Here is a 57,049-nt window from a genome sequence, read left to right as displayed (position 1 = left end):
AACTGCAACGCATGCATCAACAGGATGCGGCTTTCCAGAGGCGCCAGCGGCGCTTTTTTCAAAATTGCCGCAATGCTGCTGCCGGCCTCTACGACAAATGTGTCTGAAATTTCTGTCATTTAAGGCTAGCCTTGAGCGTGAAATCAGTAACCGCCATTATCAGCGCTGCTGCGTTTGAACAAGGTCGCCACCAGAATTACGAGCAGCACCACAAATCCGAGCAACGACCATTGCGGTATCGACAGGCCCATGATCGGATCGTAAGCGGTGGTGCAAAGTGCAAAGGCGTCTACCTGGAACACCGATGGCAGCAAGGTCGCTGGCGGCAAAGCATTCATCGGACCTTCCAATGCATCGCGGCCACAAGAAATCGCCGGATGGGCGATGATCCACAGATGCCAGATGGCGGTGCCGGCGCCGCCCATTGCCGCAAGGATGCCGAGACCGGCGCCGGCTTTTTGGGCGCCCGACGGCAGGCTGGCGCAAATCAGGCAGATCAATGCGATCGCCGCGAAGGCATAGCGCTGGATTACGCACAGAGGGCAAGGCTGCATGCCCTCATAGTGCTGCAAATACAAGGCCGCGCCCAAGATGACCAGGCAGATAAAGGCTACCGCAAGCAAAATGGATTTAGATGTTTTCATTTTTAGTCGAAGAATAATGAGTCGAAGAATGCGCGCATGCCGTGCATCAGATAGCAGCCCTTGAGCTTGGTTCCAAACCAGACGCTAGCATATGCGATTATTCAGCAATCGGCTGCAGATGTATAAACCTGTTAAACCGCGTCGCCTAGCGCAGCCAGCAGATCGGCCTGATGTTCGGCAGCCAGCGCGTTGGTCAATTCCTCGAGATCGCCATCCATGATGAAATCGAGCTTATACAAGGTCAGATTGATACGATGGTCGGTCATCCGGCCCTGCGGGAAATTGTAGGTACGAATGCGTTCGCTGCGGTCGCCCGAGCCGATCAGGGATTTGCGGGTAGCAGCTTCCTTCGATTGCTGCTCTCGCAGTTGGCCGTCCTTGATGCGCGCCGCCAGTACTTTCAAGGCAGAAGCCTTGTTCTTGTGCTGGCTACGGTCATCCTGGCATTCGACCACGATTCCGGTCGGCATATGCGTGATGCGCACCGCGGAATCGGTCTTGTTGATGTGCTGGCCGCCGGCGCCTGAAGCGCGGTAGGTGTCAATACGGATATCGGCCGGATTGATGTCGACATCGCCGACCTCGTCTGCTTCCGGCATGATGGCGACGGTGCAAGCCGAGGTATGGATACGGCCCTGGGTTTCGGTAGCAGGTACTCGTTGCACGCGATGGCCGCCGGATTCGAATTTGAGTTTGGAGTAAGCGCCAAAGCCGAGCACACGCACAATTACTTCCTTGTAGCCGCCTATTTCCGAAGCTGATTCTGACACCATTTCGACTTGCCAGCGGTTGCGTTCGGCGAAGCGGCTGTACATGCGCAGCAGGTCGCCGGCGAACAGCGCCGATTCATCGCCACCGGTGCCGGCGCGGATTTCCAGGAAAATATTGCGTTCGTCGTTAGGATCTTTCGGCAACAGCATTTTTTGCAGATCGCCTTCCAGCTGTTCCATGCGGGTCTTGGCGGCAGTGATCTCATCCTGGGCGAATTCTTTCATGTCCGGATCTGACTGCATATCCTGCGCCGCTTCAATGTCGCCGTTGGCCTGCTGATAAGACTGGTACAGCTCCACCAGCGGTCCCAATTCCGCGTGCTCACGCGACAGCTTCCGATAGCTGTCCATGCTGGCGGTTGCGTCCTCCTGCATCAGCAGGTCGTTGACCTCCACCAGGCGGTTGGCGAGTTGATCGAGCTTGGCAAGCATTGATGGTTTCATGGCGTGTTTCAGTCAAAGGAAGGCAGGTTAAATCGTTACAAAGGGAAGTACGGGCAACACGGAGCACGGCGAAGCGTGTCCGCTAGCGGGATAGCGCAGGCGCGCTAACGTTTGGTGCGGAACAGTTGCGGTAGGAGAGCTGCCAGGCGTGCGCGTTCGTCGCCTTGGGCATTGTGCAAAGCTTGTTGCGGGCCGTGCATGAATTTGGCGGTCAGGCCCTTGGACAGGGCTTCCAGCACCACTTCGATATCTTCGCCCTTGGCCAGCATCTTGCGGGCGCGCTCCAGTTCCAGCCGCCGCATTGCTTCGCTCGACTCCTGCAGGTCCTGGATCACTGGCACGACAACCCGGTTATCCACCCAATGCATAAACGATTGCACGCGGGTCTCGATGATGGCTTCGGCTTGTGCTACTGCGGCCTGGCGGTTTTCCATGCCGGTTTGCACGATCGAACCCAGATCGTCGACGGTGTACAGGAAGATGTCGTCGAGTCTGCCGATTTCTGTCTCGATATCGCGCGGCACCGCCAGGTCCAGCATGAACATCGGTTTATGGCGACGCGCCTTGACCGCGCGCTCGACCATGCCGAGGCCGATGATCGGCAAGCTCGATGCGGTACAGGAAACGATAATATCGAATTTGCCCAATTGCGTTGGCAAATCGGCCAGCCGGATTGCCTGGCCATTGAAACGATGGGCCAGCAGTTCGGCACGTTCCAAGGTACGGTTGGCGACGGTCAGGGATTTCGGGTTCTGCGCCGCAAAATGGGTAGCGCACAGTTCGATCATCTCACCGGCGCCGATAAACAGCACATGCTGGCCGGCGACAGTATCGAAAATCCGTTCCGACATGCGCACCGCGGCAGCCGCCATCGAGACGCTATGGGCGCCGATTTCGGTAGTGCTGCGGACTTCTTTCGCGACGGCAAAGGTGCGTTGGAACAGTTGGTGCAGATAAGTGCCGAGGCCGCCAGCCGCTTCGGCGTGACGCACTGCATCCTTCATCTGTCCCAGGATCTGCGCTTCACCCAGCACCATCGAATCAAGCCCGGATGCGACTCTAAACGCATGCCGTACAGCATTGTCTTGCGGCAATGTGTACAAATGCGGCCGTAAATCGGCGTAAGGCAACTGGTGATAGTGGGCCAGAAAGTGCGCGGTAGAATCGATTGCGTTGTCGACGCCATGCTCCAGATTGCCCGCTGCATACAGTTCTGTACGGTTGCACGTCGACAAAATAGCTGCCTCGTCCGACATATTCACACCGGCGCCGCCGCTGAACCAGGCACGCGCGGCCATCACCGCCTGACCGATCTGGTCAGCCGGGAAAGCCACCTTTTCGCGTAGCGAAACCGGCGCGGTGGTGTGGTTGAGTCCGACAGTGAGCAAGTGCATAGGTGCGGTTACGGACGGGAAGGGTGCTTATATGACAATTGAGTTGGCAATTAAGACAGATACAAAGGTAAATCTCGTTAACCGATGATTATACTCTTAGTAGCCTCGATTCAATTGGCAGCCCGCCAATACCAGCTATGCCTGGCATCAATATGCACCGGATAGTTGTCGCTCTCAGTTGGTGGTGGCTGGCAAGGTAACAATGAAGGTACTACCTTCGCCCAACGTGCTTTCCAGCGAGATTTCACCAAAATGACGTTCGACGACGGTTTTTACAAATACCAAGCCAAGGCCGGTGCCATCCGAATGCGGCTGGCCGGGCGCGCTGACTCTTTGATAACGCTGGAACAGCTTTGCCTGGTCGTGCGGCGCAATCCCAAAGCCCTGGTCGCTGATGCGGCAAACCACCTGCGGCAGCAATTTAACGTATTTCAGACGCAGGGTACAGGTAATCCGGGTGTCCGGCAGGCTGTAGCTGATGGCGTTGGATATCAGGTTGCTGAGTGCGCGCGCCATCAGCGAACGGTCGATATGGGTCAGGAATTCCTGACCTTCGATGTCGGTGATCAGTTCGATTTTTTTGTTATTGGCCAGGCTCCACATTTCATCGACGGCGTCGTACAGTACATCTTGGAAATCTACTTCCTCCAGTCGGTATTCCGACGATTCGGCGCGCGCCAGCTGGACGAAATTGTCCGCCAAGCCCAGGGTTTTACGGGCAGCTTGCTCCAGGCGCGAGAAAAATTCCTTTTGTGGCAAGGCTGAAGAGGCGTTGCTTTGCAATTCCAGCAAAGCCAGGATCGACGCCTGCGGCGCGCGCATGTCGTGCGACAGGAAGCGCAAGGTTTCGTCGCGGCTGCGTTCGGCGGCGCGAATGATAGTGATGTCGACAATGCTGACGATCCAGCCCGTCAACACTTGGTGCGCCGAGTGGCAGGGCCCGCTTTTGATCAGCAGGTCGCGTCCTTGCTGGTCTTGTACCGAGGTGCCGCTGGTCAGCGTCGACACATGTTCCAGGTCGATCAAGTCCCACCAGCTGAAAGTATGATTGGCCGATGTATTGGTGGCTTGCGGCGTACTCATGTTGGAAAACAGGTAAGGCAGTAGCGCACCATCGATGTTACGGATGCCGGCGGCGGCGAAGTAGTCGCGCGCGAATTGATTGGAGACCAGCACATGGCCGTCGATGGTCGTGATCAGAGTGGCGTCCGGCAGGCTGTTGACGCTGTCGGAAATGAACTGGCGCAAATCGCGGACCCGGCGCGCAGCGACACGCATGGCGTTGATGCGTTGTTCCAGTAAGTCTTCTACCTGCTGCGGCGCGCGTTCGGTGTTGACTTCCGGCAGCAGATGCGGCTCTTGGTCGAGCAGCATGAACTCTTGCCCAAGGTAGGAAATCGCCGATTCGAGGCGGATCCAGTTCCATATCGGATGCGCAATCGCCATTGCGATCAGAGCGGCGGCGGGTGCAAGCCAGATGCCCAGCGTCAGCAGGAAATAGCTGACCGCCATCGTCAGCAGCATGAGCGAGAAGGTAATCAGTAACGAAATGCGCGGCGTCCACAGCAGGTAGCTGGAGAGCGCGATCAATACCGGAATGATGCTGAATAGCGCTGTTTGCAAAGGCCGTGCGATGCTGATCGTCTTATGGTCGAGCAGGCCGGCCAGGATATTGGCGTGGATTTCGATGCCAGGCATGACGCCGGAGGTTCCCGAGACGGGTGTCGGGAAAGTATCCGCCATACCCAGCGCGGTGGCGCCGATCAAGACATATTTGCCGGTAAAAAATTGATCGGGAACGTCCCCGCGCAGGACCGACGCATACGGCACTGAACGGAAATGGCCGCTGCCGCCGGCGAACGGGATCTGGATCTGATAGTCGCGCTGCCAACTGTCTGCCTTATGCGACGCGGCGTCCGCCGGTGTCGCGTCCAAACGGGCGCCGGGGAGGTTGCCGTTGGCATCAGTAATCTTTTGTCCAGCGACACCGGCCAGCGCTACTGAAAAATGCGGCCACCATTTGCCGTTCTGGCCTTCCTGCAAAAAGACGCTGCGTACGACGCCGTCCGAATCGAGCTCCAGATGGATATGGCCCAGGCCGCGCGCCGCATCCTGGAATTCCGGGGTCGGCAGCATTGCTTTAAGGCCGGGACCGGCGCTGGCGACCACGATCGGCAGCACGGTCAGCTTGCTGGCGGTCAGCGCCTTGGTGAGTGCGCGATCGTCGGCGCGTTGGCCGGGCTGCTCGGCCTCCGACATGATGACATCAAGCCCGATCGCCAGCGGATTGGCATGCATGATCCGGTTTAACAGTTTGGCGTGCAGGCTGCGCTCCCACGGCCAGCGGCCCAGTTTGCTGATGCTGTAGTCGTCAATGGCGACGATGATGATGTCGTCGCGTGCGGGACGTGAATCGGCGCGCATGAACTGGTCGTACAACGTAGTGTCGAGTCGTCCCAGGCCATTTACGTAGCCCATGCTGCCAGCCACAATCAGCATCAGAATCGTAATCGCCAGCCATTGGCGAAACGCCACCCGCTTGATGAGTGGGATCACCTGTTTGATCATGAATGGTGGGCGCGAGCGGGCATGGGGTTGTTAGTTTTAGTAGCCAGTTTGTGTATCACCGGCAGAGTTGCGTAGCGGCGAACCGTCGCTGGTGACCCAGCGGCTGCCGATATATACTTTTTGCGCGGGTGAAAACGGACTGACATAACCATCCGGATCAATCGCTTTGATACGGATGTAGTAGGTACCGCTGGCCGGGCGTGGCACATTGATTTCGGGTGTTTCGGTGTTCTGGGTCAGCAGCAGACTGGAAAAACCGGCGTCACGGCCAATCTCGACCACGAATTTCTGCCCTGGTTCACCGGTCCAACGGAACGACAGGTCGCCGTCAATCGCATCGGCAATTTTTGGAATTTGCAATGCAGCCAGCAAACTGAAAGCTTGTGGATCGCCGTAGGGGCCCTGGTCGCGGCCGCTGGCATTTTCGACAATGGTTGCCACGCGCCAGAAGTAGTCGCCCAGGGCCAGTTTGCCGGCGGTGAACTGGGGCGCGCTCAAGGCGGATTCGTCGATAATGAGATGGCTGAAGCCGGCATCGCTGGCGACCTGCAAATGATAGGCTTGCGCATTGCCGACTTCGGCCCAGCTAAACACTAAGTTCTCGCTGCGTGATTTGTTTTTCGGTTCGATTGAGATTGGCGGTTCCGGCCGTGCTTTCAATGTAAACGCGGCGATCAGCGGTTTGCCTTGCAAACCGCTCTGGTCCAGTGCGGTGATGCGCACGAAATACTTGCCGTCTTCAAGCCCGTCGATCTTAATTTCCGGATTGTCCGATTCGGCCTCGCTCACGATGTTGCCGACGCTGGCGTCGGTTGCAATTTGCGCGCGATAGCCGCGGGCACCGCTTACCGGATTGACGGTAAAGTGCAATGTCGGCCGTTCCTGCAATTGCGGATGTCCGGTCAATTCCGGTTGGGGCAACAGCGCCACCGCTTTTCCCACGCCCTGGGTGTTGGTAATATTGCCTTGGCCCGCATGCAATGTCAGCGTGGCAGGTTTGTTCTTCTTGGCGACCGCAACGCCACCGCTCAACACTTCGGTCAAGACCTTGCCGTCGACCAGGTCCACCCGGAAATCGGTGCCGCGCACGCCAGCAACCGCCAGCGGAGAATGGACTTCAAAGCGGCCTTTATTTTTTTCCAGAGGAGAGACTTTGGATTCAACCCGGCCCTTCAGCAGCGTAATCTCGGTGCGCGGACTCTTGGTATAGCGCGCGGTACGCAGTTTGCTCAGTTTTACCTGGCTGTTAGAGGGTATGGCGATATGCGATTGATCGGGCAGGCTCAGCGTCACAAAGCTGTTGCTGCCGGTATTGATGATAGCGCCTTCAGTCAGCGTGGTGCCGATATTTATATCGATAGGATGGCCATCGGCGCCGGTACCGTCGATATTGCCAGACATGGCCGCGACCTGGGCTGTGCTAGGTTCGTCGGGCAACAGCGATACCGGAATGATGATGGCGGTGCCGATCGGAATGGTGCGATCGTTGCCGATGCGATTGAGTTTGGCCAGCTGCACCCAGTTGCTCTTGCTACCGGTAAGCTGGTCTGCGATCACGCTCAATGTGTCGCCGAGTTGTGCACGGTACGTAATGGTTGCCGCGCCCACCTGGAGCGCGTCTGGATCAAGCGCTGGCGGGGCGGCAAATAACGACGAGGAAGGCGCCAACAGTAGCGCCAGGAAAGCCAGTTTTGTGAATGTGCTGCGCATATTTGTCTATCAGCGCAACCGCAACGCGCCTTATCCTGTTAGTTGTTCTAATCGATACCCATAACTATAAACCGGTGCGAGTCGATAGCCGTTTTCTGGTCGTAATTGTAACTTACTCCGTACTCGCGAGACGTGGGTATCCATGGTACGAGAAGGAATGTCAACGTCGCGCGACCACACTGCCTCGAGAATATAGGCGCGTGAGAGTGGGCGGCCTAGGTTGCGAAAAAACAACAACGCTAGATCAAATTCCTTCTGGGTAATTTCGATTGGCTTGCCGGCCAGGGTTAGTCGTCCTGAGCGCGTTTCAAACAGATAGTCGTTGAAGACGATTTGCTCGCTGGTGTTCTGGATCGGATACGCACGCCGCAGCAATGCTTGTACCCGAGCCACCAGTTCGCTACGCCGGATCGGCTTGATCATGTAATCGTCGGCGCCGGCGGCAAGGCCTTCCACGATGTCATCTTCGCCGGAACGGCTAGTGATGAACAGCACCGGAATGGTTTTGGGAAGTTTGTCTCTTACCCAACGCAATACCTCAGGCCCGCTCAGATCAGGAACCTGCCAATCCAGAACCAGCATGTCGTAGCTTTCCCGGCGCAGCTGGTTCAATATTTCTTTTCCGCTTTGAAACGGATGGCAAATGTGACCACTGGATGTGAGCACCTGGCAAACTAGATCGGTTTGGCTGGGATCGTCATCAAGGACAGCAATTCTCATATTTTAACTATGTTAGGTGTTGCCAGCGCTGGTGGCCGGTATCAGTGTTGTGGCGTGTACAAGGAGTATATTATTCTTATTGCCACATTGCTGTAGATAAATGTTCTATATATTTCCAGTGTCTTGCAATTGCCACAAATAAATAAAAACAGGAATGTCGGCTGAATTTAACAAAACATACGTCAACACTATAGCGGACGCCGGGTTTGTGGGGCGTAAGTTGCGATTGTCATACAGTGTACGACGGGATTTGTAAAATTCCACCTTTGGACCAGCAGGCAATCGCTAACGCCTGTTTGAGCAAGGGAGCAGAGCTAGTCGATGAGCGCTTGATAATTGTTCGGCGAACAGATTTGCCGAGCCGGGCACCGCTGGTGGCCCGCTCAGGCGTCAGGCAATACCACATTCACGTCCAGCACCTCGAGATTCCCCTGGCGATCCAGGGAAATCTTGATATCGTCAGCATTGACCTTGGTGTATTTGGAAATTACTTCGATCAGCTCTTTGTGCAGCGCCGGCAGGAAATCGTGGCCCGAACGGCCATTACGTTCGCGAGCAATGATGATCTGCAGGCGTTCCTTGGCGGCAGACGCAGTTTTGGGCTTGCTGTTAAACAAGAACGAGAGCAATGCCATCTTATTTTCCTCCGAAGATGCGATGCAGGAAACCCGGCTTTTCATAGGAGGTAAAGCGCAGGGCGACGTCTTCGCCGAGGAAGCGCGAGACCACGTCTTCATAGGCCAGGGCGACATCGCTGCCTTTGATGTGGATCGCCGGATTACCTTGATTAGAGGCGTGCAATACCGATTCCGACTCAGGAATAATGCCGATCAACGGGATGCGCAGGATATCCTGGACATCGGTGTACGACAGCATTTCGCCAGCTTCGACGCGCTTTGCCGAATAGCGGGTAATCAGCAGATGCTCCTTGACCGGTTCGCCGCCATTTTGCGCACGCCGCGACTTAGCCTGGATGATGCCGAGGATGCGGTCGGAATCTCGCACCGACGACACTTCCGGATTGGTGACGACAATCGCTTCATCGGCAAAGGTCAGCGCCATCACCGCGCCGCGTTCGATGCCTGCCGGAGAGTCGCAGATGATGTACTCGAAATCCATCTTGATCAGATCGTTGAGAACGGTCTCGACGCCTTCTTCTGTCAATGCATCTTTGTCACGGGTTTGCGATGCGGGCAAAATGAACAGGTTTTCGCAATGCTTGTCCTTGATCAGGGCCTGGGTCAGGGTGGCTTCCTTGTTGACGACATTGATCAGGTCGTACACCACGCGCCGCTCGCAGCCCATGATCAGATCAAGATTGCGCAGGCCGACGTCAAAGTCGAGCACAGCGGTTTTATGGCCGCGCATGGCCAAGCCCGACGCGAAACTGGCGCTGGAGGTGGTCTTGCCGACGCCGCCTTTGCCGGACGTAACAACGATGATTTTTGCCACGAAGAGCTCCTTGGATATGCGGATATAAGTAAATCTTTTAAGTTAATTGCGCGAAGCGGAATTGAGCGATAGTACGTCAATCCGGTCGCCGCTCAGTCGAATTTGTGCGGGCTGGCCCTTTTGTTCCGGCGGCAGGCCGTTTTCAAAAGTACGATAGACGCCAGCGATGGAAACCAGTTCCGCCTCCATGCTCGCCGCAAAAATCCGCGCCGAGGTATCGCCGCTTGCACCGGCTAGCGCCCGGCCGCGCAAAGGCGCGTAGACGTGGATGCTGCCGTCGGCGATGATTTCGGCGCCATTGTTAACTGTGGCTGTGATCACCAGGTCGGCGTCGCGTGCATAAATGCGTTGCCCGGCGCGTATTGGCGTATCGATGATCATGGTGCTGGCGGCGGCTTTGGCAGGTGCTGCCGCCGGTGCTGCTGGCGCTGCCGGCGGTGGAGGCGGCGCTGCTTCCTGGCGCGCCGCAACTACGTGATCGATGCTCAGTCCGCTGGCGATGATGCCGGCCTCCATTTCAGCCGGCGCATTACGCACTGCAACCGCATTCAAGCGATACTTTTTTAATAGTGAGATTAATTGCGACCAATCTATTGGGGGGTGATCCGGTCCCAGTGCGGCGACATCGATGACGGCAAATTCGTTGTCAAAGAAATCCGCAGTGCCTCCTGTCATCTCCTGCAAGGCTGCTTCCAGGGCCATCGGATCGGAATCATGCAAGATCGCCGATACGGCGACCACGGTTGCAATCTTTATTTCAATCGACTTGCGGGATTTGTTTTTGAGCATAAAGCAGTGAGATGTATGGGCAAACCAAGGCAGAAAGTTCTGGCGAATTGGTTTATAGAACGTTTAGGCGGCAATTGGTTCGTTTTAAAGGGATATAAAATATTGTCTTAATTAGTGATCTTACCAAATCTCGGGGGGATCACAAAAAAAGGATTGCCGTTTGTTGTTGCATTCCCTCATGTCACGGACGGCTTCGTCGAGCCGGATGCGAGGATTGCCCTCGCGTTTTCCCTTACTTCGCTCCACTTAAAATCGCACCGCAAATGCAAAAAGGGCTTAGCCGAAGCTAAGCCCTTTTTGTTATTTTGGTGGCCCGGGGCGGAATCGAACCACCGACACAAGGATTTTCAATCCTCTGCTCTACCGACTGAGCTACCAGGCCAAGGGACAGGAGTATAGCAAAACATTTTTGATCCGCAAAGCCCATTGTTGAATTTTTTTAAAAAAACTTCATTCGAGCCGTTTCGAATCGTTCCGATCCGCCTTTAGCGACCTTCGCTTCCCTTATTTATAGCGGCCTGCCAGCCTTGCGAGCGTAATAGCTATAATGGCGAGATGAAAGATATAGGATCAATGTCGAAAAGCGCAGGAGCATCGCCGATGGTGAAACATCAGTGCGATATTTGTATTGTCGGCAATGGCGCCGTTGGTAAAGCAGCGGCGCTTGGCCTGGCGCAAGCGGGCTTGCGCGTTATCTTGCTGGGGATGACAGCAACTGCTGCAGCGGCCACGCCAGATTCCTGGGATACGCGTGTGTATGCGTTGAACCATGTTGCACGTTCTCTCTTGTCGTCGATTAAAGTGTGGGATGCGCTGGATGCGGCGCGGGTCGCAGCAGTTGACGGCATGTCGATTAAAGGCGGGACCGATCGCAACACAGGAAGTCTCGCATTCGATGCCTACAGTGCGCGCGTCGACGCTCTGGCGTGGATCATCGAGGACAGGAATCTCAACCAGGCTCTGGATGCCGCCCTTAAATTTGCATCGAATCTGCGTGTAATCAACGGTCGCGTGCAGAGCATGCAAATCGATGCTGCCGCGGCGACTGTGCAGCTGGAATCAGGCGAGGCGATTAGTGCAGCATTGATTATCGGTGCTGATGGTGCGCAATCCTGGGTACGTAGCCAGTGTGGAATCGGGATCGATTACCGCTCGTATAAACAACGTGGCGTGGTCGCCAATTTTTCCTGCGAACGGCCGCACCATGGTATCGCGCATCAATGGTTTACCGAAACCGAAGGCATAGTCGCCTTGCTGCCGTTGCCTGGGCAGCGCGTTTCCCTGGTCTGGTCGGCGCCGGAAGCGTTGGCGCTGACACTATTAGAAGAGCCGTTGTCGCAACTGGCCGCTCGCTTGTCGCATCTGGCGGGCGACGAGCTGGGGGAATTGCAGCCGTTACAGCCGGAGCAGGTGCAAGCATTTCCGCTGTCCCTGCTCAAACCGCACGCTTTGGTGGCCCCACGGGTGGCGCTGATCGGCGATGCCGGCCACGTGGTGCATCCGCTGGCCGGACATGGCATGAACCTGGGTTTTGGCGATGTGGCCGCATTGATCCAGGTGTTGGCCGAGCGAGGCGCGCATCGCGATTGCGGCGATGAGCATCTGCTGGCGCGCTATGCCCGCTCGCGCAAGGAAGAAATATTGTTGATGCAAATGACTACCGATGGTCTGGAGCGCTTGTTTGGATTTGATTTCGGCCCTGCGCGCTTGTTGCGCAACATGGGTTTGAACTTGCTGGACAAGATACCAGTCTTAAAACGACAGCTGATGGCCCACGCTTTGGGTCGGACAACCGAATAACTGGAATTGAAATGAAGAAAACAAGTGTAATGTTGGCAGCCTTGCTGGGCCTGTGGGTAAGCGTTGCTGGTGCCGAAACCTTGCAAGAAGCGGCAGTAAAGAAATTGATCGAGCCGCGTCTGGGTGAGGGCGCCAAGGTCGATGAAGTAACCAGGACACCGTATTCCGGTCTGTTTGAAGTGCGTGTCGGCAACGACATTTTCTACACCGATGCTGCGGCCAAGTATGTGTTCGTCGGTCGTATCATGGATGCACAGTCGTCGCGCGACTTCACCCGCGAACGGGTCGATGAGTTGAGCAAGGTCAAGTTCGCGGATTTGCCGCTGGACCTGGCCATGAAGAAGGTCAAGGGCAATGGCAAGCGCGTGATCGCAGTGTTTGAAGATCCTAACTGCGGCTATTGCAAACGCTTCCACAAGACCACTTTGCAGGAAGTCGACAACGTCACTGTTTACACCTTCCTCTACAACATCCTGGCGGAAGACTCGTCGGTCAAGGCAAGAAACGTCTGGTGCAGTACAGACCGCAACAAAGCCTGGACTGACATGATGGTCGACGGTAAAGCCGCTGCTGCCGCGCCTGCATCTTGCCAGGCGCCTAACGATAAAGTTCTGGCATTGGGTCAGAAGTTGAACGTGACTGGCACGCCGACGATTATTTTTGCCGACGGTTCGCGTTCGCCTGGCTGGATCGATGCCAAGACCATGGAAGCGAAATTTTCCTCCCTGAAGTAATTTATTTCCCGTGGTACCGGCCAGGTTCTACGACATGCACGCTCTCCGTCATGAATCTCTCACAACATAGTGGCCAGATCGTCGGTCTGTTGCTGGCCGCCGGCCGGGGCCGGCGTTTTGATTCCACCGGCATGCAGAGCAAATTGCTGCAGAAATTGCCGACCGAGGGCGGTCAGATTGTATTGGCGCACGCGGCCGCCAACCTTGCTGCGGCGCTTCCCATCTGCGTCGTGTTACGGCCGGGTGTACCCGATCAGATAGCGCAAGTCGCGAAATATCCCTGGATCGAATGTGAAGCGGCCGACGACGGAATGGCGGCGTCGCTGGCCTATGGCGTGCAACAGACATCGGATGCCGCCGGGTGGATCATCGCCTTGGCTGACATGCCTTATGTGCAGAGTGCTACCTTCCAGGCATTGGCGTCTGCATTGCAGCAGGGCGCGGACATTGTGGTGCCGACTTATCAAGGGCGACGCGGTAACCCTGTCGGTTTTAGCCGTTTCCACCTGTCGCGTTTGCTTGCCTTGCGCGGCGATCAGGGCGGGCGTAGCTTGCTGCAGTCGTTTCCAGTGGTTGAGCTGGCGCTGGATGATCCCGGCATACATCAAGATATCGACACCGTCGCCGATATACGACAATCCTTGCCTTGAAGCCGGGAATCTGCCGGTGTTTTGTACGCCATGCTACCGAGGGGCGTCCGAATATGCGCAATCCCGCTACACTATCGTCTTTTTGCGCAGCTATTAAGGTAAGCGGCTCGTGTTTTGATGCGATCCGCCCGACGTTTCCCTGACGAACCTCCAGATGAATCCACATTTCCTGAACAAACGCATTATTCATTTACTCGGTTATGCCGGGCTGATCCCATTTGTGTTGTTGACGCTGGCGAGCTGGCTGGTCAGTGTTGACTGGTTGCGCGATTTCATCCGCGGCCAGCTGGCATATGGCATCGCCGCGCTGTCATTCCTGGGCGGGATACACTGGGGTGCGGTGGTGCTGCGCGCCAACCTGTCCGCGGATCACACCCGCAAGGCCTTGATCTGGGGCGTGGCGCCAACCATCATCGCCTGGTTCTCGACCATGGCCGGCGGTTTCGGTTTTGCCTTGCTGATCGCAGGATTCACCGCGGCCTACCAGGCCGACAAGCGCCTGTTTCCATGGTACGGTCTGCCGACCTGGTTTATTGAGCTGCGTTTCAAATTGACCTGCGTCGCTGTAGCGGCGTTGATGCTGACAGTAATTGCCGGTAATGTTCGTGGATAAAAGATGAAAAAAAGTACAAGTAAATTCGCCGTTAAATCCGCACGCAGCGGCCTGTCCTATAGCATCGTCGCCGTCGACCCGGCCGCGCATTTGTTTGCCGTGACGCTGACGATTATCGAGCCTGCCGCAGTCGGCCAGATCGTCGCCTTGCCGGCCTGGATCCCGGGCAGCTATATGATCCGCGAGTTCGCACGCAACATCGTACAGATCCGTGCCGAATCGAACGGCCGCAAGATAGTGCTCAAGAAAATCGACAAGCATTCGTGGCAAGCCGCACCGTGCGACGGTCCGTTGACCTTGCACTACCAGGTATATGCATGGGATCTGTCTGTGCGCATGGCGCATCTGGACCAGACCCGTGCCTTCTTCAACGGCGCCAGCGTATTCTTGCGCGTGGTCGGCCAGGAGAGTGTGATGCATGTCGTGGATATCCAGCGGCCGCAAGGCGAGGCTTATGAATCATGGCGGATCGCCACCGCGTTGCCGACGCTGAAAGCCAAGCGCGGATCGTTTGGCAGCTATGTCGCCGCCAATTACGACGAACTGATCGATCATCCGGTCGAAATGGGTACTTTCCAGCTGCTCAGTTTCAAGGCCCATGGCGTGCCGCATGAAATGGCGATAACTGGCAATGTGCCGAATCTCGATCTGGTGCGCCTCAGCGCCGACCTGAAAAAAATCTGCGAAACCCAGATTGCTTTCTTCGAGCCAGCCGGAAGCAAATTCGCCAAACGGGCGCCGATGGAGCGCTACGTGTTCATGACGCTGGCGGTGGGCGACGGTTACGGCGGCCTGGAGCATCGCGCGTCGACCGCCCTGATTTGCTCCCGGGCCGATTTGCCGGTCAAGGGCCAGGCTGAAATGAGCGACGGTTATCGCAACTTCCTCGGCCTCTGCAGCCATGAATATTTCCATACCTGGAACGTCAAGCGTATCAAGCCCGCGGCTTTTGCGCCTTACGATCTGCAGGTCGAAAACTATACGCCATTGCTGTGGCTGTTCGAAGGCTTCACCAGTTATTACGACGACCTGATGCTGTTGCGCAGCGGCCTGATTGATCAGCAGGCATATTTCAAGCTGATTGAAAAGACCGTCAATGGCGTGCTGCTTGGCAGCGGCCGCCATAAGCAAAGCGTGGCGGAATCCAGCTTCGACGCCTGGGTCAAATATTATCGCCAGGACGAGAATGCGCCAAATGCGATCGTCAGTTATTACACCAAGGGTTCGCTGGTGGCGCTGGCATTGGATCTGACCATCCGTAGCGAAACCAAGGGCAAGAAATCGCTGGACGATGTGATGCGCGCCCTGTGGCAAAGATATGGCCGCGATTTTTATGCTGACAATGCCTTGAGCGGCCGTGGCGTCAGCGAGGCTGCGGTCGAAGCGTTGTTTGACGAAGTGACGGGCCTCAAGCTAAAGCGTTTCTTCGACCGCTATGTTCGGGCAACCGATGATTTGCCACTGGCGAAATTGTTGGCGCCGACTGGCATCGTTGTCGCGGACCGGCGTAAGCCTGGCAAGCCATCGCTGGGTGTGCGCGCTGTCAACAGCGGTAACGATTGCAGACTGGCGAATGTATATGAAGGCGGCGCCGCGCATCGCGCCGGTTTGTCGGCCGGCGACGTGTTATTGGCAATTGACGGTATCCGGGTGCCGGCTAAGCTGGATACATTGCTGGCGCGTTACCGGGTAGGCGACACTATCACGGTCCACGCTTTCCGACGCGACGAATTGCTGGTTTTCAGCATCCGTCTGCTGGCCGACAGCGCGCCGCAAGTCAGTCTTGATGCAGAAGCCAAGCCGGCGCTTGGCACAGCGATGCGTAGCGCATGGCTGGCTGGACGCAACAGTCGTTAAGGTTGCGCCGCCAATAAAAAAACCGCGCAACGCGGTTTTTTTATTCCGCTTTCAAGCCGTTCCAGCGTGGCGTCAATGTGTGCTCGACCGCAAACAAGTCCAGCACCCGCCCCAGCGTATGGTCGACCATTTCAGCGATGCTCTGCGGTCGATGATAAAAGCCTGGCAGCGGCGGGAAGATGATGCCGCCCATTTCCGTGACGCTTGTCATGTTGCGCAGATGCGCCAGGTTGAACGGCGTTTCACGCACCATCAGGACCAGACGCCGGCGTTCCTTGAGAACCACATCGGCGGCGCGTGCAATCAGGTTATCCGACAGGCCGTGGGCCACCGAGGCCAGGGTTTTCATAGAGCAGGGGGCGATAATCATGCCGTCGGATTGAAACGAGCCACTGGCGATGGAGGCGCCGATGTCGCGTACGTTGTGCACCACGTGCGCCAGCGCCTCGACTTGCTTGCGGCGCATCTCCAGTTCCTGATGCAGGTTGAGTACGCCGGCATCGGAAATCATCAGATGGGATTCGACACCGGGCAGTTCTCGCAACAATTGCAGCAGCCGCACGCCGTAAATCACGCCGGTGGCGCCGGTGATGGCGACAATCAGGCGGCGTGGCGGCGTGCTGGCAGGAACCACTTGCTGGCTCAGGCCTTCAACAGGGTTTGCAGTTCGCCGGATTCAAACATTTCATTCATGATGTCTGAGCCGCCGACGAATTCACCGTGGACATACAGTTGCGGAATGGTAGGCCAGTTGGAGTAGTCCTTGATGCCTTGGCGCACGACCGGGTCTTCCAGGACATTGATAGTGACAATGTTTTCGGCGCCGCTGGTTTTCAACAACTGGATGGCGCGGCCGGAAAATCCGCATTGTGGAAACTGCGCGGTTCCTTTCATGAACAGCACCACTGGGTTGCTGGTCACGGTTTCCTTGATCCACGCTTGTACATCGCTCATGGCAATACCTTAAAAAAAGTTCAGAATATCGTCATTATATGAAAAAGGCCGCTGCGCTGCTGGTAAGTCTGTCCTGACAAGTCAGTCAATGGGGTAATTTGCACCGAGTTGCCATGAGGAAACGTGGAAGTGTGGCGAATTCCGCACTTGTCAAGAGTTTTTGACGAAAGTGCCAAGTCCATGTACAATCTCAGGTTCTCCCGATTCCGCCCAGCGATTTTATGCAGCACCGTCGCTGAATATGGTGTTTTAGGAAAGAATTTTTTTAACAGTCTTCAATCATTTCGATGAGGTTTCATATGTACGCGGTCATAAAAACCGGTGGCAAACAATATAAGATTGTTGCCGGCGAAAAACTTAAAATAGAACAGATACCTGCAGACATTGGCACCGAACTCACTATTGATCAAGTGCTTGCAGTTGGCGCTGGCGACACCATTAAGTTTGGTGCCCCATTGGTCGAAGGTGCTACGGTGTCGGTTAAGGTATTGGCGCAAGGTCGCCACGATAAAGTCAAGATCTTCAAAATGCGTCGTCGTAAGCATTACCAGAAGCATCAAGGCCATCGTCAAAATTACACCGAAATTCAAATCGTTTCGATCAACGCTTAATTTGCGTCGATCGGCTTAACCAGATACCAGGAGTTTTAAATGGCACATAAAAAAGGCGGCGGCACTACGCGCAACGGCCGTGACTCAGAGTCAAAGCGACTCGGCGTCAAGGTCTACGGTGGCCAAGCGATCAACGCTGGCGGCATCATTATTCGTCAACGCGGCACTAAGACGCATCCAGGCGAAAATGTTGGCATGGGCAAGGATCACACACTGTTCGCACTGATCGACGGCAAAGTACAATTCGTAACCAAGGGCGCTACACAGCGTAACTACGTTACTGTCGTAGCAGCTTAAGCAAGACCTAAGCACCGACATAAGCAGGGCTCCGGCCTTGCTACGAAAGGCTCTGCCGCTGGTAGAGCCTTTTTAGTTTCTGGTCGTAAAACAATGTTTTGCTGGCATCCAACGCGTGGCAACTCCATGGTTGCCGGCTGCGGTTTTGCCTGCCATTGTTGTCGTGATTGCAATGCTGGCTTCTACCTTCACTGCAACAGTGTGCAAAAATCGGTAGAGTTACCTGTGCATTTCAATAAGAATTTAACCTCCAACCTCATTAGGACCTTCGAATGAAGTTTATAGATGAAGCAAAAATCGAAGTCATTGCCGGCGATGGCGGCAATGGGGTTGCGAGTTTTTGCCGTGAAAAATTCCGCCCGTTTGGCGGCCCTGACGGTGGCGACGGTGGCGTAGGCGGTAGTATCTGGGCTGTTGCCGACCGTAACATCAACACTCTGGTCGATTATCGTTTCTCCAAGATGCATCGTGCTGGCCGCGGTGAAAACGGCCGCGGCTCGGATTGCTACGGCAAGGGCGCGGACGATATCAAGCTGCGCATGCCGGTCGGCACCCTGATCGTTGACGTCAACACCGGCGAAGCCATCGCCGATCTGACCGATCACGGCCAGGAAGTTTTGCTGGCCAAGGGCGGCGAGGGTGGTTGGGGAAATATCCACTTCAAGTCGTCGACCAATCGTGCACCGCGCCAGAAAAGCGACGGCAAGGAAGGCGAACGCCGCGAATTGCGGCTGGAGTTGAAGGTATTGGCCGATGTCGGCCTGCTGGGACAGCCGAATGCCGGTAAATCGACTTTCATTACCGCTGTGTCGAATGCCCGTCCGAAAATCGCCGATTATCCGTTTACCACGCTGCATCCGAATCTGGGTGTGGTCCGCGTCAGCCATGAAAAAAGCTTCGTCATCGCCGATATCCCGGGCCTGATCGAAGGCGCTGCGGAAGGCGCCGGACTGGGTATCCAGTTTCTGAAGCATTTGCAGCGCACCGGTTTGCTGTTGCACATCGTCGATCTAGCGCCGTTCGAAGACACGGTTGATCCGGTCAAGGAAGCCAAGGCGATCGTCAAGGAATTGAAAAAGTACGACCAGTCGCTGTTTGACAAGCCGCGCTGGCTGGTGCTGAACAAGATCGACGTGATTCCGGAAGGCGAGCGCGTCAAGCGCGTCAAGGATTTCATCAAGCGTTTCGGCTGGAAAGGCCCTGTATTCGAGATTTCCGCGCTGAACCGCGACGGTTGTCCTGAACTGGTCACCGAAATCTACGGTTACCTGGCGGAAAAGCGTCAGCAGGAAACCCGTTCGGAAGAGAAGCAGATGGTGGTGGAAGCGCAAACTATCCTGTCGATCGATCCGGACGATCCGCGTTTCAAGATACTGGACTAAACTTGTAGTTGGCGGCCGTTGTTGATGGGGGAGAAGTAAAGGCCCGCATCGATAACGGCCTTATTTTTTGTCCGTCGTCTTTGCTCATGCCAGCAAGATGGCCGCTATAGATAAAAATATGAATTCCGTCATTCAAAAAGCCAAGCGCATCATTATCAAAGTCGGATCCTCCCTGGTAACCAATGACGGCAAGGGGCTGGATGCCGGCGCCATCGCCAAATGGGCGACCCAGATCGCCGAGTTGCGGGCGATGGGCAAGGAAGTGGTATTGGTCAGTTCCGGCGCGGTGGCCGAAGGCATGCAGCGGCTCGGCTTCGACAAGCGGCCGACCAGCATCGATGAACTGCAGGCTTGCGCAGCAGTGGGCCAGATGGGCCTTGCCCAAATCTATGAAACCAGCTTTCGCGCCCACGATATCCGCACCGCCCAGGTTTTGCTGACGCACGCCGACCTGGCCGATCGTGAACGTTATCTGAATGCGCGCTCGACCTTGTTTACCCTGCTGCGTTTCGGTGTAGTGGCGATCATCAACGAGAACGATACGGTGGTAACAGATGAAATCAAGTTCGGCGACAACGACACTCTGGGTGCGCTGGTCGCCAACCTGATTGAGGGCGACGCCCTGATCATCCTGACCGATCAAAAAGGGTTGTACACGGCCGATCCGCGTAAAGATCCGAATGCCGAATTCGTGCATGAGGCGAAAGCTGGTGATCCGGCATTGGAAATCATGGCGGGCGACGCCGGCACCAGCATCGGTCGCGGCGGCATGATCACCAAGATCCTGGCAGCCAAGCGCGCCGCCAGCTCCGGTGCACACACAGTAATTGCCTGGGGCCGTGAAGATGCGGTGCTGACCAGGCTGGCAAGCGGAGAAGCCATCGGTACCCAACTGGTCGCGCAGACCGGACAGCTTACCGCGCGCAAGCAGTGGATGGCGGATCACCTGAAAACGGCAGGCAAGGTGATGCTGGATGCCGGCGCAGTGCAGAAATTGCGCAATGAAGGAAAATCCCTGTTGCCGATCGGCGTCACTGGGGTTTCCGGCGAATTTGGCCGTGGCGATGTCATCACCTGCACCGATGTCGACGGTCACGCCATTGCGCGCGGGATCAGCAATTACACCAGTTCGGAAGCGCGCCGTATCATGCGTCATCCTTCGGCGGAAATCCAGGCGATCCTGGGTTTTGTCGAGGAATCGGAGCTGATTCACCGCGACAATATGGTCTTGCTGTAATAACGACCTGATCAAGGCAAGGCAAGCAAAAACGGCTCCGCATAATGCAGGAGCCGTTTTTTATTTGTAGCCAATGTTAGCGGTCAGCTACCCGGTTTGATCGGGCGGTTCAGGCGAATCCTGTCGCGGATATCTCCCACCTTGCCGGCCACCATGCCGTCGTGACACACAAAGTCTTGGGCCAATGCTGCATGATGGCGGTTGCCCGCAGATTCGCTGATCCGCTTCCAGTCGTTCAGGCGCGCCCGGGACCAGCTGCCATCTTTCTGGCCGAATGCATACATCTTGCTTTCATAGGTTTCGCAGCGAATGCCTTCATAGCTGACGTTTTCCGCGCCGCCCTGGCTTTTGCTGACCAGCGTATAGCGCACCACGCCATCCTTGTCGGCCGAGATCGAATTGACGTCGATGAAGAAATTCATGGTGGCGGTCGGGCTGACATAGAACGACACCAGATTGGCGGCTTGCGGCGCTGGCGGCAACACAGCCTTGATTTCTTGCCAGGCTTTGCCGTCGTCGTCGTCGAAATCGGGGTTCAGTTTGTTGGCGCCACCTATATCAAATGTATCGGTAGCGTGTACGTACGTGGCGCAGCCCAGCAACAGCAGGCTGGCGGCCAGCAATTGCACGATTTTCTTTGCGCTGGCTGGAACAGGTAAAACTAAAGCCATGGAGATACTCACTTTTTTTCGGGTTCGGCAATAGCCGGTGTGGATTGCGTCGATGCACGCGGCCCATGGCCGGTGCGCAAATGACGGGCGTGATGCGGGGTATTTTGTAATGGCCGTGTCAGAAAACGTGATAATTCTTGCAATGCGCGTTGATAGACATCGCGCTTGAACTCAATCACGACATCCAGCGGCACCCAGTAGTCATGCCAGCGCCAGGCGTCGAATTCCGGATGTTCGGTCAGGCGCAGGTTGACGTCGCAGTCGCGTCCGGTCATGCGAAGCAGGAACCAGATCTGCTTTTGACCGCGATAATGCCCACGTACGTCACGCTTGATGAAATGATCAGGAACTTCATAGCGCAGCCAGTCGCGGGTGCGGCCGATGATCTTGACGTGTTCCGCTTTCAACCCGATTTCTTCCTCGAGTTCGCGAAACATAGCCTGCTCCGGGGTTTCCCCGTATTTGATACCGCCCTGTGGAAATTGCCACGAGTGTTCGCGCACGCGCTTGCCCCACCAGACTTCATTCTGGGTATTGAGCAAGATAATGCCGACGTTCGGGCGAAAGCCTTCACGGTCAAGCATGTTGTTACCTCAAAACTTTCTGCGGCCAGGCGTTCTCATGCCTGATTCCTTGCTTGCTGTCATCATTGCGGAACAAAGCTGCCGCCGTAGTCCGGCGAATGACTCTGTCCTCGCCCGATTAGGCGCGCAATATGCCCCGGCTAGCAGCAACAATAGCCAGAACATCAATCAAATGTGCAAAGAGTAGGCGCATCAGCCAGCTAATCCTTTAAAATTGAGTTGATTATAACCCTCTCTTTTTAAAAAGAATTCATCGTTATGCGCGCCTCTCGTTTTTTTATCTCCACGCTCAAAGAAGCTCCATCCGACGCTGAAATCGTCAGTCACAAACTGATGATGCGCGCCGGCATGATCAAGCGCATCAGTTCCGGTATTTACACCTATATGCCAATGGGCCTGCGCGTGATCCGTAAAGTCGAGAACATTGTGCGTGAGGAAATGAACCGTTCGGGAGCTGTTGAACTGCTGATGCCGGTGGTGCAGCCTGCCGAGCTGTGGCAGGAAACCGGGCGCTGGCAGAAATACGGCGCTGAGCTGATGCGCGTCAAGGACCGTCACGGCAGAGACTTCATCATCCAGCCGACTTCCGAGGAAGTGATTACTGACATCGCCCGTACCGAACTGCGTTCCTACCGTAAGCTGCCGGTCAATTTTTATCATATCCAGACCAAGTTCCGTGATGAGCGGCGGCCACGGTTCGGCCTGATGCGCGGCCGTGAGTTCACCATGAAAGATGCGTACTCATTTGATCGCGACCTGGATGGCCTGAAGCAGTCCTACAAGATCATGTATGACGCCTATGTCCGTATTTTTAACCGTTTTGGTTTGCAGTTCCGTGCAGTTGCCGCCGATAACGGCGCCATCGGCGGCACCGGATCGCATGAGTTCCATGTGATCGCGGCGACCGGCGAAGATGCCATCGTGTACTGCCCGAATTCGGATTACGCCGCCAATATGGAAGCCGCCGAATCCCTGCCGCTGATCCCGGCCCGCGCTGCCGCAACCCAAGCGCTGACCAAGACAGCGACGCCGGGTAAGGCTAAATGCGAGGCGGTGGCGGAATTGCTGCAACTGCCGTTGACGCAAACCATCAAGTCGATCGTGCTTGCAGTTGAAAAAGAAGCAACGGATAAGGAACCGGCCAGCAAGGCAATTTGGCTGCTGATGCTGCGCGGCGATCACGAACTCAATGAAATCAAGGCTAATAAGATTCCCGGCCTGGCAGGTTATCGTTTTGCTACGGAAGCAGAAATCGTCGAGTATTTCGGCACTCCGCCTGGCTATCTGGGACCCGTCAACACCAAGAAGCCGGTGACCGTAGTGGCCGACGTGACCGTCGCCAACATGCACGATTTCGTCAGCGGCGCCAATGAAGTCGATTTTCACTACACCGGCGTCAACTGGGGCCGCGACTTGCCTGAGCCGATGGTGTTCGATATCCGCAATGTGGTGGAAGGCGATCCGTCGCCCGACGGCAAGGGTGCGCTGGCGATCCTGCGCGGCATCGAAGTCGGCCACGTATTCCAGCTCGGCACCGCCTACTCGGAATCGATGAAGGCGACCTACCTGGATGAAAGCGGCAAGCCGCAGATGCTGCAAATGGGCTGCTACGGTATTGGCATTACCCGTATCCTGGGTGCTGCAATCGAGCAAAATTTCGACGATAAGGGCATCATCTGGCCGCTCTCCATTGCGCCGTTTGAAGTGGTGTTGTGCCCGATGGGCTATGACCGCAGCGAGGCGGTAAAAGCTGAAACCGACAAGCTGTACGAGGCATTGCTGGCTGCCGGCGTGGATGTCATCCTCGACGATCGGGGTGAACGTCCTGGCGCCATGTTTGCGGATTGGGAGCTGATCGGCGTGCCGCACCGGATCGTGGTGGGCGACCGCGGCCTCAAGGATGGCCAGATCGAATATCAGGGCCGGCGCGATACCGAAGCAACAACAGTGCCATTGGCTGAAATGCAAACTTTCATCCAAGCCAAGCTGGCTTCCTGAAGCTGATTGGTTTCCTAAATACAACAAAATAACGGCGCAACGGTTTCCTGCGCCGTTTTCTTTGTATACTTCACCAAAAATAAAAAGTGATTTTTAGGGAGTATCGATTGCGCTGGTTTCGTTGGATGAGCATGTTGTCCGTGTTGCTGCTGTTGAGCGGCATGGCGCATGCTGGAAATCAAAAAGAAGAAGAAATGGCGGATTCGGTACGCTTGGCCTTGTCACGCGCCATCAACGATGCACGGCCGCCCAAACCAAAATTCAATGATATCGACCAGCGTATCCAGTACCTGTACTGGCTGGGTGAAATGTCGGAGCGCCTGAAGAAGAAGTTACCGGACGCGCAGATGCGCATCGAGTTCCTGGAAACAGCCTGGTACGAGGCCAAGCGCGCCGGCCTAGATCCGGCCATGGTCTTGGGCCTGATCCAGGTCGAGTCGGCATTCCGCAAATATGCCTTGTCGAGCGTCAGCGCGCATGGCTACATGCAGGTCATGCCGTTCTGGAGCCGTGTGATCGGCGATGCCGATCGCAGCAAACTGTTCGATATGCAAACCAATTTGCGTTATGGCTGTTCTATTTTGCGTATGTATATCGATATGGAACAGGGCAATCTGTATCTCGCCCTTGGACGCTATAACGGCAGCCGTGGTCGGCCGGAGTATCCAAATGCCGTACTGGCTGCCTGGAAACGCTGGGAATACAAAGATGCGTCGCCATTGCATACCGTTTCCGCCCGTCAGTAAGTCTTTTCAAAACCAAGCGCGCTTTTGCTGTGCCTTGTTCTTGCAATAAACTTTTCGCCACCCTTTAAAGAATTATTCAAATAGCTGGTCCGTCAATGCGCGGGCCTGCAGTCTCTGGCTGCATTCCATATGCCGTCTTGCGCGTGTCTTGGCTTGACGCTCAGAGTATCCTTGCGCGCAGTTTTTCCCATCCAATTGAACCCGATCGTTCCGTCGTCATCAAGTTGTAACAAGTTGCAGTTACAGTTGTAACAAATTATTACAAATACTTACAAATTCTGATTGATAACACGGAGCGACGAATGAAATTCAGCATGTTGATTGCCGCTGCTACGGCATCGGTGGCGTTGGCGGGGTGCAACGGATCCAGCAATTCGATAGTGGATACACCGATTGAACGGCCGGAGGTCAAGCCGGCAGCAAAGAACGTCATCTTTTTCTTGGGCGACGGCATGGGCATCACCACCATGACCGCAGCACGCATCTACAAGGTGGGCGAGGACGGCGACCTGACCGTCGATACCTTGCCGGAAACCGGTTTTGTGACAACCTATTCGAACGACGCTCAGGTCACCGACAGCGCGCCATCGATGGCCGCCTACATGACAGGGGTCAAGGCTAATAATGAGGTGATCTCGATGTCGGCGAATACCAGCGCTCGGGACGCTAGCGGCAAGAGCTATGTCAGCGGCGCGGACAGTACTTGTCCGAGTGGCAACGGCACGCCGGCCGATACCTTGCTGGAAATCATGAAAGCCAAGGGCTACAGCACCGGTGTCGTCACTACTACGCGGATTACCCATGCCACGCCGGCAGCGACCTATTCGCATATTTGTCATCGCGACGGTGAAAACAATATTGCGGCGCAGCTGACGCCGAAGGGCGTCGGTTTCAACGGCAAGCTCACCAATGGCGTCGATGTCATTTTTGGCGGCGGCCGCCGGCATTTCCTGCCCAAGACCGATGCAGACAGCAAGCGCAGCGACAGCCGCGATCTGGTGGCTGAATTCAAGGCCGCGGGATATACCTATGCGGCAAATTTTGCTGATTTCGATAAGATCAGCAATTCCGCAACGAAAGTGGTGGGCCTGTTCAACAAGGACCATATGACTTACGACCTCGACCGCGATGCGACCAAGGAACCTAGCCTGGCGCAGATGACCGGCAAATCGATCGATCTATTGAACAGCAAGAAGACGGGTTTCTTCTTGATGGTGGAAGGCGGCCGTATCGATCATGCGCTGCACGCCACTAACGCCCGTCGCGCCTTGCAGGAAACCGTCGCGTTCGACGATGCAATCAAGGTTGCGCTGGACAAGATGCAGCAAGTCGATCCAGGCCTGAAGAACACCCTAGTGGTTGTCACCGCCGACCACGATCATTCGATCTTGTTGAACGGCTATGCCAAGCGTACCGGTAAGACTACTAGCAGCGAACCTGGCGTACTGGGCGTGGTGAAGAATGTCCTGACCGGCCAGCCTGAGCGTGACATCAATGGCAATCCATATACCGTGATTGGCTTTGGCAATGGTCCGAACCACCTAGCGGCACGCGGCGCGCTGTCTGATATGCAGGTGGCGGACAAAGACTATATGCAAGAGTCGGTGATTCCGACGGAAGCGGGCGGCGAAACGCACGGCGGCACCAATGTCTTTATCGGCGCACAAGGCATGGGTGCGGAAAACATTCGGGGCGTGCTCGACAACACCGAGGTATTCGGGCTGGTGAAGAAGGCCGTCGGCCTGTGAGGCCATCAAATAATAAACAGAATTTGTCGCGCATTTACAAAGGTCAGACATGAAAATCAATCAGCTAGTTAGCCAGCAAAACAAGCAGCGGTTCCAGTATCGAATTTATCAATGCGCCATGGCCTGTGCGCTGTCTTCGTTGTTTGCGACCCATGTGATCGCCGCAGATGCCGTCGCGGCCAAAGCCAAGAACGTTATCTTCTTTCTGGGCGACGGCATGGGGCCTGTGACCGTCACGGCGGCACGTATCTATGGCCACGGCGAAGCCGGGCGTCTGACGATGGAGACATTGAACCGCACGGCGCGGATCAAGACATTCTCGCTGGACGGTCAGACTACCGACAGCGCGCCATCGATGGCAGCGTACATGACCGGCGTCAAAATGAAGAATGACGTCATCTCGATGTCGTCCGATACCAATGCCTTTGATGCCAACGGTAAGCCCTATCAAACCAATGCCGACTCCACCTGCGTCGCCGGCAACGGCCAGGCGGTGCAAACCTTGCTGGAATTGTCGAAGGGCGCTGGCAAGGCCGTTGGCGCCGTCAGCACCACGCGCATCAGCCATGCCACGCCAGCAGCGACTTATGCGCACGTTTGCAACCGCGACGCTTACAACACCATCACAGAACAGGCGACGCCAGGCGCGCCACGCTACAACGTCGCGCTCAAGGATGGCGTCGATGTATTGCTTGGCGGAGGCTTACGCCATTTCCTGCCGAAATCGAACCCGGCCAGCAAGCGTAACGATAATCTCGATCCATTGAGCCTGTTCAAGGCGGCCGGCTATACCTATGTCGCTTCCGGTACGGAGTTGAAGAACGTCAATCCCGCCAACGTAAGCAAACTGCTCGGCTTGTTTACCGCCAGCGATATGGATTACGAGCTGGATCGCGTCAAGCAGAAGCTGGACCAGCCGAGCCTGGCAGAAATGACGGAAAAAGCTATCGGCGTGTTGAAGAAAAATCCGAACGGTTATTTCCTGATGGTGGAAGGCGGCCGTATCGACCATGCCTTGCACGGCACCAATGCCAAGCGCGCATTGGAAGATACGCTGGCTTTCGATGCAGCAATCAAGAAAGCGCTGGAGCTGGTTGATTTGAAAGATACCTTGATCGTGGTCACCGCTGACCATGACCACGCGATTGGCTTCAATGGCTATCCGAAGCGCGGGAATCCGATCCTCGGCAAGGTCGCCAATTACTACGACGGCAAACTGGCGTTGGCGGCAGACGGCAAACCATACACCACGCTGGTGTTTGGCAACGGCAGCGCGCCACGTAGGCCGGAAGATGCCGACCTGACCAATGTCGATACCGAGGCTGACGACTATCTGCAGCAAGTCGGTGTGCGCTTTGCGGGTTCGCCTGGATCGGAAACGCACGGTGGCGGCGACGTCATGCTGTTCTCGGCGGGCGCCGGCAGCGACAGTTTCAAAGGCACCTTTGAAAACATCAAGGTGTTCGGCAAGGTCAAGAACGCGCTTGGTTTGTAATACGGTTTCCTGAGTAGTACTTAAGCCGCCATCGTGATGATGGCGGCATCTTTTTGGCGGAAAAACGATGTGCTTTAAAAAATACCAAATGGGATTGGCGACGATGGCTGCTGTGCTGGGAATGTTAGCGCAAATGTCTGGCGCGCTGGCGGCGGAAAACGTTAGCGGCCCAGACCAGAACCTGCAGGTCCAGCACTATGCGATGACAATCGGGCGAGATGGCGTCAAGCGCGAAACGACTTTCACAGAGCGCCTGTATCGCCGCAACGATCAGGTCTGGACCGAACGCGTGATTGCCGGCCAGGCTGGCGACGATCACGATCATGGCGGCCATAGTCATCCAGATGCAGGTAGTGCGCCGATGTGGGTGCGGCGTCTGGCTGACGGCGCGCTGGATGCGCGCCTGGTCGAGCGTGATCAGCGGCGCAGCGTCAAAGTAGATTCCCAGTACTACGGGAATATTGGATACAACGGAAGCTGGGGTAGCACGTTTTATCTGAGCGACCCGCAGAGTTTGAAAGGCATGCGCGTGGTGGGACCGGTCAAGGACGGCGTCCAGCAATACGAAAGCAAGCGCGGCGATTTGACTGTGCGCGTCAGTTGGGACGTCAAGGGTCAGTATCCACGCAAGGTAGAATCGGCCGACAAGCATGGACGCACGCGCCGTGAAACCCTGGTCAGCGTGATCGACGCGCCTAAGGTATTGCCATGGAAGACGCTGGTGGGTTACGCCGAAATCGATTATTCGGATTTGCTCGACTAAAACCTGCAGGCTGATCCGGTGGCGAAGAGAATCCTGCGGAAACAAAAACGCCCGCGCGATGCGGGCGTTTTTGTTTGGCACCTAGGGCGATGCAATGGATTGCAGCTAGGCCCCAAGCATTATTTCAAGTGATCGGAAATGAGTTTTGTCATTTCAAACATCGACACTTCTTTTTTGCCGCCAAAGACAGCTTTCAATTTGTCATCTGCAACAATATTGCGCTTGTTTGCTGGATTTTGCAGATTGTGCTTCTTGATGTACTCCCAAACTTTCTTGGTGACTTCAGTGCGTGGCAATGGGGTCGCGCCGACAACCGCAGCCAGGATCGCTGATGGTGTCAGTGGTTTCATGAACGCTGCGTTCGGCTTGCGCGCTACAGTACCGCTTGCAGTTTCTTTTTTAGGAGCTGCCTTCGGTGCCGATTTAGTCGGTGCTTTGGCTGGTGCGACAGCTTTCTTTGTCGCTGGTTTTTTTGCTGCTGTGGCCATCTTTGAGCCTCCTTCAGGGATATGGGGAAAAATGCGTCAAGCACGCATCGCTAATAGTGTTGTGCTTTTCTTGGCGATGCAAGTGTTTTTTATGGGTTTGTGCGGGTTTTGGTACGGAAGCATAAGCGCTTCTTAGCCCGAGGGAAACGCCGGATTGGCGCGCTTGAGCGGGCGATTGTGATGGTGGGCCGGGATTCGGGGCAGGTAACAATGAGTGCCTGTAGCCGGCGTGAGGGATATTGAAATGGCGTCAAACTTGTGAAAAGCCTTGCAAGTCAATGATTTGCAAGGCTTTTCGGATCGTGCGGCAGAGGCTGCTGGCCGTTTAGCGCATGCCTGGCATCATGCCCTTCATGCCGCGCATCATTTTCATCATGCCGCCGCCCTTGAGCTTTTTCATCATCGACTGCATTTGGTCGAATTGCGACAGCATGCGGTTGACTTCCTGGACCTGGACCCCGGCGCCGACCGCGATGCGGCGTTTGCGTGAAGCCTTGATCAGCTCCGGCTTTGCCCGTTCCTGGGCCGTCATTGAGTTGATGATGCCTTCCATCCGACGTACCTGCTTCTCCGCCTGGTCCATATTGGCGCCGCCCGCGGCTTGCTGGAATTGCGCTGGCAGCTTGTCCATCAGGTTCGACAGGCCACCTATTTTCTTCATCTGGCCGAGCTGCGCCTTGAAGTCGTTCAGGTCGAATTTCCCGCCGCCCTTGATTTTGTGCGCCAGATCCTTGGCCGCAGCAACATCGACGCCTTTCTGCGCTTCTTCAACCAGCGCCAGGATATCGCCCATACCGAGAATGCGGTTGGCCATGCGGGTAGGATCGAAAGCTTCCAGTCCATCCAGTTTTTCAGCGGTACCGGCGAACTTGATCGGTTTGCCCGTGATATGCCGGACCGACAGCGCTGCGCCGCCGCGCGCATCGCCGTCCAGCTTGGTCAGTACGATACCGGTCAGCGGCAGCGCATCGTTGAAGGCTTTGGCGGTATTGATTGCATCCTGGCCGAGCATGGCGTCGACGACGAACAGGGTTTCGATCGGCTTGACGGCAGCGTGGATGGCGCTGATTTCCTTCATCATCGCTTCATCGATACCCAGGCGGCCGGCAGTATCGATGATCAGGACGTCGTGATAATGGCGCTTGGCGTAGTCCAACGCGGCCAGTGCAATATCCACCGGCTTGTCGGTAATCTCGGTCGGAAAAAAGTCGGCGCCGACTTGCGCCGTCACGGTCTGCAACTGGCCGATCGCGGCCGGACGATAGACGTCGGCAGAAACAGTCAGTACTTTTTTCTTCTTTTGCTCGCGCAGATACTTGGCGAGCTTACCGACGGTTGTGGTTTTACCCGCACCTTGCAGGCCTGCCATCAAGATGATCGCCGGCGGCTGGGTGGCAAAACTCAGTTGCGAGGCCTCTGGGCCAAGATCGGCGCCCATCAGCGAAGCCAGTTCACGCTGCACCACGCCGACCAAGGCCTGGCCTGGGGTCAGCGAGGCAATGACTTCTTCGCCCAGCGCTTTTTGTTTAACGTTGGCGATAAATTCGCGCACTGCGGGTAAGGCAACGTCGGCTTCCAGCAAAGCCAGCCGGACTTCGCGCAGCATGTCTGCGGTGTTGGTTTCGGTAAGGCGCGCTTCGCCGCGCATGGTTTTGACGACTTTGGCGAGGCGTTGGGTAAGATTGTCGAGCATGGGTACGCAGCGTTTCCAGAAGAGGTGCAATCGGTCAATGTGAACCGGTTTGTGCGCAACTTATAGGCCACATAGATCTACCAAGAGGCCAACGCACTTTCACCGGACACAGTAATGCTTGTAGTTAAAAGCTATTTATCTCGCCATTTTACCTGATGCGGGACAAAGACCTAGCATTCAGGAAGGACAGGTAACAAGCCGCCGGGCGTCAAAATGGCAAAATGGAAATAGTGCGTAAGTGGCAAGAAATGCAGATTGCTTGTGCCTGCATCAATGTTTGCCTTGTTTGAGCACGCCGCGCAGACGCCACATGTTGTAAACTTACACGATGCAAACTTCTCTTTTCATTCTGGTGGCGTTGTTTTATATAGGCTGCACCTTTTTGCCGTCGAGCCGGCGCCAGACTATTTCGATTGTAGTCGCCGCCGCCTGGTTGCTGCATGGCGGCGTGCTGTGGGCCGACGTGGTCGGACCGGAGGAGTTGCGGGTCGGATTTTCGATGATGCTGTCGGCTACTTTATGGGTCTCGGTAGCGGCGTACTGGCTGGAAAATCGCAATTACACACTGGACGGTTTGCGGGTGTTGGTGCTGCCGATGGCCGCGCTGGCGGCGGTGTTGCCGGCGATATTTCCGGGGAATATGGTGCCGTTGAATGGTAAATCGCCGGTCTTCCTGTGGCATATCGTAATTTCCATCCTGGCTTACAGCACTTTGACGATTGCGGCTTTCCACGCAGTGCTGATGGTGTTGCAGGAGTCGCGTCTGCACACTCGGCCGGGCGGCGTCAAAGCCGGCTGGTTCGGACTGGCGCTTGATCGTCTGCCGGCATTGCTGACGATGGAAAAACTGTTGTTCCGTCTGATTGCCTTTGGATTTTTCCTGTTAACGCTGACGGTGTTGTCGGGTGTGGTCTTTTCCGAGGAATTATTTAACAAGGCCTTTAAATGGGATCACAAGACCATTTTCACCATGTTGTCATGGGCGCTGTTTGGCTTACTGTTGGCGGGCCGCAGATGGCAGGGTTGGCGTGGCCGTACCGCGCTCAGTTTTACACTGACTGGATTTGCCATTTTATTACTGGCGTATGTAGGGAGCCGTTTCGTGCTTGAAGTTGTGTTGCATCGGGTATTGGTATGAAATTTCTTATCTTAATTATCATTGTGCTGGCCGTCATTGTCTGGCTGCAGCGCTTGAAAAAAAATCTTGGCCAAGACCGGCCTTCGTCGGGCGGTTCGCCATTTCCTGGCCCTGGCGGAGCGGCCTCCGCCGCAAATGAGCCCGTGCAGGCTGAGGCCATGGTGGCCTGTGCGCATTGCGGCATGCATTTTCCAGCATCGGAAGCGATTGCCGATGCTTCCGGCGCAGTTTTTTGTAGTGCGGAACACCGTCGCCTGCATGCTTCCTAACCCAATCACGCATTGAATCGCCGCGTTTACTCCGGGCTCCCGCCAAGCGCGGCCAGCCTGCGATTTCAACATTCATTGTGAGACAGGAAAATTACGCATGACCAGCTCCGGCCCCCGTCTCGCCCCGCTGAGCGACAAACCCGATACTTTCTGGCGCACGCTGCAAACATTCAACGTAACGCGGATCGTGGTTGCGATGGTGATGCTGGCTTATCTCAGCAGTCAAAGCAGAAGCGAAATCTGGTTTTCACAGCTGGTTACGAACCCGGAAACCTGTGGAGCCTATCTGCTGTGCGCCATCGTCTTTACTTTGGTCACGGCGTATCACCGTCGGCACTACATGCCGCAGATTGTGCTGCCGATCACGGTCGACCTGGTCGCGGTATCGATTTTGTACATAGGCGCAGGCGGCGCTAAAAGCGGCCTGGCGATCTTGTACCTGTTTCCCCTGGCCGGCGCGGCGATTCTGGCGCCGTTGCTGGTGGCGCTGTTGTTCGTATCGATCGCAACCATGGTCTTGCTGGCGGAAAGCGGCTATCAGATTTTGCAGTCGGCTCCCGACATCTCCACCGTGCAAGCCGGATTGTACGGCGGCGCCTTCTTCTTTGCGGTACTGGTGATTAACCGGCTGGCGCACAAGCTGATCAAGCAGGAAGAGCTGGCGACCCAGCGCGGGCGGGATCTACGGGTGCAAATGGATATCAACCGCATCGCGATCAAGGACATGGGCGACGGCTTGCTGGTGGTCGATCCGATCGGCACGCTGATCATGGCCAACCCTGCGGCTGAGCGCATGCTGGGGCTATCCTTTTCGCTGACCGACGACGAGCCGCGCCACAAACTGAGCGACTATACGTTGCTGGCGCCGATCACCGACGCTCTGTTTGCCTGGGAGTCGCGGGTTAGCGATCTGCCTCGAAGCGGTTCTCCGGTAGTTGGAGAGGCAGTATTTGTCACCATCAAACATACTGACGATCTTGGCCTGGAGGCAGCGGCCATTGATTGGAGCGGCCGGCGTGAGCTGGCGGCGCATTTGAAAGTGCGTTTTGCCGCGGTCAGAATGCGCGAATTGAGCGAGTACCGCGCGGTCATTTTTCTGCAAGACGTCAGTGAAATAGAAAACCAGGCGCAGCAATTGAAATTGGCGGCGATGGGGCGCCTGACCGCCAGCATTGCGCATGAAGTCCGCAATCCGCTGGCGTCGATTTCCTATGCAGCCACATTGCTGTCGGAAGAGGCCGTGAGTCAGACGCAGGTCCGTCTTCTGACGATTGTCGAAGATAATGTCGCGCGTCTGAACCGCATGATCGAAGATATCCTGAAACTGTCGCGTAAGGCGCAACGCCAGATGGAGCCGATCCAACTGGTGCCGCTGCTGCATGATATCGTCAATGAATTCAAGCAAACCCACGCTGTCGGGCCTGGCGCCGTTGTTTTGCAGCTTGACCCGGAGGATCGCTACAGCGTCTGGTTCGATCCGCTACATTTGCGGGAGGTGGTGACCAATTTGCTGTCGAATGCAGTGCGTTATGCCAGCGGCCGGCCTGGCGGTATGCGTTTGCACATCATGTCCAGCGTAGCTGGGCGCCTGGAACTTCATGTGCAGGATGATGGCGAACCGATTTCGCCGGCGGTGCGGGCCCATCTGTTTGAGCCGTTTTACACCACGTCCAGCAAAGGTACCGGACTGGGCTTGTTTTTAGCGCGCGAGTTGTGTTTGAATAACGGCGCATTACTTGATTACGAATACCGGCATGATGTTCAAGGACAGAATTCCAGCCATGTGAGTGGTCGTTTTGTTATTGCGTTTGCTCCCCATGATCCTCTGTCATTAGCTGACTAGAACTGACTTAAAAAGACCATTGCCATGACTTCACCCCGTATTCTGGTCGTTGACGACGAAGCCCATCTGCGCGAATTGTTAGAGATCGCATTGGTCAAGATGGGGCTGGATGTCGACAGTGCCGACAGCCTGTCCGCGGCGCGCAGCCATCTCGCAGCCAACGACTATGCACTGGTCCTGACCGATATGCGGTTGCCGGACGGTCTCGGCATTGAGCTGGTGCGCGAAGTCACCAATGGCGACAAGGTGATCCCGATCGCCGTGATTACCGCCTATGGCAGCGCTGACAATGCCGTGGTCGCATTGAAAGCCGGCGCCTTCGACTATTTGTCGAAACCGGTAGCGTTAGATCAGCTACGTTTGATGGTGCAGTCGGCATTGCGTATCGGTAAGCCGGCAGATAGTCCGCGCCAGCCAGGCGATGCCAAAGCACGTAGCAATACCTCATTACGCCTGATCGGCCAATCTGCCGCGATGCAGGAATTGCGGACCCAGATCGTGCGTCTGGCGCGCAGCATGGCGCCGGTAGCCATTACCGGCGAATCCGGCAGCGGCAAGGAGTTGGCGGCGCGCGATATTCACGCGCTCAGCCCGCGCGCCGACAAGCCGTTTGTAGCGGTCAATTGCGGCGCCATCCCGGAAGCTCTGATGGAGGCTGAATTTTTCGGCTACCGGAAAGGCGCGTTTACCGGCGCCGCCGATGACCGCGAAGGATTTTTCCAGGCTGCCAACGGCGGCACGCTGTTGCTGGACGAGGTTGCCGATCTGCCGCTGGCGATGCAGGTCAAGCTATTGCGGGCGATTCAAGAGCGGCGCGTGCGCAAGGTTGGGGCAACGGTGGAAGAGCCGGTGGATGTCCGTTTGATCAGCGCTACGCACCAGAATCTGGCCGAGTGTGTCGAATCAGGTAGATTTCGCCAGGATTTGTACTATCGTTTGAATGTTATCGAATTAAAATTGCCGCCGCTGCGTGAACGTCTGGATGATCTTGGTTTACTCATCGATACGGTGTTAGGACGCTTGGCGGCGTTTGCACCGCAGGCGGTGCCGGTGACGTTGACGCCGGCGGCCATGGCGGTGTTGTGTTCCTATGCGTTTCCGGGAAATGTGCGTGAACTGGAAAATATTCTGGAGCGTGCATTGGCGTTTGCCAATGATGGCGTCATCGAGGTCGCAGATCTCGGCTTGAAGGGGGGCGGCAATGGCCGTCCGTTAGAGTCTCAAGGCATGGGTGACGGTGAGGCGGATGCCGGCCTGGCAACTTTGCCGGCAAGCTTCGCACCGGTTGCGGCAACTACGGCATCGTTATTAAGCGGATCCGAATTACCGCCGTCGCTGCCGGATTACCTGGATGATATTGAACGCGATGTCATCCGGCGCGCACTGACGCGCACGCATTTTAACCGGACCAAGGCAGCCGATCTGCTGGGTATCAGCTTTCGCCAGCTACGCTATCGGATGCAGCGTTTATCGATTCACGAACAGGATTAGGAGCCAATTAGCATATGATTTGGGAGTACGAACGCGCAGCAGGCGTTGCAGGCCTAGGCGCGGCCTGCCCCTGCGACGCCACGCGCCTTGCCACCACACGTTTTGGCTTGAACGCATCTCACAAATCATATATTAATAGACCCCGAGGTAATAATGACGGAGCAGAACACAGTTCCCCCTTACTTTGAAGTCGGCGCCGACGGCTGGTGCCGTCCCGATGAAGTTGTGCGCCAGTCATCGCCTAATTGCGATGCCCGGCCGGACGGCAATGTCATTGATTTGCTGGTGATCCATAACATCAGTTTGCCGCCAGGCCAGTTCGGCGGTTCCTATATTGCCGACCTGTTTGGCAATCGGCTGGCGTATGATGCCCATCCTTATTTCGAGCAACTGCGCCCGTTGCGGGTTTCTTCACACTTCCTGATATTGCGCGACGGTGGCGTTATCCAGTTTGTGTCGGCCAATGAGCGCGCCTGGCACGCTGGCGCTTCTTCTTTCGATGGGCGCGAGCGATGCAATGATTTTTCGATCGGGATCGAGTTGGAGGGGACCGATTTCGAAAAATTTTCCGAAATGCAATATGGTGCGCTGGCGGCCTTGACCTATGCTTTGTTGTTGCGTTATCCATTGGCGGCAGTGGCCGGACATGAGCATATCGCCGCCGGCAGAAAAACTGATCCTGGTCCATTTTTCGACTGGACCCAATACCAGCAAGCCTTAGCCGGGCATACGCCGCAAGTATCCGGCAAACTGCCCTTGCGCTTTCCTGTCATAGACAAAAAAGTCAATTGAATAGTCTCTTTTTACATATAAAAAAGATCCCACTTTTGGATTGCATCAGTCGGGGCTAGGTACTACAATTAGTAAAAATCAAATCCAGAAAACTATATGTAGTGTTTTGTTGTACCTCTTCATTGGCTGGTTTTGCAGGGTCTGTCCACCGTGTGGTGTTTTGTTTTTGTACTCATATCAGTATAAATACAGGTGTCGGACAGACTGCTAAGCAGTCTCTGGATTTGTTGTCGGTCACCGTTGCACCCCTTTTTTGTCTTACCCCTTTTGCCGTACTTGTATATCTATTCTTAACGCTATTTTTTCTTTTTTAATCATTTTGGTTTGGGCATCTGATCTGTCATGAACGTCTGCCGACAGGTCGCCTGTAATAGAGTGAATGAAGCGGCAACAGCAGTATCTGAACCATCAACGGTTCCAAGGTTCTAATTAATAACTGCAGACGTAATGAGTTCGTCTGCTTTCACACAGTCTCGGGAGGCTCAGTGCAATCTACTCAAGAAATTTCCGTTAAATCATCAGCCGAAGTCGCTGGTGTTCCGCCATCAACCGGTAGCGGCTCTCCCGTCAAGGTATCCAGCAGTTTTGGCGACTACAGAATTATCCGCCGCAACGGTGCCGTGGTCGGCTTTGAGCCATCCAAGATCTCGATCGCCGTTACCAAGGCATTCCTCGCCGTCAACGGTGGTCAGGGTGCAGCATCGGCGCGCGTGCGCGAACTGGTCGAGCAGCTGACATCGAACGTTGTCGCAGCCTTGGTGCGTCGTCAGCCAAATGGCGGTACTTTCCATATTGAAGATATCCAGGATCAGGTTGAACTGTCCCTGATGCGTTCAGGCGAACATGACGTGGCGCGCGCCTATGTGCTGTATCGCGCCAAGCGCATGGAAGAGCGTTCGCAACAGCAGACCACCGCCAAACCAGTAACTGCCGGTACGGAACTGTTTGTTACCGAAGATGGCCAGCGCCGCGCGCTCGACATGAACCAGGTGCGCGACCTGATCACGGCAGCTTGTATCGGCCTGGAAAAACACGTCGACGCGGAAGCCATCCTGGCTGAAACCGTCAAGAACCTGTACGACGGCGTACCGGTTGAAGAACTGCACAAGTCGGCGATCCTGGCCGCCCGCGCATTGATGGAAAAAGACCCCGCATACAGTACGGTTACTGCGCGTTTGCTGATGCACACAATCCGTAAAGAAGTGTTCGGCAAGGAAGTGGCGCAAGCCGACGCGCCGGCTGCATACCTTGAATATTTCCCGAAATTTATTAAAAAGGGTATTGAAGCCGATCTGCTCGATAGCAAGCTGGCGCAATTCGACCTGGCGAAACTGGGTGAGGCCTTGCAGCCGGAACGCGACCTGCAATTCGGTTATCTCGGCCTGCAAACACTGTACGATCGTTATTTCCTGCATGTGCGCGACGTTCGTATTGAAATGCCGCAAGCGTTCTATATGCGTGTAGCGATGGGCCTGGCGCTGAACGAAGTCGACCGCGAAGTGCGCGCCATTGAGTTCTACAACCTGTTGTCCAGCTTTGACTTCATGAGCTCGACGCCAACCCTGTTCAACTCCGGTACGCAGCGCTCGCAGCTGTCGTCCTGCTATCTGACGACAGTGGCCGACGATCTCGACGGCATCTACGAAGCGATCAAGGAAAACGCCTTGCTGGCGAAATACGCCGGCGGTCTGGGCAACGACTGGACGCCGGTGCGTTCGCTGGGCGCCCATATCAAGGGCACTAACGGCAAGTCGCAAGGCGTGGTGCCGTTCCTGAAAGTGGTGAACGACACTGCTGTGGCGGTCAACCAGGGCGGCAAGCGCAAGGGCGCGGTTTGTGCCTACCTGGAAACCTGGCACATGGACATCGAGGAATTCCTCGACCTGCGCAAGAACACCGGTGATGACCGCCGCCGCACCCACGACATGAACACCGCCAACTGGATTCCAGACCTGTTCATGAAGCGCGTGATGGAAAAGGGCGAGTGGACCTTGTTCTCGCCTAGCGATGCGCCGGACTTGCACGACAAGGTCGGCAAGGCCTTCGAAGCTGCCTATACCGGCTACGAAGCCAAGGCTGCCCGCGGCGAGCTGCGCCTGTTCAAGAAAATCCAGGCGCTCGATTTGTGGCGCAAGATGCTGTCGATGCTGTTTGAAACCGGCCACCCATGGATTACCTTCAAGGATCCATGCAACATCCGTTCGCCGCAGCAGCATGTCGGCATGGTTCACAGTTCTAATCTGTGCACCGAGATCACGCTGAACACCAACGAATCCGAGATCGCGGTCTGTAACCTGGGCTCGGTCAACCTGCCTGCGCACATGAAGGACGGCAAGCTGGATCACGCCAAATTGCAGAAAACCGTGAATACTGCGATGCGCATGCTGGATAATGTGATTGATATTAACTATTATGCAGTGAAGAAGGCGCGCGATTCCAATTTGCGGCATCGCCCGGTTGGTCTCGGCATCATGGGTTTCCAGGATTGCCTGCACATGATGCGCGTACCTTACGCTTCGAAAGCAGCGGTTGAATTTGCGGATAATTCGATGGAAGCGGTTTGCTTCCACGCATATTGGGCATCGACCGAATTGGCGGAAGAGCGCGGCCGTTACAGCAGCTATCGCGGTTCCCTGTGGGATCGTGGCATCCTGCCGCAGGATTCCGTGAAATTGCTGGCGGAAGAGCGTGGCGGCTACCTTGAGGTAGATATGTCGGCAGCGCTCGATTGGACCGAACTGCGCGCCCGTATCAAGGAATTCGGCATGCGTAATTCGAATTGCGTAGCGATTGCCCCGACGGCGACGATCTCGAACATTATTGGTGTATCGGCTTGTATCGAACCGACTTACCAGAACTTGTACGTGAAATCGAACCTGTCTGGCGAATTCACCGAAATCAATGAATACCTGGTGCGTGACTTGAAAGCGCGTGGTCTGTGGGATGAAGTCATGATCTCCGACCTCAAATATTTCGATGGTAGCCTGGCCAAGATCGACCGCATTCCGCAAGATCTGCGCGACATCTACGCGACGGCCTTCGAAGTTGAACCGTCCTGGCTGGTGGAAGCTGCATCGCGCCGCCAGAAATGGATCGACCAGGCGCAATCGTTGAATATCTATATGGCAGGCGCATCGGGCAAGAAGCTGGATGAAACCTATAAGCTGGCATGGCTGCGTGGTCTGAAAACCACTTACTACTTGCGCACCATCGGCGCGACGCATACCGAGAAGTCGACCTCGAAAACCGGCGCACTGAATGCGGTGTCGGTAGATGGCGGCATCAGCGGCGGCGCAGCAGCGACTTACGGCACTGCACCAATTGCGGCGGAGCCAATGGAGCTGGATGGTCCGGCATGCACGATGCGTCCTGGCGATCCAGGGTTTGAAGAGTGCGAAGCTTGCCAATAATTCGCAACAAGCAAGCAGTCACACTATAAATTGTGAGGTCGTGCCACTTGCCAACACCGGTGGCGAACCAGCGTAGCTGGGCAACAGACCTCCGACTGACCAGGTAGAACGGTCAGATTGTAAAGAGAAAATGGCGGCGCAAAGCGGTGATGCCATGTAGCAGGGTGATTTCCCTTGCTCCGCCTGATGAAGATAAAAGGAAAAAGAATGCTCTCCTGGGATGAAGAAACAAGTTCAGCACCCGCTCCTCGTGCTCCGGCCATGCCGCCGCAACCGCATTTACAAGGTGCGCAGCCAGCGTTTGCTCCTTCGGCTCGTTCGCAAATGTCTGATGCCGCACTGGATCCATCGCTGGTGGGGCAAGCCACTGCAGCACCCGTGGTCGATGTCACCCATCGCGTGAATGCTGCCGACAAGCGCATCATCAATGGCCATACCGACGTCAACCAGTTGGTGCCTTTCAAGTACAAATGGGCCTGGGACAAATACCTGGCCGGCTGCGCCAACCACTGGATGCCGCAGGAAATCAACATGCAGCGCGATATCGAGCTGTGGAAGAATCCGAACGGCCTGACGGATGACGAACGTCGCCTGGTCAAGCGTAACCTGGGATTTTTCGTCACAGCCGACTCGCTCGCCGCCAACAATATCGTGCTCGGCACCTATCGCCACATCACTGCGCCGGAGTGCCGCCAGTACCTGTTGCGCCAGGCTTTCGAGGAAGCGATTCACACCCACGCCTATCAATACATCGTTGAATCGCTGGGTTTGGACGAAGCCGAAATCTTCAACGCGTATCACGAAGTCAAATCGATTCGCGACAAAGACGAATTCCTGATCCCCTTTATCAATACGTTGACCGATCCAGAGTTCAAGACCGGTACGACTGAAAACGATCAGAAATTGTTGCGCTCGCTGATTGTGTTTGCTTGCATCATGGAAGGACTTTTCTTCTACGTCGGATTCACGCAGATCCTTGCGCTGGGCCGTCAGAACAAGATGATGGGCGCCGCCGAACAGTATCAATACATTCTGCGCGACGAGTCGATGCACTGCAATTTCGGGATCGATTTGATCAACACGATCAAGATGGAAAACCCGCATTTGTGGACGCCTGAATTCCGCGATGAAATTAAAGCGTTGTTTTTAAGCGCAGTGGAGTTGGAATATCGCTACGCAGAGGATACAATGCCGCGTGGAGTGCTCGGTTTGAATGCGCCAATGTTCAAAGGGTATTTGCGGTTCATCGCAAATCGCCGCGCGCAACAGATCGGACTGGACCCGATGTTCCCTCAGGAAGAAAATCCCTTCCCCTGGATGAGTGAGATGATCGATCTGAAAAAAGAACGCAACTTTTTTGAGACTCGTGTGATCGAATACCAAACCGGCGGTGCACTGAACTGGGAATAAAGGCTTCAGATCTCGGACAAGAATTATCGTAGTAGATGGATGAGGTGAGGAGACCTGCAGCGCTTAGTACATAAAAAAGTCTGCAAACTGAAAGGTGATTTCCAAACTTAATGAACAACCAAAGACAGAAACGTACTTATCTGTTGTCGCCGCTTACCCCGATTCAGTCGGGTTTGGCGGCGTTTTCTTTGGAAAAATCTAAAAATTTTTGTAACAGAATTCCGACGCCGGCCTAGCCGCTGGCGTTTTTTTGGCTAAGGATCGCCGCCGGCAGGCGTCGCGAATACCTTTTCTCCAGTCGTGGAACTGGTGAAAAGACCTTGGCCAATAATGGCTGAAGTGCTGCATCAATGAGGGGATGGAGCAGTTCAGCTGGTGCCGAATTCATTAGCGCAAGCAGAGTTGATTGCGCCGATGAATAATCCGCCGTTCCCATCGCGATGGGTTCGTCGGGTTTCCAACTTGGAGCTTGATTTTTTCCATCACGTGAAGGAGAAACAAAATGGCAACAGCAACAAAGAAAGCCGCAGCGAAGAAACCCGCTGCGAAGAAAGCAGCTCCGGCTAAAAAGCCAGTAGCTAAAGCAGCAGCAAAACCAGCAGCTAAGAAGCCAGTTGCTAAAAAAGCTGTAGCGAAAAAACCGGTAGCTAAAGCAGCCGCGAAACCTGCAGCTAAAGCAGCAGCCAAGCCAGCAGCTAAGAAGCCAGTTGCTAAGAAAGCTGTAGCGAAGAAGCCAGTAGCTAAAGCAGCAGCCAAGCCAGCAGCTAAGAAGCCAGTTGCTAAGAAAGCTGTAGCGAAGAAGCCAGTAGCTAAAGCAGCAGCCAAGCCAGTAGCTAAGAAAGCAGCAGCTAAACCTGCAGCGAAAAAGCCGGTAGCAAAGAAAGTTGCAGCTAAACCTGCAGCGAAAAAGCCGGCAGCGAAAGCAGCAGCTAAACCAGCGGCAAAAAAGCCGGCAGCGAAAGCAGCAGCTAAACCTGCAGCAAAAAAGCCAGTAGCGAAAGCAGCAGCTAAACCAGCGGCAAAAAAGCCGGCAGTTAAGAAAGTCGCGGCTAAGCCAGCAGCAAAAAAGCCGGTAGCTAAGGCAGCAGCTAAACCTGCCGCCAAACCTGCAGCGGCAGCAAAGCCAGCTGTAAAAAAGGCAGCAGCTAAACCTGCAGCCAAGAAGGCAGTTGCAAAACCTGCAGCAGCTGAGCCAGCCGTAAAGACTGTGCTCAATCCGGCAGCAGCCTGGCCGTTCCCAACTGGCACACGTCCTTAATCAGGGCTTGCCAGCGCATCTGATCTGATTCAGATGCATCGCCCGCTGTATAGCCTAGTGCTATCCAGCGGGTTTTTATTTTCCGGAGCATGGCAAGCATTGCCGATATTCCCCCATCCGATTGGCGTCACAGCATGTCGACGCCTATTCCGATCAATGTGAAATAGCCGTTACGATGGCGGTTATCTGCTCATTTGAAATCTCTTTCTCCTTTATTCGAGCATGCAGGGAGAACGCATATCGCCAAGATTTATCAAATAAGTTCTAGTATATTGGCTGCAACGGCCTGCTTACATCGCTGCCGCCCAGCCCGAATCACTGCCCCATCTGGAAAAGGAAACACGTCGTGTTGCAGAATATATTTAGCTTGATTATCGAAACCATCGCCAGCGTCCTGGGCGGTGTCCTGTTACTTCGATTCTGGATTCAGGCGGTGCGCGTACGGCCGCCGCAACAGCTTGCGCAATTCATCTTTACCCTGTCTGACTGGGCGGTAAAGCCGATGCGTCGGGTTTTGCCAGGGGTCGGCGGCTACGATTGGGCCAGCCTGATCGCTGCTGTGCTGGTCGCGGTCATCTGTATTCTTCTTGAGCTTGGCGTCAGGTCGGCGTTCAACGCTTCTTTGATTTTCAGTCTGTCGGCATTGCTTTTTTTCCAGTGGGTTTTCTATGGGCTGATCGCATTGCTGATCATTGAAGCGATTTTTAGCTGGGTTAATCCGAATGCTCCTCTGGCTCCCTTCGTGCGGGCTCTCAACGAGCCGTTGTTGCGGCCTCTGCGCAGGATCATCCCGCTGATCGGTAATGTCGACCTGTCGCCGCTGGCGGCCCTGATACTTTTGCGCGTAGTACATCAGCTGGTGATTTATCTGATCACGATGGTTGCATGAGTCGTCAGGAGGTCACTGGCGCGCTTGCAGCCCCGGGTGCGTCCTGGTGCTCTGCGATAGACGGTGGTGTTCGCCTGGCGCTGCAGATTACGCCGAATGCGAGGAAAAGTCAGGTAATCGGTCCGCTTGAAGGCGTCCTCAAGGTGCGTCTGCAGGCGCAACCCATCGAAGGCAAGGCGAACGAAGCCCTGATTCGCTTCCTGGCAGAGATGCTCGACGTGTCGCGCAGCAAGGTAATCATCACTCACGGCCAGACCAGCAAGAGAAAACTGGTCGAGGTGACCGGGCCGCAAGTGAGCCCCGACTCCGCTATGCGCCGCTTACTGGCTTCGGAGCAGTAAGGACGAAAAAAAGCGGCTCCCGACGTGATGTCGGGAGCCGCTTTGTATTTGTGACTGGTGTCGGTTCAGATCGCCAATCAGGCTTCCATCTGGCTTTGCAGGAAGTTTTGCAGGCCGACTTTGTCGATCAGATCGAGCTGTGTTTCCAGCCAGTCGATATGCTCTTCGGTATCTTCGAGAATTTCCACGAACAATTCACGCGACACGTAGTCTCCGGCTTTTTCGCAAGCGGCGATACCTTCCTTGACGGTTTTCTGCGCGCCTTGCTCCAGTTTCAGGTCGCATTCCAGCATTTCCGGCGTCGATTCGCCGATCATCAGCTTGTGCAATGCTTGCAGGTTCGGCAATCCGTTGAGCATCAGGATACGGTCAATCAGCTTGTCGGCGTGTTTCATTTCACCGATCGACTCTTCGTATTCCTTCTTGCCGAGTTTTTCCAGGCCCCAATGCTTGTACATGCGGGCATGCAGGAAGTACTGGTTGATCGCTGTCAGTTCGTTGGTGAGCTGCGCATTGAGCAGCGTGATGATTTGTTTTTCGCCTTGCATGGGGGACCTCGCTATGGTGTTGGGGCAGAGTGGGGCGGCGATAAAGTACGGTAACTCAGTATTTATGCCGGCTTCTCACATGATCGGAGCGTCGTATAACCGAAGTTCAACCGAAATCGCAGCCATGATAGCGCAAGCAAAAAGCTTTTTCATCATTAGATAGCGCGAATCATTTTCATTGTGATTTGTGCATCGGTAAAGTACCCAGGTGAGCTCAAGATAGTGCGAGTTTATCGTCGCCAGAAATGAATAGGGCCCGTGCATGAAAGATGCACAGGCCCTGGAGGATGTCGGCGACTAGTCTTACTTGGCGTCAGGTTCAGTAACGAAACCGATTTTCCCCAGGCCACCCGACTGCGCTGCAGCCATCACTTGAGCTACCTTTTCATATTGCACGGTACGTGCCGCCCGTAAATGCAACTCCGGTTGCGGCTGCTTTTGCGCTGCTGTCGCGATCCGCGAGGTCAGTTCGTTGTGGTCTATCGCCTCTTCGTTCCAGAACAGTTTGCCGTCGGCGTCGATCGCCAGGTTGATGTTTTCCGGCTTGGTCTGGTCAGGCTGATTGGTTGCACGCGGCAGATCGATCTTGACCGCATGGTTCATCACCGGAATGGTCATGATGAAGATAATCAGCAGCACCAACATCACGTCCACCAGCGGTGTGGTATTGATTTCCGGATTGAAATCGTCGTCCGAATCGGACAGGGAGCCCATACCCATCATGCACCTTTCACGGCGACCAGTTTGGCGCCATTGCCTGAACCGCCGGCACCGCTTGCGCTGTCCGCTTCATTATTGCTGGAGCGGGAACCTGTCACAAACAGAGCGTGCAGGTCGAAGCCGAATTTATTCAATTTGGCGATAATGGTCTTATTGCCACGCACCAGGGCGTTATAGCCGAAGGTGGCAGGAATCGCCACCGCCAGGCCGAGTGCAGTCATGATCAGCGCTTCGCCGACCGGGCCGGCGACCTTGTCGATGCTGGCTTGGCCGGATGTGCCGATCGACACCAATGCGTGATAAATGCCCCACACGGTGCCAAACAAGCCCACGAAAGGTGCAGTTGAACCGACGGAAGCCAGTACCGCCATGCCTGCCTGCAGCTTGCCTGAGACCTCGTCGATTGCCTGCCGCAAAGACAGCGTGACCCAGTCGCTGACCGATAATTGGTCGTGCAGATGACCTTTGTGCGCAGCATGGTGGCGCATTGAGGAAACGCCTGCCTGCGCGACTTCGGCAAACGGGTTTTCGCTACCCAGCGTGGCAATTCCTTCCGGCAGGCTGGTGGTATCCCAGAATTGGTGTCCGGCGGCATGCGCTGCGCGCTGGAAGCGCAGGATTTGCAATGCCTTGGTCAAGATCACGTACCACGACGCGATCGACATTGCGACTAATAGCACTGCGACGCTTTTGATAACGAAATCGCCCTGGCCCCAGAGCGCCTCTAATCCGTATGGACTTGCTTCCATGATGACTTCCCCTTGTAACTGTAATGTGAGTGCGGCTACATTGGCGCTCGGCTTGGCTAAGCCTGGCTGCACCTTTGATTAATTGGATAACTGAAAATTGATTGGCACGATGGCAAATACCGGCAGCGCCTTGCCATCTTCCGTGTATGGTTTGAACAAGGCGCGCATGACGGCTTGTTTGGCAGCATCGTCGAGACGGGTCGAACCAGATGATTTTTGCACTTCGACCCGCTCCGCATGTCCTTTTTCATTGATCAGGACACGGATGACCGACTTGCCTTCTTCGCCCATGCGCTTGGAAATCGCTGGATATTTCACATCGGGCGGCTGGATATATTCGACGCCGGAGGTAATCGTGCGTGGCTGTGCCGGCGCTGCAACGGGAGCCGGAACAGGGGCTGGCGCGGCAGGTGCTTCTTCATGTTGCTGCGGTTGGGGTGATGGTGTCGGTACTGAAATTGCGGTTTCCGACGGTGTGTTGTTGATGACGGGCGTGGGGCGCGGAGGCGTAATGCTCTTTTTGACGATGGCTACGGTTTTCGGCGCTACCGGCTGCGGAACGGGCGGCAGTGGTTCAGGCGCTTTTTCCGGAGTGATGAAACTGGCGAAAATTTCCTTCGGCATGGCTTGTGCAGCCTGATGAATCAAACCACTTTCCAGCGCCCAGAAGAAGGCGACATGAAGCAACAGGATCGTTCCCAGCGGGCCGATGCGTTTGATCTTTTTCCATGCAAGCGCAGGATAACTGATTGCTACTGACGACATGGTTGCGCTCATTCCATCCGGCACTAAGCGGCTTGTATATTTTGTTGAAACACCATTGCATGAACGTGACGAAGGGCTGCAGGCGCCTTGTTATCAAGGCACTCGCGCAATACGCTTTTTGCACAGGAATGGCACTTGCCGCAGCAGGTGGCAATCCCCAGGTTCTCGCGCAATTCAGACATGGATGTCATGCCTGAATCGACAGCCTGTCGGATTTTTCTATCAGAGACGTTGTTACATACACAAACGATCATTTTGGACCTTACTGCCATAGTGGAAGGCAGATTAAAAATAAAAGTTGGCCGACAAAGATGCTATTGCGGCCTTATGGTTTATTGAAACTTCTCTAACATGCTCGATTACCGGTAACCAATCTGCTGAACAGATTGTATTTTTCCGGCGGCGGCATGGTGCTCTCTACCACAGTGCCCCACTGTTCTGACAACTGCAAGCAGGTGGCGCGTAACACCGGCGCCAGATTGGGCAAATCGGCCAGCGCCTTCAAATGCCGCTCGATCACCGAAGCCAGCTTGACGCAACCGCTGGCTTCCTGGCTGTTTACGGTGTAATGCGACATCAGGTGCAGTACCGCCGAGACCAGCAGTTCCGGTTGCGCCGGTGCGCTGTTGGGCTCTACGAAAGCCGGATTGATTTTCTCCGAGACCATCAAGTACTCCTACCTAGTGTGACTCGCTGGCTGGCTTCCGTTTGTTGCAGGCGGGCTTCACAAGTTCTGGCGAATGAAAACTGCTTTTGCGATACGTGCTTAAGCTGTCAGGATCAACTTGTTCAGCTGGGTTAGCCTGAGTTTATAAATTCTGCCGCCATGATCGATTTCAAGCTCACGCATTTGCTTGAACAGATCCTGGCTTTTAATACGTGTGACCGCAGATGCAACTGACTTCGTGATGCTGGATACCGGGGCTTTCTCAAGCTGTACTTCGCGTCGTATCGAGTGGCTCATAACAGTCCTTTTCGTAAATGCGAACAATTCGTATTTGTATTATTCGCTACTTGGACGGGGAATGCAAGCGCTTTTAGCGCATCGTGCCGAGGTGTTACAGAATCATGTTTTGCTGGCAATAGCACTTGGGCTGGCGATGATGCGTCAGGGCAATGCTAAGGATACGCGGATGGGCAACTGCCGCGGAGGCACGTGGGGACAGGAAGGTACGCTGTACGATAAAGTAAACGTTGCAGGGTCTTTTTGATTGCAGCAGGGAAATTGTGAGGGAGGGGGCCGGATGCAAAACAAGCGCAAAGAATGCGCTTGTTTCAAGAGAGGATTGCTAATCAGGCCAGATTGTCATTCGGCCTTGGGCTTGGCTGCCTCGCGACGGTTGAAGCCGGCCACCATATCGAAGCGGAACAAACGGCATTCCAGGGCGCCGTTGAAGAACGGCGTCTTGCGCGCCTCTTTCAGGCGCAGCAGCTTTGGCAACCCGAGGTCGGCCGAGAACAGGAAGATGCTCCAGCCGGCGAAGCGTTGTTTCAACGTGGTGCTGAAGGCAGTGAAGAAGGCGGTCAGCAAGTCATCGCTGCTCAGGGTGCTGTCGCCGCGCACGCCAATCCGTTCGCCATACGGTGGATTGGTCAACATGATGCCACTCTCCACATCGCTAGGAGGTTTGACTTCCTGCGCTTCGATCTGTTTGATCGGCACCTCGAAGAGAATGCCTGCATTGCGCAGGTTGTTTGCGGCAATCTGCACCATGTCGCCTGAGATGTCGCTGCCGAAAATGGTCGGCGTCGTCGGCAAAGGATTCGGTTTGAAGCTGCCTTTGATGGCCAGCCATTTTGCGCTCTCGAAATCGTTGAATTTTTCAAATGCAAAATGACGCCGGGCGCCAGCCGGGATGCCAGCCAGGATCTGGGCCGCCTCAATCAGAATAGTGCCGGAACCGCACATCGGGTCGAACAGGACTGTACCTGGCTTCCAGCCCGAAGTGCGCAACAGGCCTGCCGCCAGGTTTTCACGCAGCGGCGCATCGCCGGTCTCGGCGCGCCAGCCGCGCTTGAACAGGGCTTCGCCGGAGGTGTCGAGATATAACGTGAAATTATGGGCATCGAGAAAGCCGACGATGCGCATGTCCGGTGTGCCGGTGTCTACCGAAGGCCGTTCATTGCACAGATCGCGGAAACGGTCGCAGATGCCGTCCTTGATCTTGAGCGTAGTGAATTGCAGGCTGCGCAACGGCGATTTCACCGCAGTGACATCGACCCGGATAGTGTGGCTGACCGGAAACCAGCTTTCCCACTCCTGTTCCAGCGTCATGTCGTAAATATCGTTTTCATTCTTATAAGCGCCGTGCGTCAGGCGCAGCAGCACCCGGCTGGCAATCCGCGAGTGCAGGTTGACGCGCCAGGCATCGCTCAGCAAGCCGGAGCAATGAACGCCGCCAGGAACCTGGGTATGCACCTTGAGGGTCACCGCAGGGGAGCCGAGCTGAGCAATCTCATTCAGTTCTTCGGCTAATGCGCCTTCCAGCCCGCGCGGGCAGGGGCAAAAATAGGAGTGTTTCTCTGTTGATTGATGCGACATGATGGGGAACCCTTTATCCGTAGAGGTGAAAGTGGGAGACTCTCTAGGTTTTCGAGTCTCCCTTAGTTATTTAGAGGCTATTGCAAATACATCTGGCGTTGTTGCCCTTGCAGGGCGCGTCCAGGCTTGCAAGCCCGGGCCGTTCCGCAGGCAGACGACAATGTCGTCTGAAATCCCTGCTACACCCTCCTAGTCGCACTAATCGTACTGTCTTCGTCGGAGCGCCTGGCCATCTGTGTTTGCAACAGCCTCTTAATCAAGAAATTATTTGGCGAACGCGCGTTCGACGAAATCCAGCCGGTCTTGGCCCCAGAATGCCTCGCCGTCGACGACGTACCAAGGGGCGCCGAAGATGTTGGCGGAAATCGCCTCCTCGGTGAAGCGATCGAATTCGCTCTGGACGCTGGCGGTTTCGGCAGATTTCAGTAAGGTTTTTCCGTCATGGCCTAGATCCGCGGCGATCGCAACCAGTGTGGCGTCATCGGCGATATTGCGCTGTTCGGCCCAGACAGCCCGCATTATAGCGCCGGTTAGCGCCAGGGCGGCTTCTGTACCGTGCGCCAGTTGTGCTGCGATGATGAGCTTTGCTGCGTTATCGCTTTGTACCGGGAAGAACGTCGGCTGCAGATTCAGTGGTACTTGCAGATATTCGCTCCAGCGCCGTAGTTCTTCCAGCCTGTAGGCTTGCCGTTGAGGGGCGCGCTTGGCCAGCGGCAAGCCGCCGGAGGTGTTGAAGACCTTGGACAGGTCGCAGGGCTTCAATACTATTTTGACATTGTACTGCTTGGCAAGCGCTACCAGGCGGGCGTGACCCAGATAGGCGAAAGGCGAATGCGGCGCGAAATAATATTCACAAAGCTTGCTCATGATTAGGGCCTGTGTAAGGTTAGAACGGTTTGACAACGACCAGGATCACAATGGCCAGCAGCAGGATCACCGGGATTTCATTGAAATAGCGAAACCAGGTATGGCTGCGGGTATTGACACCCTTTTCGAATTTCTTCAGCAGGCTGCCGCATGCATGGTGGTAGCCGATTACCAGCACCACCAAAAACAGCTTGGCATGCATCCAGCCATTGCCAGGGCCGACTTTGCCGATACCGTAGCCTAGCCACATCCAGGCACCGAATAAAATCGCCGGCAGCGCCAACATCGTCGTAAAGCGATACAGCTTGCGCGCCATCAACAGTAGTCGTTGCGTGGCGGCCGGGTTGGTTTCCTGCGCCAGGTTGACCAGGATACGCGGTAGGTAGAACAGGCCGGCAAACCAGGAAGCGATGAAGACGATGTGCAACGATTTTATCCAGAGCATGGGCGAATTTCCTTGTTAGCGTTGATGATCAATACTATCCACGAAAAACAGGAAAGGCACGAAAATCCTTGCTCCTATTTCATGCCTTTCCTGTTTTTCGTGGACATGTGTAAAAGTTACTCGCGTACTTCTCCGTGTCCAAACACGACATATTTGAGCGATGTCAGACCGTCCAGTCCGACCGGTCCGCGCGCATGCAGCTTGTCGTTGGAAATGCCGATTTCAGCGCCGAGGCCAAATTCGAAGCCATCGGCAAAGCGGGTTGAGGCATTGATCATCACCGATGCGGAATCGACTTCGCGCAAGAAACGCATTGCGCGTGAATGGTTTTCGGTGACGATGCTGTCGGTGTGCTGCGATGAGTAAGTATTGATATGCGCCATCGCCTCATCGACGTCGGCGACGATCTTGATCGCCAGGATCGCCGCCAGATATTCGGTGCGCCAGTCTTCGTCAGTGGCCGCGCTAAGGTGCGGGTAGCCTTGCAGGATGGCCTGCGCCTCAGCGTCGGCGCGCAGTTCGACTTGCTTGCCCTGATACAATTCGGCCAGTTGCGGCAGCACTTGTGGAGCGATGGCGCGCGCTACCAGCAAGGTTTCCATGGTGTTGCAAGTGCCGTAGCGATGGCATTTGGCGTTGAAGGCAATCTTGACCGCTTTTTCCAGATCCGCCTGGTCGTCGATGTAGACGTGGCAGATGCCGTCCAGGTGCTTGATCATCGGCACAGTGGCTTCTTCGATCAGACGTGCGATCAGGCCTTTGCCGCCGCGCGGTACGATGACGTCGACATATTGCGGCATGGTGATCAGGGCGCCGACGGCGGCGCGGTCGGTGGTGTCGACTACTTGCACTGCATCTTGCGGTAAACCGGCGCCGGCCAGGCCTTCCTGCACCAGTTTGGCCAGCGCCTGATTGCAATGATGTGCTTCCGAGCCGCCGCGCAAAATCGTGGCGTTGCCGCTTTTGATGCAGAGACCCGCAGCGTCTACCGTGACGTTCGGACGTGCTTCGTAGATGATACCGATGACGCCCAGGGGGACTCGCATCTGGCCGACCTGGATGCCGGTCGGCCGGTATTTCATATTCGAGATTTCGCCGATAGGGTCGGGCAGAGAAACAATCTGTTCAAGTCCCGCGATCATGGTGGCGATCGCCTGGTCCGACAACGTCAGGCGGTCCAGCATGGCCGGCGCCAGGCCATTGGCACGTGCGGCAGCCAGATCAGCTTGATTGGCTGCGCGCAACAAATCGGCGTCGCGCCGGATGGCGGCGGCGATCAAGGTCAGCGCGCGGTTTTTGACAGCAGTGTCGGCACGGGCCATGGCGCGCGATGCGCCGCGGGCACGCTGTCCGACTTCGGTCATGTACTGCTGGATGCTTGATTGGATGCTCATATGCTCTTGTCTATGCGGATGTTTTTTGGTCAGGACTTACGCAAAACCACTCTGACCGCGTTGCATCTCCTAGCCGTACATTCGTACTGTCTTCGTCGATGCGTCTTGCCAGGATGATTTTGCGTAAGTCCTGTTGGTTTCTTTGCAATTCACACTTCACACATCTGGTTCAGCTGTTTTGGGCAACTCTCAAAGCCAGTTGCAGCAACGCATCCCAAGGGTCGCCAGCGAAGGCTTTGGCGCGCAAGCCCTTGACCATCTTGTCGACCTGCGCCGCGTCTTTCAACGCCGCTTCCAGCGTCGCCAGGCTCAAACGCCGCAGCGCCGGCTCCATCAATCGTTCTCGCGGCCCCCAGATACGGTATTCCTTTAGCAATGCGGGAACAGGGCGTCCCTGGGCGGCGGCCGATTTTAATTTCAGCAAGGTGCGAATTTCTTCGGAAACCGCCCACAGTACCAGCGGCAGGGCTTCGCCTTCGCCTTTCAAACCGTCCATCATGCGCACCAGACGCGCGGTATCGCCCACCAGCATGGCCTCATTGAGCTTGAATACATCATAGCGCGCGACGTTGAGGACCGCATCGTGGCACTGCTCGAAACTCAGTTTTCCGGGGGGATGCAGCAACGCCAGTTTCTGGATTTCCTGATGTGCCGCCAGCAGGTTGCCTTCGACCCGGTCAGCGATGAAATCCAGCGACTGCCGGTCTGCACTTTGCTGCTGTGCTGCCAGGCGGACGCCGATCCAGTTTGGCAACTGCGCCCGTTCCACCAGCGGAATATCAATATATACGGCAGTCTGTTGCAAGCTGGCGACCCAGGCCGCCTTCTGCGTCGCCCAGTCCAGCTTGGGCAAACTGATAATCGTGACGTTATCCGGGTTCAGCGTGGCGGTATAGTTTTGCAAGGCCTGACCGCCATCCTTGCCCGGTTTGCCGCCCGGGATCCGTAATTCGATCAGTTTTTTATCGCCGAACAAGGATTGCGACTGGTTGGCAGCCAGCAACTCCCCCCACTTGAAACTGCGGTCGACCACCAGCACATCGCGCTCGGTACAACCGTTGCTGCGCGCACTTTTCCGGATCTTGTCGGATGCCTCCAGCGCCAGCAGATGCTCGTCGCTGGTGATCACATACAAGGGAGCCAGGGTCTTCCCCAAGTGGCCGTCGAGTGCGTCAAACCGCAATTGCATTGACTTACCTTTTACCTGTTTATTTAGCTGGGACGGCAATTGGAGCAGTAACCTGGTCCGAAGCCGGCACGGCGGGTTCCAACTGCTGAGCCGGTTGCGTTGGCTGAGCGGTCTTGATTGCGGTCAAGCGACGCAGGATCTGTTGCACCATGTCGGACTGCATGTCGCGATACAGCAATACTTCCTCCGCATCCTTGGACAATTCTTGCGACGAGTTATAGCTGATATCGCGTTTCAGCGTGATAAGCGTCGGCGCCAGCAATTCCTTCTTTTGCGCGTCGATCACGCGGAAAGTCAGGCGGTAGTACAACATGTACTCGCTTGGACGGCCTGAGCTGTTGAGCGTCAGGATGACCTTTTCGCGCGTCTCGCTCAGCACTTGCAGGGTGGCTTCCGCGCCATCTTCTTTCGGCAGCACTGCGGTGTTGCCGCTGGCGACGATATTGCGCTTCAGTTCGATGCCCAGTGGCGAGGTAGGGGCAAAAGTCATGTAGATCGACTTGAATGGCAAATTGGCCGAGCCGCGCAGATGAAAGCCGCAGGCGCACAGCAGCGCGCTCATGGCCAACATCACAGGCCAACGCAGCCAGTTGCGGGAATTGACAGGCATTTTGAGAGGCACACTATTCAACATTCGGGTATTCCTTGTTTCAAGATTCGGGGCCGGACCCGAAGATCCGGCCGCAAGACCTGCAATCGCCTAAGCGACAATATTGACCAGCTTTCCAGGCACCACGATGATTTTCTTGGGTGCGCCTTCGAGATATTTCTGCACATTCTCATTGGCCAGAGCCGCAGCTTCGATGCTGGTTTTGTCGGCATCCTTGGCGACGGTGATGCTGCCGCGCAGCTTGCCGTTCACCTGGATCATCATTTCGATCTCGCTCTGCTCCAGCGCCTTGGCGTCGACCTCCGGCCAGCTGGCGTCGAGCAGATCGCCATGCACTGCGGCAAAGCCGAGTTCCTGCCACAGGGTATGGGTGATGTGCGGCGCAACCGGATTCAGTACGCGCAGGAAAATCGACAAGCCTTCAGTCAGGACGGCGTTGCTGGCCGGCGACTGGTCGAGCTTTGCCGCTTCCAGCGTATTGAGCATTTTCATGCAGGCCGACACTACGGTGTTGTACTGGATGCGCTTCAAGTCATGGTCGGCTTGCTGAAGAATCTTGTGGACTTCGCGGCGCAAGGTTTTTTGCGCATCGTTCAGGCCGGAAAAATCAAGCGCTGCGCCTGGGACGATGCCCTCTGCACGCGCATAGCTGAAGGCCCAGACCCGACGCAGGAAGCGGTTCGCGCCTTCGACGCCAGTGCCTGACCATTCCAGGGTTTGCTCCGGCGGCGAAGCAAACATGGTGAACAGGCGCGCGGTGTCGGCGCCATACTGGTCGATCTGTGCTTGCGGATCGATGCCATTGTTTTTCGACTTCGACATCTTTTCAGTGCCACCGATTTCCACCGGTGCGCCATCCGATTTCAGGGTGGCTGACAACGGCCGGCCCTTGTCGTCGAATGTCAGGTCGACATCTTCCGGATTGTGCCAAGTCTTCTTGCCGCTGGCATCTTCCCGGAAATAGGTTTCGTTGAGCACCATGCCTTGCGTCAGCAAGTTGGTGAATGGTTCGTCGAACTTGATCAGGCCGAAGTCGCGCATGACCTTGGTCCAGAAGCGCGCATACAGCAAATGCAGCACCGCGTGCTCGATGCCGCCGATGTACTGGTCCATCGGCATCCAGTAATCGTTGCGCGAATCGACCATGGCGTCGTTGCTCTTTGGCGAGCAATAGCGCATGTAATACCAGGACGAATCGACGAAAGTGTCCATGGTGTCGGTTTCACGGCGCGCCGGCTTGCCGCATTTCGGGCAGTCGACGTGCAGGAATTTCTCGTGCTTGTTGAGCGGATTGCCGCTGCCGTCCGGTACGCAGTCTTCCGGCAAGATCACAGGCAAGTCTTTTTCCGGTACCGGCACGTCGCCGCAATCGCTGCAATGGATGATCGGGATCGGCGTACCCCAGTAGCGCTGACGGGAAATACCCCAGTCGCGCAGGCGGTAGGTGATTTTCTTTTCACCCAGGCCGTGCGCAGCCAGGTCGGCGGCAACTGCATCTACAGCTTGTTGATAGTTGAGGCCGTCATACTTGCCGGAGTCGACGCAGACGCCGTTTTCCTTGTCGCCATACCATTCGTGCCAGCTTTCCTCGGAGTAGGTCTTGCCCGCCACAGCGATCACCGGACGAATCGGCAACACGTATTTCTGCGCGAACGCAAAATCGCGCTCATCGTGCGCCGGCACGCCCATCACGGCGCCGTCGCCGTAGGTGATCAAGACGTAGTTGCCGACCCATACCTCAATTTGCTGGCCGGTCAGCGGATGCGACACGTACAAGCCGGTCGGCATGCCTTTCTTTTCCATCGTCGCCATGTCGGCTTCGATGACGCTGCCTTTCTTGCATTCGGCGATGAACTCAGCCAGTTCAGGATTGGTCTTGGCGGCGAAAGTCGCCAGCGCATGTTCCGGCGCCACGGCGCAGAAAGTGACGCCTTTGATGGTGTCGGCACGGGTGGTGAATACCCACAGCTTGCCATCCTGGATCAGCTTGCCGTCTTCCTCGATCTTGTGCGGGAAGGCGAATCTGACGCCGGTCGACTTGCCGATCCAGTTGGCTTGCATCAGGCGCACACGTTCCGGCCAGCCCGGCAATTTCGTCTCGACGTGCTCCAGCAATTCTTCTGCGTAGTCGGTGATCTTGGCGTAGTACATCGGGATTTCACGTTTTTCGATCAACGCGCCCGAGCGCCAGCCGCGGCCGTCAACGACTTGCTCGTTGGCCAGCACGGTCTGGTCGATCGGATCCCAGTTCACGGTGCCGGTCTTCTTGTAGATGATGCCTTGCTCCAGCATTTTCAGGAACATCCACTGGTTCCACTTGTAATACTCTGGCGTGCAGGCTGTCATTTCGCGTGACCAGTCGATCGCCAGGCCCATCGCCTGCAATTGCTTTTTCATGTGGGCGATATTGGCGTATGTCCACTGCGCCGGCGGCACCCCGTTCGCCATCGCGGCATTTTCCGCCGGCATGCCGAACGCATCCCAGCCCATTGGCATCAGAACGTTATAGCCGTTCATGCGCAGATAGCGGTACATCACGTCATTGATGGTGTAGTTGCGCACATGGCCCATGTGCAGCTTGCCCGAAGGGTAGGGCAGCATTGAGCAGGCGTAGAACTTCTTTTTATCCTGGCCGTTCTTGTCCTTGGCGTGTTCGACGGCCTTGTAGGCGTCTATGGATTGCCAATAGTCTTGTGCGGATTTTTCGACGTCGGTTGAGCTATATTTTTCTTGCATGACGGAATGAAGCTAAAAAGGTGAATGTTATTCCGCGCGCACCGCAAACAGCACAAGCACCATGCTGTCGGCGGAAATGCATACGGCGGCCGGGAGCAGCGAGGCGATCTTGATTGTTCTTGATGCGAATCGGAATGGGAACTTGCTGGGTCGGCGCTGCGTTTCATCATGTGTGAAACACGGCGCCTTTGACTCCGAACCGATGATTATACTGGTTCGGATGCCGCTTTAGCGTATAGGACGCGTGGAGTCACGCGATGGCTGACGTCAGGCGGTAAAGCCGGAGCCTGCCGAGGACGCTTCAGACTTGCTTGAATCTGCCGGAAAAGCCGTGCAATGCAGCCTGTACGGCGCGCTCGGTCAGTTCAATCCGCTTGCGGGCTTCCGAGCGCTTGCTGGACGGGATCGCCAGCAGGTCGGGAACAGGAATGTCGCCGCAGGAGAGTTGGTATTCGCCGTCCGGGCGGCGGGTCGCGCCAATTTCTTGCCAAAAATCATCATAATCGGCAAGAACCTTGCCTGTACGTATTTGATGGAACAGCACGCGATTTTGATTTCCCACCAAAACCAGTTCCTTGCAACCGTAGGCTCGGCCGATTTCCCTGACCAGACGCACCATCAGGCCCTTCGGCCGCATGCCGAACATGTCGCGCGTGGCGTGGCGCACACGTTCCTGGGCGTCGCTGCCGCGCGGCCCTTGCAGGCAACCGATGCCGATGCCGGGATTCGGTTCGCTGCCATTAAACGTGAAGGCAATCGAGAACAGGCGCTGCTGGTCGCTGTACAGATCCAGCGCCAATTCACCTTCCCGGTCCAGGGTGGCGATCGCGG

At 55.7% G+C, this 57,049-nt stretch carries 55 protein-coding genes and 1 tRNA gene (2 of these 56 only partly in view); 23 read left to right on the top strand and 33 right to left on the bottom strand.

The window, feature by feature from the left end; translation table 11 throughout:
* The 11 genes from prmC to LT85_RS22040 all read right to left on the bottom strand — a co-directional run.
* Positions 1-119, bottom strand: the 5' end (the start) of a protein-coding gene (gene prmC / locus LT85_RS22090; RefSeq protein ID WP_038493246.1) for a peptide chain release factor N(5)-glutamine methyltransferase. The gene continues 751 nt to the left of window position 1, outside the view; only the first 119 of its 870 coding nucleotides appear in the window; the start codon lies at positions 117-119; its stop codon lies off the left edge, out of view.
* Between the two features lie 24 nt (positions 120-143).
* Positions 144-644 carry a disulfide bond formation protein B gene (locus tag LT85_RS22085; protein ID WP_038493243.1) on the bottom strand — a complete coding sequence of 167 codons (501 nt, stop codon included), beginning with the start codon at positions 642-644 and terminating at the stop codon, positions 144-146.
* Positions 645-775: 131 nt separating this feature from the next.
* Positions 776-1,858: a peptide chain release factor 1 gene (prfA, locus tag LT85_RS22080; protein ID WP_038493241.1), complete on the bottom strand. Its 1,083-nt coding sequence runs from the start codon at positions 1,856-1,858 to the stop codon at positions 776-778.
* A gap of 104 nt (positions 1,859-1,962) precedes the next feature.
* Positions 1,963-3,252, bottom strand: a complete 1,290-nt coding sequence (gene hemA / locus LT85_RS22075) for a glutamyl-tRNA reductase (protein ID WP_038493239.1) — start codon at positions 3,250-3,252, stop codon at positions 1,963-1,965.
* 174 nt (positions 3,253-3,426) lie between these two features.
* Positions 3,427-5,808, bottom strand: a complete 2,382-nt coding sequence (locus LT85_RS22070) for a CHASE2 and HATPase_c domain-containing protein (RefSeq protein WP_253273599.1) — start codon at positions 5,806-5,808, stop codon at positions 3,427-3,429.
* A 48-nt stretch (positions 5,809-5,856) separates the two neighbouring features.
* Positions 5,857-7,530, bottom strand: coding sequence for a FecR domain-containing protein (locus tag LT85_RS22065; RefSeq protein WP_052135396.1), 1,674 nt, complete (start codon positions 7,528-7,530; stop codon positions 5,857-5,859).
* Between the two features lie 30 nt (positions 7,531-7,560).
* Positions 7,561-8,250: a response regulator transcription factor gene (locus tag LT85_RS22060; RefSeq protein ID WP_038493235.1), complete on the bottom strand. Its 690-nt coding sequence runs from the start codon at positions 8,248-8,250 to the stop codon at positions 7,561-7,563.
* A 383-nt stretch (positions 8,251-8,633) separates the two neighbouring features.
* A complete protein-coding gene (gene minE / locus LT85_RS22055; protein ID WP_038493233.1) occupies positions 8,634-8,885 on the bottom strand; it encodes a cell division topological specificity factor MinE in 252 nt (83 codons plus the stop codon).
* Position 8,886: 1 nt separating this feature from the next.
* Positions 8,887-9,702, bottom strand: coding sequence for a septum site-determining protein MinD (gene minD / locus LT85_RS22050; RefSeq protein ID WP_038493231.1), 816 nt, complete (start codon positions 9,700-9,702; stop codon positions 8,887-8,889).
* A gap of 42 nt (positions 9,703-9,744) precedes the next feature.
* A complete protein-coding gene (gene minC, locus LT85_RS22045; protein ID WP_038493229.1) occupies positions 9,745-10,491 on the bottom strand; it encodes a septum site-determining protein MinC in 747 nt (248 codons plus the stop codon).
* Between the two features lie 306 nt (positions 10,492-10,797).
* Positions 10,798-10,873 (bottom strand) — tRNA-Phe (locus LT85_RS22040).
* A 218-nt stretch (positions 10,874-11,091) separates the two neighbouring features.
* Here LT85_RS22040 and LT85_RS22035 point away from each other — a divergent pair.
* From LT85_RS22035 to LT85_RS22015, 5 genes are all read left to right on the top strand, one after another.
* A complete protein-coding gene (locus LT85_RS22035) occupies positions 11,092-12,291 on the top strand; it encodes an FAD-dependent monooxygenase (protein ID WP_038497174.1) in 1,200 nt (399 codons plus the stop codon).
* Positions 12,292-12,302: 11 nt separating this feature from the next.
* On the top strand, positions 12,303-13,025 hold the full coding sequence (locus tag LT85_RS22030) for a DsbC family protein (RefSeq protein ID WP_038493227.1): 723 nt from the start codon (positions 12,303-12,305) through the stop codon (positions 13,023-13,025).
* A 50-nt stretch (positions 13,026-13,075) separates the two neighbouring features.
* Complete coding sequence (locus tag LT85_RS22025) at positions 13,076-13,675, top strand: nucleotidyltransferase family protein (RefSeq protein ID WP_038493225.1); 600 nt, start codon at positions 13,076-13,078, stop codon at positions 13,673-13,675.
* Between the two features lie 154 nt (positions 13,676-13,829).
* On the top strand, positions 13,830-14,288 hold the full coding sequence (locus LT85_RS22020) for a DUF3429 domain-containing protein (RefSeq protein ID WP_038493223.1): 459 nt from the start codon (positions 13,830-13,832) through the stop codon (positions 14,286-14,288).
* 3 nt (positions 14,289-14,291) lie between these two features.
* Complete coding sequence (locus LT85_RS22015; protein WP_038493221.1) at positions 14,292-16,145, top strand: M61 family metallopeptidase; 1,854 nt, start codon at positions 14,292-14,294, stop codon at positions 16,143-16,145.
* Positions 16,146-16,185: 40 nt separating this feature from the next.
* Here LT85_RS22015 and LT85_RS22010 read toward each other — a convergent pair whose 3' ends face one another.
* Together LT85_RS22010 and grxD are read right to left on the bottom strand one after the other, a co-directional pair.
* Entirely contained in the window at positions 16,186-16,779 is a 594-nt protein-coding gene (locus tag LT85_RS22010; protein WP_038493219.1) for a UbiX family flavin prenyltransferase, read from the bottom strand.
* A gap of 8 nt (positions 16,780-16,787) precedes the next feature.
* Positions 16,788-17,099 carry a Grx4 family monothiol glutaredoxin gene (grxD, locus tag LT85_RS22005; protein ID WP_038493218.1) on the bottom strand — a complete coding sequence of 104 codons (312 nt, stop codon included), beginning with the start codon at positions 17,097-17,099 and terminating at the stop codon, positions 16,788-16,790.
* Between the two features lie 299 nt (positions 17,100-17,398).
* Between grxD and rplU the strand changes: the two genes are divergently transcribed.
* From rplU to proB, 4 genes are all read left to right on the top strand, one after another.
* Positions 17,399-17,710 carry a 50S ribosomal protein L21 gene (gene rplU, locus LT85_RS22000; RefSeq protein WP_038493216.1) on the top strand — a complete coding sequence of 104 codons (312 nt, stop codon included), beginning with the start codon at positions 17,399-17,401 and terminating at the stop codon, positions 17,708-17,710.
* A 39-nt stretch (positions 17,711-17,749) separates the two neighbouring features.
* Positions 17,750-18,007 carry a 50S ribosomal protein L27 gene (gene rpmA / locus LT85_RS21995; protein WP_014007873.1) on the top strand — a complete coding sequence of 86 codons (258 nt, stop codon included), beginning with the start codon at positions 17,750-17,752 and terminating at the stop codon, positions 18,005-18,007.
* Positions 18,008-18,279: 272 nt separating this feature from the next.
* Positions 18,280-19,389 (top strand): GTPase ObgE, encoded by a 1,110-nt coding sequence (gene obgE / locus LT85_RS21990; RefSeq protein ID WP_038493211.1) that lies wholly within the window; start codon positions 18,280-18,282, stop codon positions 19,387-19,389.
* A gap of 118 nt (positions 19,390-19,507) precedes the next feature.
* A complete protein-coding gene (proB, locus tag LT85_RS21985; protein ID WP_038497171.1) occupies positions 19,508-20,626 on the top strand; it encodes a glutamate 5-kinase in 1,119 nt (372 codons plus the stop codon).
* Between the two features lie 83 nt (positions 20,627-20,709).
* Here proB and LT85_RS21980 read toward each other — a convergent pair whose 3' ends face one another.
* Together LT85_RS21980 and LT85_RS21975 are read right to left on the bottom strand one after the other, a co-directional pair.
* Positions 20,710-21,297: a CNP1-like family protein gene (locus tag LT85_RS21980; RefSeq protein WP_156117613.1), complete on the bottom strand. Its 588-nt coding sequence runs from the start codon at positions 21,295-21,297 to the stop codon at positions 20,710-20,712.
* An 8-nt stretch (positions 21,298-21,305) separates the two neighbouring features.
* Complete coding sequence (locus LT85_RS21975; RefSeq protein WP_038493207.1) at positions 21,306-21,881, bottom strand: RNA pyrophosphohydrolase; 576 nt, start codon at positions 21,879-21,881, stop codon at positions 21,306-21,308.
* Positions 21,882-22,139: 258 nt separating this feature from the next.
* Here LT85_RS21975 and LT85_RS21970 point away from each other — a divergent pair, with 258 nt between their 5' ends.
* From LT85_RS21970 to LT85_RS21950, 5 genes are all read left to right on the top strand, one after another.
* Positions 22,140-23,879, top strand: coding sequence for a proline--tRNA ligase (locus LT85_RS21970; protein WP_038493205.1), 1,740 nt, complete (start codon positions 22,140-22,142; stop codon positions 23,877-23,879).
* Positions 23,880-24,004: 125 nt separating this feature from the next.
* Positions 24,005-24,625 (top strand): lytic transglycosylase domain-containing protein, encoded by a 621-nt coding sequence (locus tag LT85_RS21965; RefSeq protein ID WP_052135394.1) that lies wholly within the window; start codon positions 24,005-24,007, stop codon positions 24,623-24,625.
* Between the two features lie 302 nt (positions 24,626-24,927).
* A complete protein-coding gene (locus tag LT85_RS21960) occupies positions 24,928-26,373 on the top strand; it encodes an alkaline phosphatase (protein ID WP_038493203.1) in 1,446 nt (481 codons plus the stop codon).
* A gap of 118 nt (positions 26,374-26,491) precedes the next feature.
* Positions 26,492-27,868: an alkaline phosphatase gene (locus tag LT85_RS21955; protein ID WP_172657051.1), complete on the top strand. Its 1,377-nt coding sequence runs from the start codon at positions 26,492-26,494 to the stop codon at positions 27,866-27,868.
* Between the two features lie 67 nt (positions 27,869-27,935).
* Positions 27,936-28,631: a hypothetical protein gene (locus LT85_RS21950; RefSeq protein ID WP_052135393.1), complete on the top strand. Its 696-nt coding sequence runs from the start codon at positions 27,936-27,938 to the stop codon at positions 28,629-28,631.
* 119 nt (positions 28,632-28,750) lie between these two features.
* Here LT85_RS21950 and LT85_RS21945 read toward each other — a convergent pair whose 3' ends face one another.
* Both LT85_RS21945 and ffh read right to left on the bottom strand, forming a co-directional pair.
* Positions 28,751-29,119 carry an SWIB/MDM2 domain-containing protein gene (locus LT85_RS21945; RefSeq protein ID WP_038493199.1) on the bottom strand — a complete coding sequence of 123 codons (369 nt, stop codon included), beginning with the start codon at positions 29,117-29,119 and terminating at the stop codon, positions 28,751-28,753.
* 325 nt (positions 29,120-29,444) lie between these two features.
* Complete coding sequence (gene ffh, locus LT85_RS21940) at positions 29,445-30,812, bottom strand: signal recognition particle protein (RefSeq protein ID WP_038493197.1); 1,368 nt, start codon at positions 30,810-30,812, stop codon at positions 29,445-29,447.
* Between the two features lie 328 nt (positions 30,813-31,140).
* Here ffh and LT85_RS21935 point away from each other — a divergent pair, with 328 nt between their 5' ends.
* The 7 genes from LT85_RS21935 to LT85_RS21905 all read left to right on the top strand — a co-directional run bounded on the left by LT85_RS21935 (position 31,141) and on the right by LT85_RS21905 (position 41,165).
* Positions 31,141-31,950, top strand: a complete 810-nt coding sequence (locus tag LT85_RS21935) for a cytochrome C assembly family protein (protein ID WP_038493195.1) — start codon at positions 31,141-31,143, stop codon at positions 31,948-31,950.
* Entirely contained in the window at positions 31,947-32,219 is a 273-nt protein-coding gene (locus tag LT85_RS21930) for a PP0621 family protein (RefSeq protein ID WP_038493192.1), read from the top strand. Before LT85_RS21935 ends, LT85_RS21930 begins: the two co-directional genes overlap by 4 nt.
* A 97-nt stretch (positions 32,220-32,316) precedes the next feature.
* Positions 32,317-34,062: a sensor histidine kinase gene (locus tag LT85_RS21925; protein WP_038493190.1), complete on the top strand. Its 1,746-nt coding sequence runs from the start codon at positions 32,317-32,319 to the stop codon at positions 34,060-34,062.
* A 24-nt stretch (positions 34,063-34,086) separates the two neighbouring features.
* Complete coding sequence (locus LT85_RS21920) at positions 34,087-35,553, top strand: sigma-54-dependent transcriptional regulator (protein WP_038493188.1); 1,467 nt, start codon at positions 34,087-34,089, stop codon at positions 35,551-35,553.
* A 153-nt stretch (positions 35,554-35,706) separates the two neighbouring features.
* Positions 35,707-36,345: a 1,6-anhydro-N-acetylmuramyl-L-alanine amidase AmpD gene (ampD, locus tag LT85_RS21915; RefSeq protein ID WP_038493186.1), complete on the top strand. Its 639-nt coding sequence runs from the start codon at positions 35,707-35,709 to the stop codon at positions 36,343-36,345.
* A gap of 485 nt (positions 36,346-36,830) precedes the next feature.
* On the top strand, positions 36,831-39,755 hold the full coding sequence (locus tag LT85_RS21910) for a ribonucleoside-diphosphate reductase subunit alpha (RefSeq protein WP_038493184.1): 2,925 nt from the start codon (positions 36,831-36,833) through the stop codon (positions 39,753-39,755).
* A 207-nt stretch (positions 39,756-39,962) separates the two neighbouring features.
* Entirely contained in the window at positions 39,963-41,165 is a 1,203-nt protein-coding gene (locus LT85_RS21905; RefSeq protein WP_038493182.1) for a ribonucleotide-diphosphate reductase subunit beta, read from the top strand.
* 387 nt (positions 41,166-41,552) lie between these two features.
* Here the strand turns inward: LT85_RS21905 and LT85_RS27720 are convergent, their stop codons facing one another.
* Entirely contained in the window at positions 41,553-42,380 is an 828-nt protein-coding gene (locus tag LT85_RS27720) for a hypothetical protein (protein WP_156117612.1), read from the bottom strand.
* A gap of 389 nt (positions 42,381-42,769) precedes the next feature.
* Here LT85_RS27720 and LT85_RS21895 point away from each other — a divergent pair, with 389 nt between their 5' ends.
* Together LT85_RS21895 and LT85_RS21890 are read left to right on the top strand one after the other, a co-directional pair.
* Complete coding sequence (locus LT85_RS21895; protein WP_038493180.1) at positions 42,770-43,312, top strand: YggT family protein; 543 nt, start codon at positions 42,770-42,772, stop codon at positions 43,310-43,312.
* Positions 43,309-43,653: a DUF167 domain-containing protein gene (locus LT85_RS21890; protein ID WP_052135392.1), complete on the top strand. Its 345-nt coding sequence runs from the start codon at positions 43,309-43,311 to the stop codon at positions 43,651-43,653. The genes LT85_RS21895 and LT85_RS21890 overlap by 4 nt, the downstream gene beginning before the upstream one ends.
* A 77-nt stretch (positions 43,654-43,730) precedes the next feature.
* Here the strand turns inward: LT85_RS21890 and bfr are convergent, their stop codons facing one another.
* The 15 genes from bfr to LT85_RS25680 form a co-directional block, all read right to left on the bottom strand.
* Positions 43,731-44,201, bottom strand: a complete 471-nt coding sequence (gene bfr / locus LT85_RS21885; protein ID WP_038493178.1) for a bacterioferritin — start codon at positions 44,199-44,201, stop codon at positions 43,731-43,733.
* Positions 44,202-44,504: 303 nt separating this feature from the next.
* The gene (locus tag LT85_RS21880) at positions 44,505-44,921 is read right to left on the bottom strand and encodes an ExbD/TolR family protein (RefSeq protein WP_038493175.1); all 417 of its coding nucleotides are present in this window, start codon (positions 44,919-44,921) and stop codon (positions 44,505-44,507) included.
* Complete coding sequence (locus tag LT85_RS21875; protein WP_038493173.1) at positions 44,921-45,670, bottom strand: MotA/TolQ/ExbB proton channel family protein; 750 nt, start codon at positions 45,668-45,670, stop codon at positions 44,921-44,923. The genes LT85_RS21880 and LT85_RS21875 overlap by 1 nt, the downstream gene beginning before the upstream one ends.
* A gap of 78 nt (positions 45,671-45,748) precedes the next feature.
* Positions 45,749-46,435, bottom strand: coding sequence for an energy transducer TonB (locus tag LT85_RS21870; protein WP_081992623.1), 687 nt, complete (start codon positions 46,433-46,435; stop codon positions 45,749-45,751).
* A gap of 23 nt (positions 46,436-46,458) precedes the next feature.
* On the bottom strand, positions 46,459-46,689 hold the full coding sequence (locus tag LT85_RS26260; RefSeq protein ID WP_081992621.1) for a (2Fe-2S)-binding protein: 231 nt from the start codon (positions 46,687-46,689) through the stop codon (positions 46,459-46,461).
* 92 nt (positions 46,690-46,781) lie between these two features.
* Entirely contained in the window at positions 46,782-47,102 is a 321-nt protein-coding gene (locus LT85_RS21865; RefSeq protein WP_038493169.1) for a hypothetical protein, read from the bottom strand.
* A 99-nt stretch (positions 47,103-47,201) separates the two neighbouring features.
* On the bottom strand, positions 47,202-47,399 hold the full coding sequence (gene hemP, locus LT85_RS21860) for a hemin uptake protein HemP (protein ID WP_038493167.1): 198 nt from the start codon (positions 47,397-47,399) through the stop codon (positions 47,202-47,204).
* A gap of 342 nt (positions 47,400-47,741) precedes the next feature.
* Positions 47,742-48,977 (bottom strand): THUMP domain-containing class I SAM-dependent RNA methyltransferase, encoded by a 1,236-nt coding sequence (locus LT85_RS21850; protein ID WP_038493163.1) that lies wholly within the window; start codon positions 48,975-48,977, stop codon positions 47,742-47,744.
* A 264-nt stretch (positions 48,978-49,241) separates the two neighbouring features.
* Positions 49,242-49,844 (bottom strand): 2-hydroxychromene-2-carboxylate isomerase, encoded by a 603-nt coding sequence (locus tag LT85_RS21845; RefSeq protein WP_038493161.1) that lies wholly within the window; start codon positions 49,842-49,844, stop codon positions 49,242-49,244.
* A 19-nt stretch (positions 49,845-49,863) separates the two neighbouring features.
* Positions 49,864-50,289, bottom strand: a complete 426-nt coding sequence (locus LT85_RS21840) for a CopD family protein (RefSeq protein WP_038493159.1) — start codon at positions 50,287-50,289, stop codon at positions 49,864-49,866.
* A 116-nt stretch (positions 50,290-50,405) separates the two neighbouring features.
* Entirely contained in the window at positions 50,406-51,683 is a 1,278-nt protein-coding gene (locus tag LT85_RS21835) for a glutamate-5-semialdehyde dehydrogenase (RefSeq protein ID WP_038493156.1), read from the bottom strand.
* A 169-nt stretch (positions 51,684-51,852) separates the two neighbouring features.
* Positions 51,853-52,872, bottom strand: a complete 1,020-nt coding sequence (gene holA, locus LT85_RS21830) for a DNA polymerase III subunit delta (RefSeq protein ID WP_038493154.1) — start codon at positions 52,870-52,872, stop codon at positions 51,853-51,855.
* A gap of 19 nt (positions 52,873-52,891) precedes the next feature.
* The gene (gene lptE, locus LT85_RS21825) at positions 52,892-53,506 is read right to left on the bottom strand and encodes an LPS-assembly lipoprotein LptE (RefSeq protein WP_038493152.1); all 615 of its coding nucleotides are present in this window, start codon (positions 53,504-53,506) and stop codon (positions 52,892-52,894) included.
* A gap of 66 nt (positions 53,507-53,572) precedes the next feature.
* Entirely contained in the window at positions 53,573-56,218 is a 2,646-nt protein-coding gene (gene leuS, locus LT85_RS21820) for a leucine--tRNA ligase (RefSeq protein WP_038493150.1), read from the bottom strand.
* Between the two features lie 301 nt (positions 56,219-56,519).
* Positions 56,520-57,049, bottom strand: the 3' portion of a protein-coding gene (locus tag LT85_RS25680; RefSeq protein ID WP_052135391.1) for a DUF535 family protein. It continues 991 nt past the right edge of the window; the window shows 530 of its 1,521 coding nt (coding positions 992-1,521); the start codon falls outside the window, past its right edge — the gene reads right to left on this strand; its stop codon occupies positions 56,520-56,522.

The organism is Collimonas arenae (genome assembly GCF_000786695.1).
Taxonomy (GTDB): Bacteria; Pseudomonadota; Gammaproteobacteria; order Burkholderiales; family Burkholderiaceae_D; genus Collimonas; species Collimonas arenae_A.
This window is presented reverse-complemented; position numbering and strand designations above follow the sequence as displayed.

What these genes read in the sequence shown, in the direction of transcription:
- LT85_RS22085 (WP_038493243.1), bottom strand. Translation starts at nt 644, where the DNA reads ATGAAAACATCTAAATCCATTTTGCTTGCGGTAGCCTTTATCTGCCTG.
- prfA (WP_038493241.1), bottom strand. Translation starts at nt 1,858, where the DNA reads ATGAAACCATCAATGCTTGCCAAGCTCGATCAACTCGCCAACCGCCTG.
- hemA (WP_038493239.1), bottom strand. Translation starts at nt 3,252, where the DNA reads ATGCACTTGCTCACTGTCGGACTCAACCACACCACCGCGCCGGTTTCG.
- LT85_RS22065 (WP_052135396.1), bottom strand. Translation starts at nt 7,530, where the DNA reads ATGCGCAGCACATTCACAAAACTGGCTTTCCTGGCGCTACTGTTGGCG.
- LT85_RS22060 (WP_038493235.1), bottom strand. Translation starts at nt 8,250, where the DNA reads ATGAGAATTGCTGTCCTTGATGACGATCCCAGCCAAACCGATCTAGTT.
- minE (WP_038493233.1), bottom strand. Translation starts at nt 8,885, where the DNA reads ATGGCATTGCTCTCGTTCTTGTTTAACAGCAAGCCCAAAACTGCGTCT.
- minC (WP_038493229.1), bottom strand. Translation starts at nt 10,491, where the DNA reads ATGCTCAAAAACAAATCCCGCAAGTCGATTGAAATAAAGATTGCAACC.
- LT85_RS22035 (WP_038497174.1), top strand. Translation starts at nt 11,092, where the DNA reads ATGGTGAAACATCAGTGCGATATTTGTATTGTCGGCAATGGCGCCGTT.
- LT85_RS22030 (WP_038493227.1), top strand. Translation starts at nt 12,303, where the DNA reads ATGAAGAAAACAAGTGTAATGTTGGCAGCCTTGCTGGGCCTGTGGGTA.
- LT85_RS22025 (WP_038493225.1), top strand. Translation starts at nt 13,076, where the DNA reads ATGAATCTCTCACAACATAGTGGCCAGATCGTCGGTCTGTTGCTGGCC.
- LT85_RS22020 (WP_038493223.1), top strand. Translation starts at nt 13,830, where the DNA reads ATGAATCCACATTTCCTGAACAAACGCATTATTCATTTACTCGGTTAT.
- LT85_RS22015 (WP_038493221.1), top strand. Translation starts at nt 14,292, where the DNA reads ATGAAAAAAAGTACAAGTAAATTCGCCGTTAAATCCGCACGCAGCGGC.
- grxD (WP_038493218.1), bottom strand. Translation starts at nt 17,099, where the DNA reads ATGAGCGATGTACAAGCGTGGATCAAGGAAACCGTGACCAGCAACCCA.
- rplU (WP_038493216.1), top strand. Translation starts at nt 17,399, where the DNA reads ATGTACGCGGTCATAAAAACCGGTGGCAAACAATATAAGATTGTTGCC.
- rpmA (WP_014007873.1), top strand. Translation starts at nt 17,750, where the DNA reads ATGGCACATAAAAAAGGCGGCGGCACTACGCGCAACGGCCGTGACTCA.
- obgE (WP_038493211.1), top strand. Translation starts at nt 18,280, where the DNA reads ATGAAGTTTATAGATGAAGCAAAAATCGAAGTCATTGCCGGCGATGGC.
- proB (WP_038497171.1), top strand. Translation starts at nt 19,508, where the DNA reads ATGAATTCCGTCATTCAAAAAGCCAAGCGCATCATTATCAAAGTCGGA.
- LT85_RS21980 (WP_156117613.1), bottom strand. Translation starts at nt 21,297, where the DNA reads ATGGCTTTAGTTTTACCTGTTCCAGCCAGCGCAAAGAAAATCGTGCAA.
- LT85_RS21975 (WP_038493207.1), bottom strand. Translation starts at nt 21,881, where the DNA reads ATGCTTGACCGTGAAGGCTTTCGCCCGAACGTCGGCATTATCTTGCTC.
- LT85_RS21970 (WP_038493205.1), top strand. Translation starts at nt 22,140, where the DNA reads ATGCGCGCCTCTCGTTTTTTTATCTCCACGCTCAAAGAAGCTCCATCC.
- LT85_RS21965 (WP_052135394.1), top strand. Translation starts at nt 24,005, where the DNA reads ATGAGCATGTTGTCCGTGTTGCTGCTGTTGAGCGGCATGGCGCATGCT.
- LT85_RS21960 (WP_038493203.1), top strand. Translation starts at nt 24,928, where the DNA reads ATGAAATTCAGCATGTTGATTGCCGCTGCTACGGCATCGGTGGCGTTG.
- LT85_RS21955 (WP_172657051.1), top strand. Translation starts at nt 26,492, where the DNA reads ATGGCCTGTGCGCTGTCTTCGTTGTTTGCGACCCATGTGATCGCCGCA.
- LT85_RS21950 (WP_052135393.1), top strand. Translation starts at nt 27,936, where the DNA reads ATGTGCTTTAAAAAATACCAAATGGGATTGGCGACGATGGCTGCTGTG.
- LT85_RS21945 (WP_038493199.1), bottom strand. Translation starts at nt 29,119, where the DNA reads ATGGCCACAGCAGCAAAAAAACCAGCGACAAAGAAAGCTGTCGCACCA.
- ffh (WP_038493197.1), bottom strand. Translation starts at nt 30,812, where the DNA reads ATGCTCGACAATCTTACCCAACGCCTCGCCAAAGTCGTCAAAACCATG.
- LT85_RS21935 (WP_038493195.1), top strand. Translation starts at nt 31,141, where the DNA reads ATGCAAACTTCTCTTTTCATTCTGGTGGCGTTGTTTTATATAGGCTGC.
- LT85_RS21930 (WP_038493192.1), top strand. Translation starts at nt 31,947, where the DNA reads ATGAAATTTCTTATCTTAATTATCATTGTGCTGGCCGTCATTGTCTGG.
- LT85_RS21925 (WP_038493190.1), top strand. Translation starts at nt 32,317, where the DNA reads ATGACCAGCTCCGGCCCCCGTCTCGCCCCGCTGAGCGACAAACCCGAT.
- LT85_RS21920 (WP_038493188.1), top strand. Translation starts at nt 34,087, where the DNA reads ATGACTTCACCCCGTATTCTGGTCGTTGACGACGAAGCCCATCTGCGC.
- ampD (WP_038493186.1), top strand. Translation starts at nt 35,707, where the DNA reads ATGACGGAGCAGAACACAGTTCCCCCTTACTTTGAAGTCGGCGCCGAC.
- LT85_RS21905 (WP_038493182.1), top strand. Translation starts at nt 39,963, where the DNA reads ATGCTCTCCTGGGATGAAGAAACAAGTTCAGCACCCGCTCCTCGTGCT.
- LT85_RS21890 (WP_052135392.1), top strand. Translation starts at nt 43,309, where the DNA reads ATGAGTCGTCAGGAGGTCACTGGCGCGCTTGCAGCCCCGGGTGCGTCC.
- bfr (WP_038493178.1), bottom strand. Translation starts at nt 44,201, where the DNA reads ATGCAAGGCGAAAAACAAATCATCACGCTGCTCAATGCGCAGCTCACC.
- LT85_RS21880 (WP_038493175.1), bottom strand. Translation starts at nt 44,921, where the DNA reads ATGGGTATGGGCTCCCTGTCCGATTCGGACGACGATTTCAATCCGGAA.
- LT85_RS21875 (WP_038493173.1), bottom strand. Translation starts at nt 45,670, where the DNA reads ATGGAAGCAAGTCCATACGGATTAGAGGCGCTCTGGGGCCAGGGCGAT.
- LT85_RS21870 (WP_081992623.1), bottom strand. Translation starts at nt 46,435, where the DNA reads ATGTCGTCAGTAGCAATCAGTTATCCTGCGCTTGCATGGAAAAAGATC.
- LT85_RS26260 (WP_081992621.1), bottom strand. Translation starts at nt 46,689, where the DNA reads ATGATCGTTTGTGTATGTAACAACGTCTCTGATAGAAAAATCCGACAG.
- LT85_RS21865 (WP_038493169.1), bottom strand. Translation starts at nt 47,102, where the DNA reads ATGGTCTCGGAGAAAATCAATCCGGCTTTCGTAGAGCCCAACAGCGCA.
- hemP (WP_038493167.1), bottom strand. Translation starts at nt 47,399, where the DNA reads ATGAGCCACTCGATACGACGCGAAGTACAGCTTGAGAAAGCCCCGGTA.
- LT85_RS21850 (WP_038493163.1), bottom strand. Translation starts at nt 48,977, where the DNA reads ATGTCGCATCAATCAACAGAGAAACACTCCTATTTTTGCCCCTGCCCG.
- LT85_RS21845 (WP_038493161.1), bottom strand. Translation starts at nt 49,844, where the DNA reads ATGAGCAAGCTTTGTGAATATTATTTCGCGCCGCATTCGCCTTTCGCC.
- LT85_RS21840 (WP_038493159.1), bottom strand. Translation starts at nt 50,289, where the DNA reads ATGCTCTGGATAAAATCGTTGCACATCGTCTTCATCGCTTCCTGGTTT.
- LT85_RS21835 (WP_038493156.1), bottom strand. Translation starts at nt 51,683, where the DNA reads ATGAGCATCCAATCAAGCATCCAGCAGTACATGACCGAAGTCGGACAG.
- holA (WP_038493154.1), bottom strand. Translation starts at nt 52,872, where the DNA reads ATGCAATTGCGGTTTGACGCACTCGACGGCCACTTGGGGAAGACCCTG.
- lptE (WP_038493152.1), bottom strand. Translation starts at nt 53,506, where the DNA reads ATGTTGAATAGTGTGCCTCTCAAAATGCCTGTCAATTCCCGCAACTGG.
- leuS (WP_038493150.1), bottom strand. Translation starts at nt 56,218, where the DNA reads ATGCAAGAAAAATATAGCTCAACCGACGTCGAAAAATCCGCACAAGAC.